We start from the raw sequence: 56,247 nt of genomic DNA on the forward strand, positions 1-56,247 counted from the left end.
GCGCGCCCGCTGCCCGCCGGCATCGACCGGGCCGGCTACCGGATCGTGCAGGAGTCGCTGACCAACGTCTCGCGGCACGCGCCCGGTTCGCGGGTGACCGTACGCGTGGCGTACGCGCCTGAGGAGCTGACCGTGGTGATCGAGGACGACGGCGCGGGAACGGCGCGGGCCGAGGCGGGCCTCGGCAGCGGCAACGGCATCCCCGGCATGCGCGAGCGGGCCTCGGCGCTGGGCGGGTCGCTGGCGGCCGGTCCCCGGCCCGGCGGCGGCTTCCGCGTCGAGGCCCTCCTCCCCCTGCCCTCATCCGCCACCCACAAGGAGCCGAATTGATACGCGTCCTGCTCGCCGACGACCAGGCATTGGTCCGGGCCGGGTTCCGGGCCCTGCTCGACGCGCAGGAGGGCATGACCGTCGTCGGCGAGGCCGGCGACGGCGAGCAGGCCGTCCTGCTCACCCGGGACCTGCGCCCCGACGTGGTGCTGATGGACATCCGCATGCCCGGCACCGACGGCCTGACGGCCACCCGCCGCATCGGCGACGACCCCGCCCTCGCCGACGTGAAGATCGTCATGCTCACCACGTTCGAGCTGGACGAGTACGTCTTCGAGGCCCTGCGCGGCGGCGCGAGCGGCTTCCTGGTCAAGGACACCGAGCCGGCCGAGCTGATCCAGGCCGTCCGGGTGGTGGCCTCCGGCGACGCGCTGCTGTCCCCCGGCGTGACGCGCAGGCTCATCGCGGAGTACGTCGCCCGTGCCAAGGAGCCCGGCATAGTGACCCGCCTCGACCCGCTCACCGAGCGGGAGCGGGAGGTGCTCGCGCTCGTGGGCACCGGCATGACGAACGACGAGATCGCCACCAGGCTCTACATGTCCCCGGCGACGGCCAAGACCCACGTGAGCCGCACGATGAGCAAACTCCACGCCCGTGACCGGGCCCAGCTCGTCGTCATCGCGTACGAGTCGGGCCTGGTCAAACCCGGCTGGCTCTGACACTTCGTACGGCCGCACACGGCGGCACCGTCCCTCAGCCGGCGAGAGGCTCCTGGAGTTCGGTGACCCACCGAGCGGGATCCTCCCCGCCTTCCAGGTAGAGCTCCCTGGCGTACCCGGCGGAGCGGTGGCCGCCGTCGGCGATCCACCGGGCCAGCGTCTGCGCGGCCGGGAGGACGTCGTCCATCGGGCCGCGATGCACGATGGTGGCCGCCTGCTCGATGGCGGGCAGGTCCACGACCGCGAAGTCGTGACCGTCCTCGGGCGCGACCGCGACCGGCATCGCCACGTGCGCGAGGATCCCCTCGCCGCCGGGGGCGTCCTCGTAATAGGCGATCGCCGGCCCCACCGGGGCCACCGCGGCCTCGTCCAGCCTGCGGCACAGCTCCTGGAACAGCGGGCCGACGACCGGGCCGATGTCCTCGGGTTCGTAGCTGCGCGCCACGCCGCTGAGTTCCGCCACCCGGACGGCTGGGATGCGCTTGACCACCACGTCGTCGGTGTTCATGTGTCCCTCACTCTCGATCGTCCGGAGCCTCGCCTCGACCTGGGCCAGCCGGGCCGCCGCGGCGGCCATCGCCGCCTCCAGCTCCGCCTGCCGCAGCCGCAGCATCCCGCGCAGTTCCTCGGCGCTCACCTGCTCGTCCAGGACTTCCCGCACCTGTCTGAGCGTGAAGCCCAGGTCCTTGAGCGCGGTGATCCGGTTGAGGCGGGCAAGCTGGACCGCCTCGTAGAAGCGGTAGCCGTTCGCGGGATCGACGCGGGCCGGGCGGAGCAGCCCGATCGCGTCGTAGTGGCGCAGCATGCGGACCGACACGCGGCCGTGCCTGGCGAAGTCTCCGATGGTGAACATGGTGTGGCCGATTCCAGCGCCTCACACGGTGTCAGGGTCAAGCGCCGCCTCTCAGGCCGGAGGTGGCAGGGGGCGCGCTCCCTCGGATCGCAAGCCGTCGAAGATCAGGTGAAGGTATCGGCGCCAGGCCCCCGTGACGTCCTCGCCCGGCGCGGCGGCCTGACAGGCCGCCGTCAGCATCCGGATCACGTCCTCCCCGGTGATGTCACCGCGGATGACACCCTTCCTTCTGGCTCGGTCGGTGAGCGCCTCCGCGACCCCGGACAGGCGGTCGGCGGCGGCGCGGACCACCGGATCCCTCCGGACGTCCGTGGTCGCCGCCTGGCAGAAGGAACGGTCGCTCACGTGCAGCTCCACCCCCGCCGTCATAAACGCCAGCAGGGCCGCCTCCGGGTCCGCCGCCTCCAGCAGCGTGCGCCCCGTGACCGCGAGCTCGTCGAGCCGGTCGGACACGATCGCGGCCGCCAGCGACTCCTTGGTCGCGAAGTGGCGGAAGACCGTGCCCTTCCCGATGCCCGCGCGCCGCGCGATCTCGGAGATCGACGCCTCCATGCCGTGTTCGGCGAACGCCTCACGCGCGGCGGCGAGCAACGACTGACGGCCGATCGACACGCTCGCCTCCTACGGCGTCGTCCTGACCGGCTTCAGGAGGTGGGCGGAGACGCACCGCTCCAGGCTTCTCGGCCAGGCTGGCGGCTGATCAGGACTTCCAGCGCCTCACCCGGGCGCGACGGCGCTCATGCGGATGCGGCGGGGCGGCGCGACGAGCGGTTCCGGGAGTCGCAGCGGCCCGCGGCCCGGGGTGATGGTGCCGAGCACCCGCGATCCGGCCGCGCCGGTGCAGGCGGGCACCGTGCCGGGCAGGCCGTGCGCGGTCAGCCAGCCGAGGTAGGAGAACGCGACGGCCTCCTTGGCGTCCGACGGCACGCCGAGGTCGTCGCTCGGCAGCAGCCGCACGCCTCGGGCCCGCTCGCGCAGCGCGCTCATCAGGGCCGGGTTGCGCACGCCGCCACCGGAGACGACGACCGTGCCGAGCCCGTGCCGCCGGATCTCCGCCGCCACCGTCTCGGCCGTGAGCGCCGTGAGCGTCGCCACCAGGTCCGGCAGGCCCAGCGCGTACGGCCCGGCGACCCGGTCCAGATAGCCCGCGTGGAACAGTTCCTTGCCCGTCGTCTTGGGCGGCGGCCGGTGATAGTACGGCTCGGTGAGCAACTCGGCCAGCAGGCCCTCGTCGACCTTCCCCGCCGCGGCCAGCCTGCCGTCCTCGTCGTACGGCATGCCGGTGGCGGCGCGTACGGCCGCGTCCGTCAGCGCCGAGGCCGGGCCGGTGTCGTAGGCGAGCGGGGGCTCGCACACGGTGAGGTTGGCGATGCCGCCGAGGTTCAGCGCGCCGGTCCGGCCCGCCGAGTCGGGTAGCCCGGACAGCAACGGCAGGTCGAAGGCGGACACGAGCGGCGCGCCCTGCCCGCCCGCGGCCACGTCGCGCACCCGAAGATCCGACACGACCGGCACGCCGAGCCGTTCGGCGATCCAGGCGGGCTGCCCGACCTGGAGCGTCCCGCGCACGCGCCCGTCCTCCACCCAGTGGTACATCGTCTGCCCGTGCGAGCAGACGAGATCGGCGGCCGGGCAGGTCGCCGCCGCCTCCGCGAACGCCCGGCCCACGAGCGTGTCGAGGCGGCAGACCTCGCCCATGTCCGTACGGTCCGGCGGCAGCGCGGCGACGATCGCGGCCCGCAGGTCAGGCGGGTAGGGCACGGTGCCGGTGTGCTCCACGACACCGGTGAGCAGGTCGCCGTCCCGCGACCAGTGGACGAGCGCGCAGTCGATCCCGTCGTGGGAGGTCCCCGACATCAGCCCGAGTACGCGCACACCTGCCCCGCAAGGACTGTTCAGCCAGCTCTCGGCGGGAGGCCGACGAGCTTGATGAGGAAACGGTCGATCTGCTCCTCCGCCGGCGGCCAGGGCAGGTCGGGCTCGTTGATCCGCTGAGACAGCATGCCGTTCACCGCCGTGCGCAGGTCGATCGCGACCGTCGTCGCGTCGTCGCGCGGGGCGACCCCGGCGTCCATGCAGCGCTGGACCGCCTCCGTGGTCCTGGCGACCAGCACCTCCTTGAACGGCATGCCGAGCCGGCGGTGGACCGCGCTCTCGTGCAGCACCTTGTAAAGGCCCGGATGCTCATGCGCCCAGGCGGCCTGTGCGAGGATGCGCGCCCGCAGCCGCGCCGCAGGGTCCTCCTGCGCCGCGTCCGCCTCGTCACCGGTTCGCACCAGTTCCTCGTGACAGCGCCGCAACACCGCGAGCACGAGCGCGTCACGGTCGGGAAAGTGCAGGTAGACCGAGGTGGCCGCGATCGACACCTCGCGCGCCACGGCCCGCAGCGACAGCGCCTCGTCGTCGGCGAGGTCGTCGAGCATGCGCATGGCGGCCGCGACGATCTCCTCGCGCAGCCGCTCGCCCTGCCCTCGCGCGTTCGGACGGCGGCGGGCGGCGGGAGTCGGGGGCGTGGTGGCTTCCATGTCCGGCCCATTGTACGAGGACGGCAATCGCGCTACAGTCGTAGCGCTACACCCGTTCACCAAAGGAGTGATTCCTGTGACCGTCAACGCTTCGACGGACTTCGACACGATCAACGAGATGGACCCGGTGTTCGCCCAGATGGCGGCCGCCAGCGTCGGACACTGCTGGGCGGTGCCCGAGCTGACCGACCGCGAGAAGGTGTTCCTGGCCCTGGTGGCGGACGTCTGCCAGCCGGCCCTCGGGTTCCCGTTCGAGATGCACGTCCGCGCGGGCCTGCAGCGCGGCGTGTCCACCGCCGACATACGGGCGCTGCTGCGCCTGATCTCCTACGACAGCGGGTATGTCGCGGCGCTGGCCGCGCTGGAGCGGCTCGCCGAGATCGAGGCCGCCGCCGGGCTGCCCCGCCCGGACGCCGAACCGCTGCCCCGGGAACTGCTGGAGACCGGTCCCGGCGCGGCGCCGACCCCGCTGCCCGCGCCGGTGCGGGCCGAGCTGGCCGAGCTCGACGCGTACTTCCTGGAGTACTTCGACCTTCAGTCGCGGATGCGGGGCGTCCAGGGTCCGGGCACGTTGAGCGTCCGGGAGCGGGCGTTCACGACGATGAGCATCGACGTGCACTACCAGACCCTGGACGAGACGTTCCGCATCCACGTGGGCCGCGCCCTCGGGGGCGGCGCGTCGCACGAGGACGTGCGGGCCGTGCTGCGCTTCAACGCGCAGTTCGGGGTGACGCGGGCATGGCAGGCGTGGAAGGCGCTCAACGCCTGCCTCGCCGAGCTCGCCCCCGCCCGCTGACGCCGTACGCCACGGCCCGCACCGCCTGACCGTGCGGACCGGAGCGCAGTGCGCCCTGCTCAGTGCGCCCTGGTCAATGCGCCCTGCGTTCGTGGCTCGGCTCGCTCTGCCGGGACGCCCGGTCGACCGCCGTGACGTGGTAGCGGTGGCCGGGCGCACCGTCCGGGTCGACCCAGCGAACGTGCCTGCCCGCCGGGACGACCGCGACCAGGTGCGCCGCGTCGGCGAAGTCCTCCCGGCGGGCGGGCCGGTCGAACCGGAAGACGGCGAACTGGAACGGGGCGCGCGGTCCCGTGGCCTCGACGTGCAGCTGCACGCCCCCGCTCACGCGGCGGGCCGAGGCGAGCACGGGACGACGCGGCGGCTCGCCGCCTGCGAGCCTGGGCAGCAGCGGCGCGAGCGCCGGACGCGTGTAGTGCCCGCTCACGACCGCGCCGATCGACCCGAGCCGGTCGTCGCGGACGTCGGCCGCGTTGTACCAGATGTCCCCGCCGACCTCCGGATGGTCGCGGTTGAGCGTGAGGTGCCGGGACAGCTCGTCCGGCTGGAACCACTCGGCGGGCTGCCCGGCCGCCCCCGCCTTGTACGCCGCCTGGCCGATCCACAGCTGCACCCCGGTGCCGGCGGCCACGTCGGACCACCAGGGGACGAGCTTGGCGTAGTCGGCGTTCGACTGGCCGATGTACCAGTAGAGCTGGGGCGCGACGTAGTCGAGCCAGCCCTTCTTCACCCAGCCGCGGGTGTCGGCGTGCAGGTTGTCGTACGACTGGCCGCCGCTGGTGTCGGAGCCGAGGGGGTCGGTGGCCCTGTTGCGCCAGATGCCCGACGGGCCGATGCCCCAGATCACCTCGGGCTTGGCCTGCCGCACCCGCTGCTGCATCTCCCGGACCAGCAGGTCGACGTTGTCGCGCCGCCAGGCGGCCAGGTCGGGGAAGCCCGCGCCGTACGCCGCGTAGGCCGCGCTGTCGTCGAACGCCGTCGTGTTGACCGGGTAGAAGTAGTCGTCGAAGTGCACGCCGTCGATGTCGTATCGGGTGACGGCGTCCATCATCGCGTCCTGCACGAACGCCCGGACCTCGGGGATGCCGGGGTTGTAGTAGAGCTTCCCGCCGTACGGGACGATCCACTCGGGATGGCGGCGGCCGGGGTGCTCGGGGTGCAGCTTGGCCGGGTCCGCCTGCATCGACACGCGGTAGGGGTTGAACCAGGCGTGGAACGCCAGGCCCCTCCGGTGGGCCGCCTCGACGGCGAAGCCCAGCGGGTCGTAGCCCGGGTCCTGCCCCTGGACCCCGGTCAGATACTGCGACCACGGCTCGTACGACGACGGCCAGAAGGCGTCGGCGGTCGGCCTGATCTGCACGAACACGGAGTTGAGCCGGCGCGCCACGGCCAGGTCGAGCCAGGCCGTGAACTCGGCCTGCTGCTGCTCGGGCGTCAGTCCGGTCCTGGACGGCCAGTTGATGTTGACGACCGAGGCGATCCACATGCCGCGCATCTGGCGCAGCGGCGGGACGTACCCGGCGGGAGAGGCGGAGAAGGCGGAAGCGGGGGATGCGGCGAGGGCCGGCAGCGGGACGGCCGACGCCGCGGCGGCGAGGGCCAGGCCGCGCAGCACGGCACGCCGGGAGGGGGAGCTCAATCGGACCTCCGAAGGCCGGGGGGATGCGGCGATCACGACACTGGCAGAAACTTACTTTCAGATCAATGCGGATAAAAGAAAGTGTCATCGACGTGTAATCTGCCCCAAGAGGTCCTCATGGGAGACGGCGGCGGGCGTCCAGGTCACGCCGCATATATCTCGACATGTGGACTTCTGGTCCGTTGTCCCGCACCGGCGGGCGCATGGATCTAAGCTGATCGCGCACAGGAGAGGCTGCAGGTGATGAACGAGAACGAGGGCGCCGCACCGGTCAACCCGATCGCGACGGTGCGTGCGGTGCTGCCCTCGCTCACCCCCGCCGCCCAGACCATCGCGCGCCTCATCCTCGACGACCCCGCCATGGTGGCCCGCAGCACCATCACGGAGGTCAGCGCGGTCTCGGGGATCAGCGAGGCGACGATCGTGCGGACCGCACGGGCGCTGGGCTTCGCCGGCTACTCCCAGCTGCGGTTCGCCCTGGCGGCGGCCGTGGCCAGGGACACCCCCGAGCGGCTCGTGCCCGGCGACCTCGCCCCGGACGACCCCCTGACCGACGTGATCGCCAAGGTCACCCGGGCCGAGTCGCAGGCGCTCGCCGACACGGCGGCCCAGCTCAACCCCGACGGGCTCGGCGCGGTGGTGGACGCCGTCGCCGGCGCCCGCCGCGTGGACGTGTACGGCGTGGGCGCCTCCGGCCTCGTCGCGGCCGACATGGCGCAGAAGCTGATGCGGATCGGGCTGCCCGGCCACTACTTCACCGACGCGCACCTCGCGCTCACCAGCGCCGCGCTGCTGCGCGAAGGAGACGTCGCCGTCGGGGTGAGCTGCACCGGCGAGACACCCGACGTGCTCGGCCCGGCGCGGGTCGCCCGCAAGGCCGGCGCGACCGTCGTGGCCATCACGAACAACCCGCGCTCGTCGCTGGCCGGGCTCGCCGACCACGTCCTGATCTCCGCCGGGCGCGAGACGGCGTTCCGGCCGGGCGCGCTGGCCAGCCGGATCAGCCAGCTGCTCATCGTCGACTGCGTCTTCGTCGGCGTCGCGCAGCGCACGTTCGACACCTCCGACGCCGCCTTACGCGCGACCCGCGACGCGCTCGCCGACTACCTCGGCGACGCCCACCGCCGCGCCCGCTCGGCCTGACCCACCCGCGGGAAGCCATCCGCTCCGCCGGTCTCGCGAGGGCGCGGCCGCCTCGAAGCGACCTCTGCCCCGCCCGGCCGCCCCTCCTTACGGGAAGGCCGGGAAGGACCGGCATCCGTCAGGCGGCGCCTCCCGCGTGGCGGGCGGCCTCCAGCCGGTCGCCGTTGGCCTTCAGCAGCGCACGGGCGCCGTCCGGACCGAGGTCGCGCTCGACCATCAGCACGGCCACCTTGACGTTCCAGTCCGCCGCCTCCAGCGCGGCCCGCGCGGCGGCGGAACCGGCGCCGGTGATGTCGCCGACGATCCGTGTCGCCCTGTGCGCGAGCTTCTCGTTCACCGCCGATACCTCGATCATGGCGTTCCCGTACGTCCTGCCGAGCCGGATCATCGCGATCGTGGAGATCATGTTGAGCACGAGCTTCTGGGCGGTCCCCGCCTTGAGCCGGGTCGAGCCGGCCACCACCTCGGGGCCGACGACCACCTCGATCGGATGCTCGGCCCGCTCCGACAGCGGCGATCCCGGGTTGCAGGACAGGCTCACGGTCAGCGCCCCGCGGCGGGCGGCCTCGCCCAGCGCCCCGAGCACGAACGGCGCGCGACCGCTGGCGGAGATCCCCACGAGCGAGTCGAGCGGGCCCAGGCCGCGGCCGGCGACGGCCGCCGCCCCGCCGTCGTGGTCGTCCTCGGCGCCCTCGACCGACCGGGTCAGCGCGGCCTCGCCGCCCGCGATGACGCCCTGTACGAGTTCGGGGTCGGTGCCGAAGGTCGGCGGGCATTCCGAGGCGTCGAGGACGCCCAGCCTGCCGGACGTCCCCGCCCCCACGTAGAACAGGCGTCCGCCCCGTGCCATGCGTGCGGCGATCGCGTCGATGGCGGCCGAGACGGCCGGAATGGCCCTGGCCACCGCGCCGGGCACCGTGGCGTCGGCCGCGTTCATCAGGCGGGCGATCTCCTCGGTCGGCAACCGGTCGATCTCGCGATAACGCGGATCGCTCTGCTCCGTATAGAGCTCGCTCTGCTCGGTGTGGAGCTCGCCGTGCTCTGTGGACAGGCCCGTCAATGGGTCAGTCATCTTGTCCCTGTCGTCGGTTTCCAACTCCGGCCTCCCCCGATCGCCGTACACGTCCGAAACGACTCCTCACCGGCGGCTCACCGGCACGGCGACCACGCTGCGGCGCTCGGGATGGAAGCAGGCGTGCTCCTGCGGCGTGTCGCCGTCGCGGCCGAGCGCGGGCCGCTCGCGTTCGCACCGCTCGGTCCTGAAGGGACAGCGCGGCGCGAACAGGCAGCCGTCCGGGTGCTCCCCCGACGCCTCCACCGGCACGACCCGCTGCTCGCCCGGCGACTCCAGGCCGTGCAGCACCGGGATGGCCGACAGCAGCGCCTGCGTGTAGGGATGCACCGGAGCCGAGATGACGGTCTCGACCGGGCCGCGTTCGACGACCTGACCGCGGTAGATGACGTACAGCTCGCCGTCGGTGCCGATGTAGCGGGCCGTCGCCACGTCGTGCGTGATGAACAGCACGCTCACCCCGAGCCGCTCGCGCAGGTCCTTCAGCAGCGCGAGGATGCCCAGGCGCAGCGACACGTCGATCATGGAGACCGCCTCGTCGGCGACCAGGACCTCGGGATCGACGGTGAGCGCGCGGGCGATCACCACGCGCTGGCGCATGCCGCCGGACAGCTGGTGGGGATAGCGCGGCAGCACGTAGCCCGGGTCGAGCCCGACCAGGCCGAGCAGTTCCCTGGCCCGCTCGTCCGCCCACGAGCGCGGCCGGCCGGTCTGCCTCGCCCGCAGCGCGAGCGGCGCGGCCAGCGCCTGGTGGATCGTGCGCGTCGGGTTCAGCGCGGAGTACGGGTCCTGGTGGATGAGCTGGACCCGGCGGAAGTACGGCTGCCGCCCGCGGTGGCTCAGCGACGACATCGCCACGTCGTCGATGACGATCTCCCCGGAGTCGCAGGTCTCCAGCCCGGCGATGATCCGGCCGAGTGTGGTCTTGCCGCAGCCCGACTCGCCGATGAACGAGACGGCGCCGCCCTTCGGAATGGCGAAGTCCACGCCGCGCAGCGCGGGCACCTCCCGGGCGCCCAGCACGCCGCCGCGCTGCCGGAACGTCTTCGTGATGCCGGTCCCGCCGATCATGCCTGCTCCTCCCCGGTCGCGGCGGCCACGGCCGGTCTGCCCCCGTCGTCGTCCCGTACGGCGTGGCAGGCCGCCGACCGGGAGACTGAGACGACCACCGGCGGCCGGCCGGTCTCGCACACGTCCATGCGCAGCGGGCAGCGCTCGCGGAACACGCACCCGTCGGCCGGGATGTCGGCCAGCGTCGGCGGCCGGCCCGGCAGGGCGTGCGCCTCGCCGATGTCGCCGACGAGGCGCGGGATGGCCCCGAGCAGCCCCCGCGTGTACGGGTGGCGCGGCTCGGCCAGCACCTCGCGGGTGGGACCCTGCTCGGCCACTCGCCCGCCGTACATGACCGCGAGCCGGTCGGCGACCTCGGCGACCACCCCGAGGTCGTGGGTGATGACGAGCGTGGTGAGGCCGCGCTCGGCGTGCACCTCTCGGACGATGCGCAGGATCGTCGCCTGCGTGATCATGTCGAGCGCGGTCGTGGGCTCGTCCAGCACGACGAGGCGGGCGTTCAGCACCAGGGCCAGCATGATGCCGACCCGCTGGCGCATGCCGCCGGACAGTTCGTGCTGGTAGGAGTCGAGCACCCGGGCGCCGTCCAGGCCCATCCGGCCGAGCAGGTCGCGGGCGTCCGCCAGCAGGCCGCGCGGGTTCTCGACGCCGTGGGAGCGGCCCAGGTCGAGCACCTGTTTGCCGACCGTCTTGAGCGGGTTGAGGGAGTTCTGCGCCGCCTGGAAGACGTACCCGACGTGCCGCCCGCGAGCCCGGCGCAGCCCCTCGCCGCCGAGCGCGACGACGTCGCCGAGCCCGTCGATCTCGACGCTGCCCGCCGCGATCCTGCCGGGCGGCTGGACGGCGTTGAGCAGCGACAGCGCGAGCGTGGACTTGCCGGAGCCCGACTCGCCGACGACGCCGGTGATCGTGCCCGGCGCGAGGTCGAGGTCGACGCCGGACACCGCCGGCAGCTCGCCGGCCGGGGTGCGGTAGACCACGGTCAGCCCGCGGATCCGCACGCCGGGAGGACTCTGCTCGGGAGCCATGCTCACTCCTCCCGCAGCCGGGGGTTGAAGATCTCGTCCATGGCGTCCACGACCAGCACGATGCCGAGCGTGAGCAGCAGGATCGCCAGCAGCGGCGCCAGCAGATACGGCAGCGCGGCCGTCGTGGTCAGCGCGCCGCCGCCGAAGACGGCGAGGTTGAGCATGACGCCCCAGTTGTTCGCCTCGAACGGCAGCACACCCAGGAAGAACAGGCCCACCTGCGCGTAGACCGCGCCGGTCACCGCGATGAGCGCGTTCATCGCGATGTACGGAGCCATGCCGGGCAGCAGCTCCCTGCCGACGATGTGCGTCGTGGACAGGCCGAGCCCCCGTGCGGCCTCGATGAAGCCGCGCTCGCGCAGTGAGAGCGTCTGCGACCGCACGGCCCGGGCGACGCCGCCCCAGCCGAGCAGCCCGAGCACCAGGCCCATCTCGACGGCGCCGGTGAACTTCCACACCGTCGACAGCACCAGCAGCAGCGGCAGCCCCGGGATCGTGAGCTTCATGTCGGTGAACCGCATGAGCACGGTGTCCCAGCGCCCCCGCCGGAACCCGGCGAACAACCCGACGCCCGCGCCGACCACGACCGTGATGACGGCCGTCACGACGGCGGTCAGCAGGACGTACCGGGAGCCGGTGACGACGAGGGCGAGCACGTCCGTGCCCTCGAAGTCGGTGCCGAACGGATGCCGCAGGCTCGGCGGGGCGTAGAGCGCGCTCGTGTCGCGGGGCAGGGGGTCGGGGTAGAGCATCGGCCCGAAGATCCCCATGAAGGCGAACACCGCGAGGATGACCGCCCCGGCCATCCGGCTCGGCTTGCGCCGCATGACCCGCCAGACGCCCCGCCAGAAGTTGCGGCGGACCGCCGCGGCGCCCCCCGCCTCCGCCTCCGGCACGATGGTCGCGCTCACGCCGCCTCCCCTCCGCTGCGCACCCGGGGGTCGATGACCGTGTAGAGGAGGTCGGCGGCGATGTTCGCGACGACGACCGCAGTCGTGATGAGCAGGAACGCCCCGCCCATCAGGGAGTAGTCGCGGTTGTTGATGCTGTCGATGAGCATCAGCCCCAGGCCCGGGTAGTTGAAGATGCGCTCGATGAAGATCGCGCCGCCGAAGAGCAGGCCCAGCGAGAGCGCCAGGATCGTGAACAGCGGCAGGATCGCGTTGCGCGCCAGGTAACGGAAGACGATCGACCGCTTCATTCCGCGCAGCTCGGCGGCCAGGATGAAGTCGTCGCCGAGCACGGTGACCACGCTCGACTTCATCGCGAGGATCCACCCGCCGTAGCCGGCCAGCGCGTACGTGACGACAGGCAGGGTGGCGTGCTGGACCAGCGAGCCGATGTAGTCGGCGGTGAAGCCGGGGTCGATCATGATGTCGGCGGTCCCCCCGGCGGGGAGGATCGGGACCAGCGTGGTGAAGATCGCCCCCAGCAGCAGCGCCAGCACGTACTGCGGGACACCGTGCAGCAGCGATCCGGAGATCGCGAGGAGGTCGCCCAGCACGCCGGTCCGTTTGATCGCCGCGTAGACGCCCATGACGACGCCGACGAGGAAGCTCAGCAGCGTCCCGGCGAGCACCGGGATCACGGTCCACTTGGCGGCCGAGAACAGCACGGTGGACACGCCGGCGCCGGGCACGGACAGCGACTGCCCGAGGTCGAGGTGGGCCAGCCCGCCCATGTAATCGAGGTACTGCTCCCAGAGGCCGCCCTTCGGCGTGAAGCCGTACAGCGCCTCGACCGCGCGCTGGGCGGCGTCGGGGGCCATGCCCTGCTCGACGAGCTTCTGGTAGCGGGCCGCGAGCGGGTCGCCGGGCACGCTCCTGATGATCAGGAAGCTGATCGTCGTGACGACCAGGATCATGACGAACCCGCGGGCCACATGACCCGCGAGCCGCCGGAGGAGAACCGCCATGGACTACTGCTTCTTCTTGATCATGCCGAGCTGGATCCAGACGCCGGAGGGCTGGCGCAGCAGGTCGCTCTCGTCTTCGGGGAAGCCGGTGAAGCGGTTGGTGTTGACGAACTGGGTGTTCACGTAGTCCCAGAGCTGGATCACCGGCAGGTCCTGGTTGGCCGCCTTGGCGAGCTTGGCGATCACGGCCTTCTGCTCGTCGCCGCTGACGCTGTTGAGCTGGGCGGTCAGCTCGCCGGGGTTGACCGCGCCGACGCCCTCGACGTCGATCGTCTCGGGGCCGCCCATCCAGTTGCCGTCCTTGCCGGCAGCCGAGTGCTTGACCTTGCCGCCGAGGATGTTCCAGCCGTTGGAGGTGCCGTACAGGCGCTGGAAGATGTTGTACGGCGCGGGGCCGAGCGCGATGAGCCAGAAGCCGAGGTCGTACTTGCCCTCGGCGAGCTCCGACAGATAGAGCGGGTAGTCGGCGGTGGTGACCACCTCGGCGTCCACGCCGGCCGTGGTGAGCTGGCTGGTGATGGCCTTGGCCGCGGAGACCCAGTCGGAGAACGGCGCCGGGATGTGGATGGTCACCTTCCACGGCTTGCCGTCGGCCAGCGTCCACTTGCCGTCCTTCTTCTGGAGACCGGCCTCCGCGAACTCCTTGTCCGCCGTGGTCGGGTCCAGCTTGTACGGCTCCAGCGCGTCGAGTTCGGCGCCGAGCCATTCCCTGGCGGCCTTCTGGTGGATGCCCGAGGTGGTCACGGCCGCCGTGCCGCCCTCCGGAGAGGCGATCTGCGTGACCTCCTCACGGTTGATCAGGTAGGCCAGCCCGCGCCGCACGTGCACGTTGTCGTACGGCTTCTTCGCCTGGTTGAACGCCAGCGAGACGGCCACCGGGGAGTAGCCCTTGATGACCTGGTTGCCGGGCGTCGCCTTGATGCGCGTCATCACGTCGGCGGGCACCGCGGTGAACGGGGCGTTGTCGAGCTTGCCGGAGGTCAGGTAGTTCCAGATCTGCTCGTTCCCGGTGGTGTTGAGCAGCTTGAGCTGGTCGGGCGCGACGTTGGCGGCGTTGTAGAAGTTCTTGTTCTTCACCAGCAGCGCCTCGCCGGGGTTCATCCGCTTGAGGACGAACGGCCCGGCCGACACGTCCTGGGCCGGGGCGAACGCGAGCACCTTCTCCGACAGCGCCTTGATCTGCCCGCGCGCCGCCTCCGCCTCCGGGCCGTCGCCGCGGGCGGCCTTGAGCGTGTCCCAGAAGTCGGCGGGGACGACGCTCTGCCACACGTGCTGGGGCACCACGAAGGCGTCCATGACCCCGCGTACGAACGTGACGCTGGGGTTCTTCATGTCCTGGGTGATTTTGATGGTCTTGTCGTCGACGACTTCGACGTCCGAGGCGGCGCCGGCCGCGCCGGGGTCGACCGCGAAGGCGGTGCTGCCCTGGGTGTAGGCCAGCGCGACGGAGAACTTCACGTCCTCGGCGGTGACGGGCTTCCCGTCGGACCACTTGTTGCCCGGCTGCAGGTGGAGGGTGATGGAGGAGTTGTCCGGCGCGATGTCCCAGCTCGCCGCGATGCCCGGATAGAACTGGTTCGGGTCGGTGAGGGTGTTCTTCGCCCAGGCGATCCTCATCGCGTTGTAGCCCCAGAACGCGTTGCCCTTGGGGTTCCACGGGTTGATCGGCGCGTTGACGTCGAGCGACGGTTTGTTGATGTCGACCGTGGTGTAGACGCCGCCACCGCCGCCTGTGGAGTTCCCGTTCGTGCCGCCGCCGCTGCATGCCGCGACGGCCGCGAGGCTGAGCAACGCCGCGACCGCTGTCAGACGTTTCATTGACCGCTCCGGGGGGTTGTTCTGATGCGGATCTTGTCCGGACCTTATGCGGCGGCCCAAGCGTAGGTCAATAATCTGCAAAACTCGTGAGGGTTCTGCAACTTTCCTTCATTCGGATCACGGCGAAACCGAGCGCCGTGATCGCCCATCGGGAGTGGCGGTCTTCTCTCCGGCCGGTCAGCGAACTGTTACTGGTCGCCTCCATGCGATCACATTACGTTGCGAGCAAAAGGCCCCGCCGTACGAGGAGGACTGGCGTGAAGTCCATCGCCCGATTCTGTGGCAACTGCAGCTGCGGCTGCCCCGAGCTGTTCGTGGACGCCTCCGCCCCGGCAGAGCGTCAGGTCGTCATCACCGACGACTTCGGCCAGAAGGTGGAGATGAGCCTCGACCAGCTCGGCTCGCTCGTGGAGGCGGCGAAGACCGGCGCGCTGGACGACCTCGCGCTCACCGGCTGACCGTGAACCCGGCCGCCCTGTTCGCCGGGGGCCTCGCCGCCGGCCTGGCCGCGGGCACAGCGTCGTGCGCCGCGGTCCAGGGCGGTCTCCTCATCGGCCTCGTCTCCCCCTCCGGCGACCGGCACGGCCCCTCGCGCGGCCTTCCGCCGGTGGTCGCGTTCCTGACCGGCAGGCTCGCCGCCCACACCGCCCTCGGGGCGCTGCTCGGGCTGGCGGGCGCGGTCGTCCAGGTCGGCCCCCGCACCCGCGCCGCGCTGCTCGTCGCCGCCGGAACCGCGGTGGTCGTCCTCGCCGTACGGATGCTCCGCCGGCGCCGCGAGACGGGCTGCACGCCGGCGAGGAAGGGGCCCGCCTCGGCAGGCGGCGACCCGAGCGGATGCTCGTGCCCGGACGGCGGGCACGGGCAGGATGACGTGCCACCGGATGGCGCGGCCCGCGGGACCGGCGCCCGCTCCCCGACTCTCGTACGGGCGGCGGCACTGGGCATGGCCACGATCTTCGTACCCTGTGGCGTCACGATCGGCATGGAGGTCGTGGCCGTCTCCGCGGGGTCGGCGCTCGGGGGCGCGGCCGCGCTCGCGGGGCTCGCCCTCGGCACGGCGCCCGCCTTCGCCGCCCTGGGACTGCTGCTGCGCACGCTCGCCGCGACCAGGCTGGCCGCCCTGGCGGGGATCGCGGCCCTGGCCGCCGGGCTCTTCACCGTCGGCTCCGGTCTGCGGCTCGGCGGCTGGCTGCCGGACTTCTCGCTGCCACAGTTGGGCTCTCCCGCCGCCGCCGCGGCGGGACGCGCCCTCACCGGAGCGGACGGCGTCCAGCGGCTCACCATCTGGGCGACCCCGGAGGGTTTCCGGCCCGGCATCGCCGTCGCCGCCGCCGGCCGGCCCGTCGAAATCGCCTTCAGGACCGACGACAACCGGGGCTGCACGCGCACGCTCGCCATCGACGACCGCGACGTCGTGCTCCCCGTGACGGGCGAGCGCGTGGTGCGGCTCGCCGCCCATCCGGAGGGACGGCTGCGCTACGCCTGCGGGATGGGAATGTACGTGGGCTTCGTCAGGTTCGAGCGCGTCCCTTGACGCCAAGGTCTTACCAATAACCCTCCGTGACGACTCGGTTACGTGTCACCCTGTCTCCCATGACACTAGTGGGAGCGACGGAGGCGACCGCGTGGCCCGGGATACCGGTCCCGCGTACCCCTGAACCCCTGGACCCGGCCGAGGCGAACCTGGTCGATAGGGCCCGCGACGGCGACCGCGACGCGGCGCACCGGCTGGGCCGGCTGTGCGCGGAGCGCGACGACCGACTGGGCGCCCGGCACTGGTGGGAGCGGGCGGCGCGGGCGGGCAACGTCGACAGCGCCTACAACCTGGGGCTGTGGCACCGCACGCACGGAACGACCGAGGAGGCCATCGGCTGGTTCGAGCTGGCGGCGGCCACCGGCGACACCGACGCGGCGACGAATCTGGCCTCGCTGCTGCTGGAGCGGCGCGGCGACACCGACGGAGCGCGCACGTGGTTCGAGCGGGCGGCCGAGGACGGCTCCCGCCACGCGGCCCGGCGGCTGGCCCTGCTGTGCGAGGACCAGGGCGACGGCATGGGCGCCCGGCGCTGGCACTTCAGGGCGGCCGTGGACGGCGACCTGCGCTCGGCCCACGACCTGGGCTTTCTCGGCTACGCCGCGGGCGACGAGGCCGAGGCGCTGCACTGGTGGGAGTACGCGGCGCGCGGCGGCCACGCGGAGGCCGCCTATCACATGGCCCTGCTCCTGCACGCGGCCCGCGACGAGAAGGGCGCCGAAGCCTTCTACCGGCTCGCCGCCCGCGCCGACCACCCCGGCGCGGCCTTCCGGCTCGGCGACATGGCGCTGTGCCGGGGCGACCTGCCCACGGCGCGTGCCTGCTTCGAACGCGCGGCGAAGACCGGACGGCCGGACGCGCGGCGGATGGCCGGCCTCGTCTGCGCCCGGATGGACGACAAGGCGGCGACCGCCCACTGGTACGGACGGGCCGCGGCCGACGACCCCGAGGCCGCCTTCCGGTTCGGGCTGCTGCTCATCGCGGAGCACAACGACCTGAAGGGCGGGCGCCACTGGTTCAGGCGGGCGGCCGAACGCGGGCACCACGGCGCCATGGTCGAGCTGCGGACGCTGCTGCCCCTGCTGGGCGCGTCACCCGAGGCCGAGGAATGCCTGCTCGACCCGGCCGCGCCGTACTGGAGCCGGCCCGCGGAACCCGAGCAGGCCGCGCGCGCGGAACTCGCCGTGGCGGCGGCGCGCAGGCGCGGCGACCCGGCGGCGGAGCCCGCGGACCTGGTCGAGATCCTCGGCACGTGGGATCTGGTCACAGGGGGCGTGGTCACAGGAGATCTGGTGACAGGGAATCCGGTCACCGGGGATCTCGTCGCCGGAGGCCTGTCGAGCGCCGACGTCCCCAGCGGCGCGTTACCCGCCGGGAACGAGGTGGGCCCGGCGGACACCGTGGGGTGGCTCGCCAGGGCGAGCGGGCTGCACCGGGCCGCGATCGAGCACCTCGGCCTGGTGCGCGCGACCCTGCTGCGGCCGGGCACGGCCCCGTGGCCCACCCCGGCCGAGGTCGAGCACGTGCTCGGCACCGCGAGGGATCTGCGCAGACGCCTCGGACTGCGCTGATCCCCCACGTCTGCGGTCAGGCGGCGAGGATCTCCGCGACCGGCGTGTACCGCAGGTCGTGCGCCGCCGCGACCGGCTCGTTGGTGAGCACGCCGGCGTGGGTGTTGAGGCCCAGGCCGAGCGCCTCGTCGCCGCGCAGCGCGTCCTTCCAGCCCTTGTCGGCGAGCTTGACGGCGTAGGGCAGGGTCGCGTTGGTCAGGGCGTAGGTGGAGGTGTTGGCCACCGAGCCCGGCATGTTCGCCACGCAGTAGAACACCGACTCGTGCACGCGGAACGTCGGCTCGTCGTGCGTGGTCGGGCGGGAGTCCTCGAAGCAGCCGCCCTGGTCGATCGCGATGTCGACGAGCACGGAGCCCGGCTTCATGCGGGAGACCAGCTCGTTGGACACGAGCGTCGGGGCCTTGGCGCCCGGGATGAGCACGGCGCCGATGACCAGGTCGGCCTCGATCACCGCCCGCTCGATCGCGTACGTCGTGGAGACCAGCGTCTTCAGCCGGCCCTGGTAGATCGCGTCGATGAAGCGCAGCCGGTCGATGTTGACGTCGAGGATCGTCACGTCGGCGCCCATGCCGACGGCGATCTGCGCCGCGTTCAGGCCGGAGACGCCGCCGCCGATCACGACGACCTTGGCGGGGGCCACGCCGGGCACCCCGCCGGGGAGCACGCCGCGGCCGCCGTTGAAGCGCATCAGGTTGTACGCGCCGACCTGGGGCGCCAGCCGCCCGGCGACCTCCGACATCGGGGCCAGCAGCGGCAGGCCGTTGCCGACCTGGACGGTCTCGTACGCGATGGCGGTGGTGCCTGCCGCGAGCAGCGCGTCGGTGCAGGGCCGGGAGGCGGCCAGGTGCAGGTAGGTGAACAGGATCTGGTCCGCGCGGAGCCGGTGGTACTCCTCCGCGATCGGCTCCTTGACCTTGAGGATCATCTCGGACTCGGCCCACACCTCGTCGGCGCCCTCGACCAGCTTGGCGCCGGCCGCGAGGTACTCCTCGTCGGTGATGTGGGAGCCGAGCCCGGCGCCGCGCTGGACGCTGACCTCGTGGCCGTGACGGACGAGCTCGTGGACGCCGGCCGGAGTGGCGGCGACGCGGTATTCGTGGTTCTTGACCTCGGCGGGCACGCCGATCTTCATGAGTTGTGTCCTTTCAAGCGGTCACTCGTCACGGTCGCCCCCTACCCGGCCGCACGAGCTCCATGGTCTACAGGCGGGCCCACGCCTCGGTGAGCACCGAACGGAGGATCGACTCGATCTCGTCGAACTCCTTGGGGCCGCAGATCAGCGGCGGGGCGAGCTGCACGACCGGGTCCCCGCGGTCGTCCGCCCGGCAGTACAGGCCGGCGTCGAACAGCGCCTTCGAGAGGAAGCCGCGCAGCAGGCGCTCCGACTCCTCCTCGTTGAACGTCTGCTTGGTGGACTTGTCCTTGACCAGCTCGATTCCGTAGAAGTAGCCCGAGCCGCGGACGTCGCCGACGATCGGCAGGTCCAGCAGCCGGTCGAGGGTCGCCTTGAACACCGGCTCGTTGGCCGTGACGTGCTCGAGCAGACCCTCACTCTCGAAGATGTCGAGGTTGGCCAGGGCGACGGCGGCCGACACCGGGTGGCCGCCGAAGGTGTAGCCGTGCGCGAAGGTCTCGTTGCCGTGCTTGAACGGCTCGAACAGCCGCTCCGAGGCGATCATGGCGCCGATGGGCGAGTAACCGCTCGTCAGGCCCTTCGCACAGGTGATGATGTCCGGCACGTAGTCGAACTTCTGGCCGCCGAACATCGTGCCCAGCCGGCCGAAGGCGCAGATGACCTCGTCCGACACGAGCAGCACGTCGTGGGCGTCGCAGATCTCGCGCAGGCGCTGGAAGTATCCGGGGGGCGGCGGGAAGCAGCCGCCGGCGTTCTGCACCGGCTCGACGAAGACGGCGGCCACGGTGTCCGGGCCTTCCATCTCGATGGCCTTGCCGATCTGGTCGGCGGCCCAGCGGCCGAACGCCTCGGGGTCCTTCTCCAGGCCGGGGAAGCCGGAGATCTCGTCGGCGCGGTAGAGGTTCGTGTTGGGGGCCTTGATCGCGCCGGGCACCAGCGGCTCGAAGACCTGCTTGAGCGCCGGGATGCCGGTGATCGACAGCGCGCCCTGCGGGGTGCCGTGGTAGGCGATGGACCGGCTGACGACCTTGGTCTTCAGCGGCTTGCCCTTGAGCTTGTAGTACTGCTTGGCCAGCTTCCAGGCCGACTCGACGGCCTCGCCGCCGCCCGTGGTGAAGAAGACGCGGTTGAGGTCGCCGGGGGTGAGCTCCGCGAGTCGCGCGGCGAGCTCGGCGGCCTTCGGGTGCGCGTACGACCACAGGGGGAAGAACGCGAGCTCCTGGGCCTGCTTGGCGGCGGCCTCGGCCAGTTCGGCGCGGCCGTGGCCGACCTGGACCACGAACAGTCCGGCCAGGCCGTCGAGGTACCGCTTGCCGTGGATGTCGTAGATGTAGGCGCCCTCACCGCGCACGATCATGGGCACCTCCCCTCCCTCATAGGAGGAGTGGCGCGTGAAGTGCATCCAGAGATTGTCGTGTGCGGCCTTGAGAACGTCGGGGCGCGTCATCGCAACCTTCCCTCAGGTGATCCGTCGCTGTTGGACAGTGTGCATGCCACTTCGGCGTTTTGCCAAGTGATTACGTGGCGTCACTGTGAAAGAAGTTCGGATTCCGTGACATCGACATGTAACGGCAACGAAATCCGTCACGGTAGATTGAGGCCGTCCAGACCTGGGAGATGGGTCCGCCGGACCTGTGGTCAAATGGGGTCCACCAGCCGGGAAGATCCGCGTACATCCGGGAGAACGCCGTGACACCAGAGGAGATCGAGCGCGCCGTCGAGGAGGGCATGCCGCAGACGGTCGAGGACCTCAGGCGCCTGGTCGCCATCCCGTCCGTCGCGTTCCCCGGCCACTCCGAGGCCCCGGTCCTGGAGGCCGCGGCGCTCGTGGAGCGGCTGCTGCGCGCCGCCGGCCTCCCGCACGTCCGGCAGATCCCCATCGAGGGCAGCTTCCCCGCCGTGTTCGCCGAGGCGCCCGCCCCCGACGGGGCCCCGACCGTGCTGCTCTACGCGCACTACGACGTGCAGCCCTCCGGCGACCTCGCCCTCTGGCGCACTCCGCCGTTCGAGCCCACGGTCGCCGACGGCATCATGTACGGCCGGGGTGCGGCCGACGACAAGAGCGGCGTCATCACCCACGTGGCCGCGCTGCGCGCCTTCAACGGCCGGTTCCCGGTCGGTGTGAAGGTCATCATCGAGGGCCAGGAGGAGTACGCGGGCGAGCGCCTGGAGGCGTTCGTCGAGGCCAACCCCGACCTGCTGCGCGCCGACGCCATGGTCATCGCCGACGTGGGCAACCCCGAGGTGGGCGACCCCGCGATCACGACGTCGCTGCGCGGCATGGCCGCGTTCACCGTGGAGGTCCGCACGCTGGCCGAGGCCGTGCACAGCGGCGCGTTCGGCGGCGCCGCGCCCGACGCGCTGGCCGCGCTCATGCGCATGCTGACCGCCCTGCACGACGACCAGGGGAACGTACGGGTGCCCGGGCTCGAACCGGGGACCTTCCCCGGCGCGGCGCTCGGCGATGAGGAGTTCCGCGCGCTCGCCGGGGTGCTCGACGGCGTGTCGCTGGTCGGCGACGGTTCGCTCGCCGACCGGCTCTGGGCGTCGTACGCGATCACGGTGACCGGGCTGGACGTGCCGACGGTGACCGGCGCGATCAACGCGGTGCAGGCGGTGGCCCGGGCTCGCGTCACGATCCGCATCCCCGCGAGCGGGGACGCCAGGCAGGCGCTGAACGACGTGACGGCCTTCCTGGAGAAGGTCGCGCCGTGGGGGGTCAAGGTCTCCTTCGGCGACTTCGTCAGCGGCTCGGGCTTCCAGATCGAGCCGGGCGGCCCGGCCATGAACGCCGCGGAGCGGGCGCTGGAGCGCGCCTTCGGCCGGGCGCCGCGCCAGGTCGGCCAGGGCGGCTCGATTCCGCTGGTGGCGGCCCTCGCCCGGCAGTTCCCCAAGGCCGAGATCCTGCTTTACGGCGCCGAGGACGACGGCGCCTCGATCCACGCCCCCAACGAGCGGGTGGTGCTGGAGGAGCTGCGCCGCACCATCACGACCGAGGCCCTGTTCCTCGCCGACTACGGCGGCTGGCACGGCGCCGCCTGACGCCGATCGTTGATGCGGGAAGGCCCGGTGGCTGGGGGGACCACCGGGCCTTCCGTCTTTCTCGCACCGCCGTCACACGTGGCCCCGGGGATCTCGGGACCGGCCGGCGCGCTTACTGGTAGTGGATGTCGGAGGAGCTGTAGATGCAGTTCGTCCCGTCGGCGCCGCTACCGATCTCGGTCGGCTCGCTGCCCTTCGGCACGCCCTTGTACTTCAGGCACACGATCATCTTGTGGTTGGGGTCGTTCTTGATCGTGATGTTCGAGAAGCGCGCGGTGTCGCCCCAGTTGGTGTTGATGCCCGCGAGCACCTTGCCGGGGTAGGTCGCCACGATGTTCGACATCTGGACGTGCCGCTGGTAGGAGTTCGTGCAGTTGCCGCAGGCACGGTAGAGCTTCCCGAAGTTGTCCACCTGGAAGTTCTTGATGACCATGGTGCCGGGGCCGTTGTGCTGGAACACCTTGTCGGACGCGCTCTTGGCGCCGCCGCCGTCGATGGTCATGACCTGCGACGACGAGCTGCCCAGCAGGGTCGCGGCGTCCTCGCCGACGTCCTCCCACCAGACGTTCTGCAGGGTGCAGCTACCCAGGCAGTGGATGCCGTCGGCGCCGGGCGAACCGATGACGACGTTCTTGAGCGTCGCGCCGTTGGCCAGCTCGAAGATCGGGTCCTGGCTCTCGCTCTGCCCGCCGTCGCCCATGTCGCCGCTTGCGTAGTAGCGCTTCAGGCCGCCGTCCATGGTGCCGGAGACGCTGATCGTGCTGGTGACCGCCTGCGAGCCGTTCGGGCTGGGCCAGCCCGACGGCGGCGTCGGGTTGGTGGTCGGGCTCTTCGTCGGCGTGACTGTGGGGGTGGACGACGGCTGGGAACCGGCCGGCTGGAGGGTCCACTGCTTGGTGGAGACCGAGTCGCAGGAGTTCTGCTGCACCAGGGCGCCCGAGGAGGTGGAGTTGTCCTTGGTGTTGAGGCACTTGTCGCTGTTGGCGTTGACGACGCGGTAGTTCGACCCCGAGGCGGTGAGTTCCCAGGTCTGCGACGAGGCGCCGGTGCACGACTCCTGCTGGACGGCCTTGCCCGCGGAGGTGGAGGCCCCGGCGACGCCGGCGCACTTGCCGCTGTTGCCCGCGGTCAGGCGGAAGCCGCTGCCCTGGGCCGACAGGTTCCAGGTCTGGTTGCTCGCGCCGTTGCAGGCGGCGACCGTGAGCTGGACGCCGTCCGAGCCGCTGCTGCCCGGAACGGTGAGGCACAGGCCGCTGGCGCCGTTCACGATCCGGTAGGCGCCCGCGCTCGGCGCCGCGTTGGAGACGCCGGCGAAGACGCCGCCGACCAGGGCGGCGACCCCGACGACGGTGCCGATCACCCCGACTCCGGTTCTGGTACTCCTTCTCAAAGCCGAGCTCCTCGCAGGTCGTGCAGGACCCCTGACCGAGGCGGTGGCCGGCGCCACTTCTGGTCCCGCTGGGGGAAATTCATAGATGTGAACAACATCCATGAACCGGAACACGGCCAAAATTACGGACCTCGGGAACCCGTGGTCAATGGTCTGTGTCGGCCAGTTGACGACCGGTCCGGGCACCCACCGATTCGGGCAGGTGAGAGCCGATGCACCCGGCGTCCGCCGGTGAAATTTTCATGAAACACGGACATGCCGGGGAAGCGCTCACTCGTGCGCGCGGCGGTGCCCGGATGACCGCCAGGCTCCCCCTGCGCGGCGGTCACCAGCTCTGACGAGCCGCTATTGGGTCTACTGCAAAGTTTCTTTACTTATTACGCTCGCGGCGTGGAGCTAGAAGTGCGTCATCTGCGCGCGGTCTGCGCCATCGCGGACCGCGGGAGCATCTCCAAGGTCGCCGCCGCACTGAAGACCTCCCAGCCATCCCCGACCCGCCGACCGGGCTCCTCCTCATGTCGGTGAAATCACACCATGACGGGCATGGGGCGAGGAGCTCTCGGCGCTACACTTTTGTACCGACTGGTCAGTGCAAAAGAATGGAGCACAGACGTGGATGCCGGGCGGACCGCCGGGGACGTCACCCCCTCAGCCGGAACTCCCGCCGGGCCGTCCGGCCCCATGGTCGAGGGGCTGATCGGCGGCGTGTTCGGCGGCGTCGAGGTGGAGGCGCGGGAACTGGGCCTGCGGGGTGGTCACGGCTGGGTCTACCGGCACGTCTCACTGCACGCGGCCCCCGGGACGCTCACCGTTGTCACGGGCCAGGCGGGCAGCGGGCGTACGAGCCTGCTGCTCACACTCGCGGGACGGATGAAGCCCACCGAGGGGACGCTCACCGTCGGCGGCCTGGCGACGCCCCACAGGATCAGGCAGATCGCCGCCCTCGGGCTCTTCACCGAGGTGAACCCGTTCGACGACGCCCTGACCGTACGGGAGCACCTGCAGGAGCGGCTGCGCCCGCACGGGTTCCTGTGGCGCAGGCGGCACCCGGACGCCGGGCGGTCGGCGCTCGCCCACGCCGGCCTCGCCCCTGACGAACTGCCGCACGGCGACCGGACCCCGACCAGGGAGCTCACCCGGGACCAGGCGGTGCGGCTGGGCGTCACGCTCGCCCTGCTCGACCAGCCGGGCCTGCTCCTCGTGGACGACGCCGACACCGGCATCCCCGCGGGCAGGCGGCGCGAGCTGTGGGACATCCTGCGCCGCCTCGCCGACCAGGGGCTCACCGTCGTCGCGGCGTGCACCGACGCCGAGGAGGCGACCGGCGCGGCCACCACGCTGCTGCCGCTGCCCGTCCCCGCTCCCCCGCCGCCTCCCTCACCGCCCGTCGCCGCGGACGACACCGGCGTGGCGCGCGGCGATGAGGCGGAGGAAGGAGAACGCCGATGAGGGTCCCCATCCCCGGCCGGCTCGAACTGCGCAGGTTCATGCGCTCGCGGCTCACCAGAGCCGCGCTGGTCGCCGTGATCATGCTGCCCTTGCTGTACGCCGGGCTCTACCTGTGGTCGTTCTGGGATCCCCAGGCGAACCTGAACCGCGTACCGGTGGCCCTCGTCGTGGAGGACCGTCCCGCCACCGCCGCCGGCGCCGCGGGAGGCCCGCCGAGCACGGTGGACGCCGGCCGCGAACTCGCCGCAGAGCTGGAGCAGCGCAAGGTCTTCGCCTGGCACCGGGTCGGCGCGGCCGAGGCCGACAGGGGTGTCCGCGATGGCCGCTACTACCTGTCGCTCACGATCCCGGCCGACTTCAGCGCCGACCTCGCCTCCCCCTCCGGTGACGGCACGACGCGCCCGGCCCAGCTCGGCGTACGGGTGGACACCGGGCGCAGCTACATCATGCGGACGATCTCGGACGCCGTGTTCCGCGAGGTCAAGGAGGCGGCCGGGCGGAGCGCGGTCAGGGACTACCTGGACCAGATCTTCCTGTCCTTCGGCGAACTGCACGACAAGACCTCCCAGGCGGCCGACGGCGCCGACCGGTTGCACGACGGAGCCGCCGCCGCGAGCGACGGCGCCGCCTCGCTGGCCAAGGGGCTCGGGTCCGCGCAGGACGCGACCGGCAAGCTGTCGTCCGGAGCGGACGCCCTGTACGGCGGATCGAAGCAGCTGACGAGCGGGCTGCACCAGGCCAGGACCGGCTCGGCCTCCCTGTCCGCCGGCCTGTCGAAGGCGGCCACGGGCGCGGCCGACCTCCGCAAGGGCCTGTCCGCGCTCGACAAGGGGGCGGCCAAACTGGCCGAGGGCAACCGCGAGGTCTACCGCCAGGTCCACACCCTGTCTCCCACCGTCAACCGAGCGGCCGACAAGTACGTCCCCGTGCTGGAGAAGAACGGCGACCGCATCCGGCAGGCCGCGCTCACCCTCGCGGAGGGTGCCGACGGCTTCGCCGACGCGCTCGACGGCCTGCCCCGGGAGGTGCAGGGCTCGGCCGGCACGGCCAGGCAGGACCTGCGCGCGGTCCAGCGCTGGCTGAGCGCCCATCCGGGCGCCGACCCCGAGCTGCGCGCGCTCGTCGAGCGGGCCGCCGGGTCGGCAGGCGACCTCGCGTCGGCCGCCGGACGGCTGCAGAACCGCCTCGACGGCCAGGCAGGCAGGCTCGACGGCCTCGCCGGCACGGCACGGGCGGTGGCGGACGACGCCCGCGAACTGGCCGCCGCCGCGCCCGGTGTCGGCAGCGCGCTGGACGACGCCCGCGACAAGTTCAACCAGCTCGACAAGGGGCTCAGGCAACTGGCCGACGGAGCGTCCGGCCTCCGCGACGGCGCGGGCAAGGCGTTGTACGGAGCCTCCTCACTGTCGCGCGGCCTCGGCACCCTGGACAACGGCGCGCGGAGCCTGTCCACGGGCCTGGCCAGGCTCGACAACGGAGCGACCAGTCTCAACAGTGGGCTCGCCTCGCTCGCCTCCGGTGCGGGCAAGCTCGACAACGGCATCGGCAAGCTGCAGCGGGGGGCGGGCAAGCTCGACTCCGGGCTGGTCAAGCTGACCGACGGCTCGGGCGAGCTGGCCGGCAAGCTCGGCGACGGGGCCGCCCGGATCCCCGACTACGGCACGCAGGAGCGCGACAGCCGTACGGACATGATGAGCGACCCCGTCCGGCTCGCCACCGAGGTGGACAACGAGGTGCCCAACTACGGGACCGGGTTCGCGCCGTTCTTCGTGCCGCTCGCGTTGTGGGTCGGCGCGATGGTGACGTACATGCTGCTGCGGCCGCTCAACCCGCGCCTGCTCGCCGGGTCGGCGCCGGCGTGGCGCACGGCCCTCGCGGGCTGGCTGCCCGGTCTCGCGATGGGGACGCTCCAGGTGGCGGTGCTGCTCGCCGTGCTGCGCTTCGGCCTCGGGCTGCAGGCGGCGAACTGGCCGGGCGTGGTGGCCTTCCTCGTGCTGGTCACGGCGGCGTTCCTCGCCGTCGTGCAGGCGGTCAACGCGCTGCTCGGGCCACCCGGACGAGTGGCGGTGCTGGCACTGCTCATGCTGCAGCTCACCTCGTCGGCGGGCACCTATCCGATCGAGACCTCTCCCGGGTTCTTCCAGGCCATCTCGCCGTGGCTGCCGATGAGCTGGGTGGTGTCGGCGATGCGCCGCCTCATCAGCGGTGGCGACGCCGCCGTGGTGTGGCAGGCTTGCGGCGTGCTGTCCGCGTTCGTCGCCCTCGGTCTCGCCCTCACCGTGCTCGCCGTCCACCGCGGCCGTACATGGTCGATGCGCCGCCTCAAGCCGGAGCTCTCCCTGTGAGCCGCCCCGTGGACGGTCCGGCGAAGGAGCAGGGCGGCAGGCGGGCCGAGACGCGGCAGCGGCTCTACCGGGCCGCGGCCGACCTCATCGCCGAGCAGGGCTTCGCCGCCACGACCGTCGACGCGATCGCCGAACGCGCGGGGGTGGCCAAGGGCACCGTCTTCTACAACTTCGGCAGTAAGGAGGCGCTGTTCGCCGGCCTGCTCGACCACGGGATCGAGCGGCTCGCCGACGCCCTCGCCGAGGCCGCGCGCGGCCCCGCCGCCTCGCCGGTCGCCGTGCTCGACGCGCTCATGCTCGCCCAGCTCCGCTTCTTCGACGAGTACGGGCCGTTCGCCCGGGTGCTGCTTGCCGAGATGTGGCGGGCGGCCTGGCAGGACGCCGTCCTGCGGCTGCGTACGAGCGTGCTCGCGGTGTACGAGCGGGTTCTCGCGGACGCCGTGGAGGCAGGCGAGCTGCGCCCCGGCCTCGACACTGGCACCGCCGCCACGGCCGTCTTCGGCATGGTGCTCACCGTCGCCATCGAGCGTCGCGCGCTGCGCCCCGACCAGCCGGTCGAGGACGTGCACGCGACCCTGGCCGAGCTCGTCCACCGCCGCATCTCGCCCTGACCGCCCCTCGATGACCGGCCTTCCCGGCGACGACTCCCGCTCGAGCCAAGACTCGTCGCCGGCATCGCCGGGAAGTGCGCGGCCTCAGACGAAGAGTTCGTCCACCGACGTCACCGTCACCGCCCGGCGAATCCACTTCTCCAGTAGATGCAGGTCGGAGCATCGGCTGATCCGCTCACGTGCTTCGGCGGGAATGTCCAGCCCACGGGCGTCGAGCACGGTGAGGATCGCCTCGATCTCGCCCTCCGCGCGGCCCTGTTCCCGGCCCTGTTCCCGGCCCTGTTGCAGACCCTGTTCCAGGCCCTTGTTCACCCACTCGGAGAAGTAGCGGGCGCCGATCACCTTCTCGTAGTCGGCTGACGCTGTCATTAGAAGCTCCCTCAGGCGCTCGCCCACTACTGTGGGTACCAGACCGAACACGTAACTCAAATATAGCTGGGCGCCCTTCCGGTCCAGCTCGTTCAGGCCCTCCAGCATGACCTCCATCGCCTTGTCGATGTCGGGGTGGTCGCCGTTCATGGCCACCGACAACACGGCCAGCTCGGGGTGCCTGCGCGCCTCGCCCGGGTCGGTGATCAGAGGCAGGCGGTCCGAATGAATCGCCACCGGGGTGACGGTCCCGCTCGGCCCCATGGAGATGGGCTGCTCGCACCAGCGGCCCACCGCCCGGTTCATGCAGATCACCAGCAGGGCGGTGTCACACTGCAGCCGGGCCCGCAGCGCGGCGGCGTACACAGGCCAGCTGAAGCGCTTCTTCGCGTCACGACGCAACTGCACCTCGACGATCACCGCCAGGCGGGCCGTTCCCGAGCCGTCTCGGAGCACCACGACCGCGTCCGCGCGGTACTCCACGGAGGTCAGTTGTGTGGCGTCCACCGCCTCTGCCGTGGCTCTGGCGAACCGGGGCAGCTCGATGCCGCCGACCTCACGTAACAGCGCCACGGCGGCGATGGGCTGGTTGTGGAAGAAGTCGACGGTCTGCTGATGGATGAACTTCGGCACGCGGGAGACATTACTCAATGTGTTCGAGTCATTACCGAGAATTACCAAACTCTGTGGATGGGCGCGGGAACGGGGCTGGGGCGTTAGCAGGACGAGATGATCGGCAACTAACGTGATCCGCCGTTCGTCGGGATAAATGCAGGTATCCCGTGACAATGGAGGAGACCGTGTACCCCCCACCGCAGCAGAAGCGCCGCCGCAGCGTGGCTCCGTTCGTCATCGCGGTCATCTTCGCGGGAGCGCTCATCGTCGGGCTGAAGTTGCTGTTCGGCGGGGCCTCGGGCGGCGGCGGGAACGCCGGTGACGACGAGGGCGGGAACGCGAGCAGACGCGCCTGCGGCGACGACGGGATCACGCTGACCATCGCCGCCTCGAGCGAGAAGGCCGAACTGCTGCGCACGATGGCCAACGACTACAACGGCCACAAGGTGGACGGGCAGTGCGTGGACGTGGTAGTGAACTCCAAGGCGTCCGGTGGGGCGATGCAGGCCCTGGCGCGCGGCTGGGACGAGCGGCAGGACGGCCCGAAGCCGGACGTCTGGACGCCGGCGAGCACCGGCTGGGTCACTCTCCTGCGGCAGCGCGTCGAGGGCGGCGACCAGGCGTCGCCGGTGGCCGCGGACAACCCGACGATCGCCACGTCTCCGCTGGTCATCGCGATGCCCAAGCCGATGGCCCAGGCGCTCGGCTGGCCGTCCAAGAAGATCGGCTGGTCGGAGATCCTGGACCTCGCCAACGACCCCAAGGGCTGGGCGAAGTACGACCACCCCGAGTGGGGCAAGTTCCGCCTCGGCAAGACGAACCCGAACTTCTCCACCTCCGGTCTCAACGCGACCGTCGGAGCGTACTTCGCGGCCACCGGGCTGTCGGGCGACCTGACGGAACGGGACGTCGCCGCGGCGAAGACACGTGACTTCGTGAAGGGGGTCGAGCGGTCCATCGTCCACTACGGCGACACGACTCTGACCTTCCTGTCCAACCTCCAGCACGCCGACGACTCGGGTACGGCCATGTCGTACATCTCCGCCGTGACGGTGGAGGAGAAGTCGGTGTGGGACTACAACCAGGGCAACCCGACGGGCGATCCCAAGACATTCGGCGACCACGCCAAGCCGAAGGTGCCGCTGGTGGCGATCTACCCCAAGGAGGGCACGCTCTTCTCCGACCACCCGTACGCCGTGCTGTCCTGGGCGGACGCCGCGAAGAAGGCCGCGGCGGCGGACTTCCTGAAGTACCTGCGGGAGCCCGATCGGCAGCGGGAGTTCGAGAAGTACGCCTTCCGGTCGTTCGACAGCAAGCCGGGCGACCTCATCACGACCGCCAACGGCCTCGACCCCAAACAACCGGCGACCACGCTCAGCACCCCGACTCCGCAGGTGCTGGACCGGATCCTGAAGAGCTGGGCCGAGCTGCGCAAGCCCGCCAACGTGCTGATGGTGATGGACGTCTCCGGCTCGATGGGCGCCGACGTCGCCGGCACCGGCAAGACCAAGCTCGACCTCGCCAAGCAGGCCGCTATCAACGCGCTGCCGCAGTTCGGACCCAACGACCGGGTCGGCCTGTGGTTGTTCAGCCTCAAGCAGGACGGCGACAAGGACTACCGCGAGCTCGTCCCCCTGGGCAGGGGCAACCAGTCGCGGCTCAAGAGCCGCATCAGCGGCCTGATCCCCAACGGCGGCACGGGGTTGTACGACACGGCGCTCGCGTCGTACCAGTACGTGATGCGGCACCAGAACGGCGACGCGATCAACGCGGTCGTGTTCCTGACGGACGGCAAGAACGAGGACAACCACTCCATCTCGCTCGAGAACCTGCTGCCCGACCTGCGCAAGGAGGCCGGGCAGGAGACCGTGCGGATGTTCACCATCGCCTACGGCGGCGACGCCGACCTCGACGTCCTGCGGCGCATCTCGCAGACCACGGACGCGGCGGCCTACGATTCGCGCAAGCCGGGAAGCATCGACGAGGTGTTCACCGCCGTCATCTCCAACTTCTGATCGACCCCCACCGTCCAACCTGGGAGCCCCCGTGTCCCGCTTCACCGAGGAACTCCGCGACCCCTGGGCGCTGCTCCTGGGCGCCACCGCCGCGGGCGCGGCCTGGGCGGTCGGCGTCCCTGTCGTGGGGGTGCCCGTCGCCGGGGTCGCGGTCTGGCTCATCAAGGCGTTCGCCTCCGCGTGGCAGTCCACCGGAGGCGAGAGCCGTACGGAACCGCAGGCACCGCCGGTCGCGAAAGGGAGCGCCGAGGAGGCGTGGCTGCGGCGGGCGGAGCGGGCCGCCGCGTCGTTCGCCGACCTGACCGCCTCGATGCGCGGGCAGCTCCTGCTCGACCGGATCGCGGCGATGCGCCCGCAGGTGGACGACACCGTCGGCACGCTGCGCCGGCTGGCCGGGCACGCCTCCGTCACCGGCTCGGCGCTGGCTCGCTTCGACCCCCGGTTCCTGGAGCAGGAGCGCGTACGGCTCACGCAGGCGCGGCGAACGGCCCGGCAGGAGGTCGCGGCGGGCGAGCTCGAACGGTCGATCGCCGCCCTGGACGCGCAGCGCGAGGTGTACGACAGGTTGTCGGGCGCGCGGGAGCGGGTGCTGGCCCGGCTGCAGTCGGGCGCCATCAGCCTGGAGGGCCTGGTCGCGCGGGCCGTCGAGATCTCCGCCATGACGGCGGCCTCCGACGGCGTGGGCGGCGGCGCCCAGGCACTCGACGAGCTGACCTCGGAGCTCGAACTGACCCGGCAGAGCCTGCACGAGGTCGAGGAGTCCGCCCGGCACGACATCGGCCCCTGAGCCCCTGTTTCCTCGCTCAGCCCGAGGAGGCGGCCAGCGCGTGCCACAGGGCCGCCCTGTCCACTGCGCCGACCTGCCAGGTGCGGGAACGCAGCGTGCCCCGATGCCGGTACTCGCGCATGATCTCGGCATGCGCGCGCAACCGCACGAACTCCCGCAGATCGCTCTCACTGCGCCACACCGACAGCGAACCGACCCGGCGGCCGGGGATGTCCGCCCACAACCACATGCCGACCGCGCCGGGCAGCGACGGCCACAGGCGGCTCAGCGACAGGCCGCGCCGCGCGATGCCGGGCAGGTCGAGCATCCGGTCCGTCCGGAAGTCCGTCAGCGCGGCCACCAGCGGTCCCGGCCGCTCCGCCGCGGGCCCGGCGATCCAGCGCGACCTCAGCACGGCGCCGCCTCCGGCAGCACCGCGAGCGCCGTGCGCAGCAGAGGCGCGGCGGCCTCGCGGATCTCGTCGCTGAACGGCGTCGGCCGGAAGGTGGCCGGATCCAGGTTGACCATGACGCGGTAGCCCTCGGCGTGCACTATGGCTTGGTCCGGGGCGCGGTCCGCGGACAGCACGCGAAAGCCGTACACCCCGCTGGTGCGTCCCATCCGCTCCAGCCAGAAGTGCACCAGCTGCTCGCCCGGCTCCGCGATGGGCGCGTGGTAGGTCACCTTGAATTCGCGTACGGCCATCAGCACGTCCTTGAAGGCCGACCGGCCGGGATCGGCCGCCCAGCCGAGCCGGTGCCAGTAGGCGCCGATCGCCCGCTCGACCAGCACGGCGTAGCGCGAGTTGTGCAGCAGTCCCATCGCGTCGAGGTCGTCGAAATGCACCTGGACGGTCTCGTGGACGCCATCTGCGGTCATGTCAGTCCTCCGGGAGAAGTGCGGGGTCGGGGCAGAGCGCACGCAGGCGCTGCAGCACGCCGCGGCGGGCATGGACGAGGGCCTGCGCGCCGTCGTGCAACCGGGAATGGATGATCACCATCTCGCCGAGCGCGTCGATCTCGTAGGCCAGCTGGGCCGGATCGGCGCCGCCGGTCAGTTCGCCCAGCGTCACGGCCTCCGCGACCAGCCGGCGGATGAGCCCCTGCCATTCGCGCATGGCGCGCGAGAGCCGGTCGCGGACGGCTCCGGGACGGTCGTCGAACTCGGCCTGCACGGCGAAGAAGAAACACCCGCCGGGCAGCACACCTTCGCCGTAGAAGGCCAGCCGCGCCTCGTGCAGCGCGAACAGGCGCCGTATGCCCGCGGGGGCGCGCAGAGCGGGCCCCACCACCTGTTCGGTCCACTGCCGGACGGCCCACTCCACGGCGTCGAGCTGCAGTTGCTCCTTGTCACGCCAGTGCGCGAAGAGCCCGGACTTGCTGACGCCGGTCGCCGTCGCCAACCGCCCCAGGGAGAGCCCGTCGAGCCCTTCGACGGAGGACAGCTCCACCGCCTGCCGGAGGATCGTCTCGCGGCTGCGCAATCCGCGCAGCCGCCGGCCGTCTTGTGTCACCCGGGCAAACTATACGAACGACCGGTCGGTCGTCTACTCGGCGGAGGCCAGGAGACGGGCGAGCTCTGCCGGGCCGGCGTTGCCGCCCGTGCACACCACGGCGACCTTGCGCCCGGCGAACTCCTCGCGCCGGGCCAGGAGTCCGGCGAGCGCGGCGGCCCCCGCCCCCTCGGCCAGGGTGTGGGCCTCGGTGAGCAGCAGCCGCTGGGCCCGCAGGATGTCGTCGTCGTCCACGAGCACGAAGTCGGCCAGACCGTCCCGCATCACGGCCTGCGGGAGCGCGAACGCGGACCCGGTGGCGAGCCCCTCCACGACGGTCTTTATGGGCCTGGTCACCGGCTCCCGCAACCGCCAGGAGTCGTGCGCGGCCGGAGCCTGGGCCGACTGGACGGCGATCACCCGGCAGCCCGGCGCGAGCGCGGCGGCGGCGAGGCACGCCGCAGCGGCCCCGCTGCCGCTGCCCACCGGCACGAACACCGCTTCCAGGTCCGGCCGGGCGGTGAACATCTCGACGTAGAGCGTGCCCACCCCGGCCAGGATGTCCGGCTCGTCGGCCGGGCTGATCAGCCTGCGTCCCGCGCGTTCGGCGAGGTCGCGCGCGTGCTCGGCGGTCTCCACCATCGTCGCGCCCCGGACCTCGACGGTCGCCCCGAGCGCCTCGACCGCGGCGACCTTGGCGGGGTTCGGGTTCTCCGGCATCAGGACGGCACACGGCACGCCGTACAGGCGGGAGGCGTACGCGACGGACTGGGCGTGGTTGCCGGTCGAGTACGTGACGACCCCGCGACGGCGATCGGCCATGCGGGCCAGCAGCGTGATGCCGCCGCGCACCTTGAAGGCCCCCGTGGGCTGGACGTTCTCGTGCTTCACGTGGACCTCGGCGCCGACCGCCGCGTCGAGCACGGGATAGGACCACATGGGGGTCTCGGGCAGGTGCGGGGCGATGAGCCGCCGGGCGTCCAGGATGTCGCGGATGTCGGTCATGGCTCCCAGCCTGGCCGCCGGCGGGACAATAGGTCCAACTGAAGTTTTGAGGCGAAACCATAGACGGGATCGATGAATGCCGCTCGACGTCGTACGACTGCGGGTGCTCGTGGCCGTGGCCAGGACCGGCACGGTGACCGCCGCGGCGCGGGAGCTGCACTACTCGCAGCCCTCGGTGAGCCACCACCTCGCCCGGCTGGAGGCGGAGACCGGCGCGAAGCTGGTGCGGCGCGTGGGGCGCGGCATCCGCCTCACCGAGGCGGGCCGCCTGCTCGCCGAACGGGGCGCGGAGATCCTCGGCCGCCTCGACGCGGCGTCCGCGGAGCTCGCCGCGCACGTCGGGCTGCGGGCCGGACGCGTACGGCTGGCCGCGTTCCCCTCGGCCCTCGGCACGTTCGTCCCGGCCGCCGCCGCGCGGCTCGCGCAGGACCATCCGGGGCTGGACCTGCGGCTGATGGAGGCCGAGCCGCCCGAGGCGCTGCGCCTGCTGCGGGCCGGCCGGGTGGACGTCGCCGTGGTCTTCCGCTACGGCGAGACCGCTCCCGAGGACGACGGCGTCCGCCTCGTCCACCTGCTCGACGACCCGAGCCTCCTCGTCACCCCCCCGGCGTACGGCGGGGCGGGGGATCTGACGGCGTGCGCGGACGGGCCGTGGATCGCGGGGTGTGAGCGGTGCCGCGCGCACCTGCTCGCGCTGTGCGCCGAGGCGGGCTTCGAGCCGCGCGTCTCGTTCACCACGGACGACTACGTGGCGGTGCAGGCCATGGTCGCGGCCGGGCTGGGCGTGGCGCTCCTCCCCCGGCTGGCGCTGTCGGCTCACCGCCACCCCGACGTGCGGGTGTCCGAGCTGCCGGGGTCAGACCGCCGGGTCTACGCCGCGACGTACGGCGAGCCGCCCGACCCGCCCGCCGTCGCCGCCCTGGTCGCGGCCCTCCTCCCCCAAACAGATGCGTGATATGTCTGCGGCGGCGGCATTGATCCACTAGAAATTGGACATGCAGAAAACGTCGCTGTTCGCGTCCACATCTGAGGATCAGGGAGGTCTGAGCAGGAGGAACTTCCTCCAGATGGGCGCCATCGCGGTGCCCGCCCTCGCGTTCGGTTCGAGGATGCTCCCCGCGCCCGTCGTGGAGGCCACGGGTGTGGCGCCGGCCTCGCTCGCCGGGTTCGACACGCTGATGAAGACCTACATCAAGGAGCGAGGGATCACCTGCGGCCAGCTCGCCGTCTCCAAGGGCGGCAGGCTGGTGCTCGCCAGGGGCTACCGATACTCCGACGGCAGCCATGCCGTTCCCGCCGTGTCGCCCACGTCGCTGTTCCGCATCGCGAGCCTGAGCAAGCACATCACCGCCATCGCGATCATGCGGCTCGCGCAGGAGGGCAAGCTCAGCCTGACCGCCTCGGCCGCGAAGCTCCTCGGCCTGTCCACTTCGGCCGACTCCCGGCTGGCGAACGTGACGGTGTGGCGGCTGTTGCAGCACACCGGGGGCTGGGACCGGGACGTCTCCGGCGACTACCTGCACATGGACCTCACCATCGCCAAGGCGCTCGGCGTGCCGCTGCCGATCACCCAGGACCACATCGTCACGTACGCGAGCGCCCGGCCGCTCGACTTCGCCCCCGGCACGAAGTTCGCCTACAGCAACTACGGCTATCTGCTGCTGGGCCGGATCATCGAGAAGGTCTCCGGGATGGGCTACGAGGCCTACGTCAGGCAGAAGGTCCTGGCGCCTCTCGGCATCACGCGTCCGCGGCTGGGCCGTACGCTCCGGACGCAGGCCGCCTCCGGTGAGGTGATCTACGAGTCGCGCTACACGGGCCAGACCATCCTGGACCAGTCCGGCCAGGTCCTGCCCGCGCCGTACGGCGGCGGGTTCAGCATGGCCTGCCAGGGCCCCAACGGCGGCTGGATCGCCTCCGCGGCCGACCTGGTGCGCCTGGCGAAGGTGCTCGACGCGCCGAACACGGTGCTCAACTCGACCTCCATCGCCAGGATGCTCGCCAAGCCCGAGATCGGTGTGAACCAGTACGGCTCCTGGTATGGCGCCGGCCTGTGGGTGCGCCAGGTGACGGGGCACGTCAACACCTGGCACGACGGCTCACAGCCCGGCACCTACACCTACATCGCTCGCCTGCAGAACGGCGTCACCTACGCCGCCCTGTTCAACCGGCGGGAGGAGAGCGGCTCGCCCGACTTCGACGTGCTCGCCGACCTGTTCAACACCCAGATCGGGAAGGTGCGCAGCTGGCCCGCCGGCGACCTCAGCTCGCGCTACTTCTGACGGGTTCAACTGGGACTCGGCGTGGGGACGTCGTTGTCCAGTTCCCTGGCGGTCCACTCGGCGACACCGCTGCCTGGCAGCTGACTGATCCGGGACTCGAACGTGGCGGTGCCGTCCGTCGCATCGTCGTCCTCCTCGGCGAAGACGAGGAGGGACTGCCACTCGCTGTACCGGTCCGCGGGGAAGAGCAGCCGGGGGCCGATCAGCAGGTCCGAGTCGCCGGACAGCCGCTGGCTGTCGACGGTCACCCAGCCGTACGACGGCCTCTGGCTGAGCCGTACGTAGATGAGCGCCGAGCCTCCTTCGGGCACGACCACCTGGGCGGGCGTGACGATGACGCTCGGCGTGGCGCTCACACTCGGCGTGGGAGTGGGAACCGGGCTCGGCAGCAGGCGGACCTCGCCGGCCGATCCGCGCGGCGCGGCGTCGGCCGTGCCCGGGACGAGCCCGGTCACCGCGGACGCGGTGGCCACGACGGCCGCGAGGACGGCCGAGCGACGTAACCGGCCGTGGGGGAATCGCATCGGCACCTCCATGGTGAGCTGACCAACCGCCTCGGGCCGGCTGCCACCACTCGCCGGCGATGCTCCCAGCGTCCGGTCTGCCTCGCGGCCTGTACAGGAATCGCCCCTGCGGCGGCGGCCCGAGACCGGGGGCGCGCGACCGGCCGCCCGCCGTCTACCTGAGGGAAACGCCGCCGGACACGGGCCGCCCAGCCGGCGACGACCGGTGAAAGATTCAGTGGCCTTCGGCCGGCCGGACTCGCGGTCGTCGACGACGGTGCCGCATGAGGCGGCGGACCGGCTCCTTCCGAGCGCGGCCGCGGGATCACCGCGGGAGGTCGAGACCCATCTCGGCGACGGCCGTCTCGACGAACTCGGCGGGGTCGTCGAGCATGCCGATCCGGCGGAGCGCGGCGACGCCGACGTAGACGCCGTATCCCGCGAGGACGCGCCGCCGGGCGAGGTCAGGGGGCTGGCCCAGCTCCTCGAGCGTCTGCCTCATGACGTCCAGGCGGCGCGCGGTGACGCGGCGCGCGACCTCGGCGACAGCGGGGTCGTCGGCCGCGCCGATCAGGCGGAAGGCGATCGCGGCGTCACGTGTGTCACCGAAGGCGGCCCCGAGGAGGGTTCGCATCCGCCGGGCCGGGTCGGTGATCTCCCGCAGGTTCGCGATGATCTGCTCGGAGTCCGCCTCCCAGAGCGCGAGCGCGGCCTCGATGAGTTTCCGGCGATTGGCGAAGTGCCAGTAGAAGCTGCCCTTGGTCACCCCGAGCCGGGCCGCCACGGGCTCCACGGCCACCGCGGCGAAGCCGTCTTCGGCGAGGGTGTCGAGCGCCGCCCTCGCCCAGTCCTGCGCGCTCACCCTCCCCATCCCGCCAGTCTTCCATACGCCGGCGTATAGTCGGACCATACGCAACCGTATGGAGGTCAGCGATGGTGCACAACGTGCACGAACGAGTCGTCTCCGCAACTCCGGACCAGGTATGGAGCGTGCTCGGCACACTCGGATCCGAGCGCGACCGCCTCTGGCCGCTCCCCGGCACGTTCGCACTGCCGGAGGGCCTCGCCGAGGGCGCACCCGTACGGCACGGCCCGATGAGATACCGGGTCGGGGCTGTCGAGCCCGGCAGCCGGCTCTGGTTCGACACCCCGGACGCCTTCAGCGGGGGCCACGGCTTCACCCTCGCTCCGGCCGAGGGCGGCACGCTGGTCCGGCACGAGATCGCAGGACGCACGCTGGGGGCGATGCGCCTGTTGTGGCCGCTCGTCATCCGGCGCAAGCACAACGCGGTGGTGGAGGCCCTGCTCGACAACCTGGACCGGGAGGTCTCGGGGACACCGCCGATCCTGCCCGATCCCGAGTTCGCCGAACGGCACGCCGTCGCCATCGAGGCGAGCGCCGACCGCGTGTGGGCCGCGCTGGCGTCGCTGCGGTTCACCCGCGGCTTCGTCCCCCTGCGGGAGAGGCCAGGACACGAGGTCACCGTCGGCCTGGCCGGCCGGTGGTGGCGACCACCCGCCAGGGTGAACGAGCCCCGGCTCGCCGGGCCGGCCGACTTCGCGGCCTTCGCGAGACCGGGCTACGCGAAGGGCACGTTCTCCTTCACCCTGCACACCCTGGGCGGCGGGCGAACGCTGCTGGTGACCGAGACGAGGGTGGTCACGACGAGCCCGGCCGCGCACCGGGCCATGCGCCGATACTGGCGAGTGATCCGGCCGGGCAGCGGCCTGATCAGGAGGCTCATGCTCGTCGCGGTACGGCGCCGCGCGCTCGGCAAGGGCCTGGCACCCGGCCTGCCGTAGGGGCCGCGCCGTACAACCCTTGCCCGGCGACGCCGGCGAGCGTCAGCCCGCTTGGCGGAACTCGGCGGCCCGTCCTTGGGTGAACTGGCCTTCGGCGCAGGCTGCGGCCAGCTCGTCCAACGACAGGCCCAGCGCGGCGGCGAGCGCGGCGACGGTGAAGAAGGCCGGGGTCGGCGCGCGGCCGGTCTCGATCTTGCGCAGCGTCTCGGCCGACAGCCCGGCCGCCGCGGCGACCTCGACCATGCTGCGCTCGCCGCGCGCCTGCCGGAGCAGGACGCCGAACCGCTCCCCCCGCTGCCGCTCCTCGGGGGTCAGGGGCACTCTCACCATGACCGTGATACTAATACCGGTATAGTTATTGGTGCCACCCCGGGAGGGCATGTCATGGTGGAAATCAAGACCGACGCCGCGCTGGACGCGATGCGCGAGGCGGGACGCGTCGTGGCCCGCGCGCTCGACGCCGTACAGCGGGCCGCGGCCGTGGGGGTGCGGCTCACCGACCTGGACGAGGCGGCGCGGGCGGTGCTGCGCGAGGCCCGGGCGAGCTCGCCGTTCCTCGGCTACCGGCCGCACTTCGCGCCGACCCCGTTCCCCGCCGTGATCTGCGTGTCCGTCAACGACGCCATCGTGCACGGCATCCCGACCGATTACCGGTTGCGGGACGGGGACGTCGTCGGCGTCGACTGCGGCGCCGAACTGGACGGCTGGGCGGCCGACGCCGCCGTCACCTTCATCGTGGGCACGCCTCGGCCCGGCGACGTGGAGCTCGTCGACACCACGCGCCGGGCGTTGGAGGCTGGGATCGCCGCCGCGACCGTGGGCAACCGCATCGGGGACATCTCGGCGGCGATCGGCGCGGTCGCCCAGAAGGCCGGGTACGGCATGCCCAGGGACTTCGGCGGCCACGGCATCGGCCGCCGCATGCACGAGGACCCGTCGGTGCCGAACCACGGCCGGCCCGGCCGGGGCTATCCCCTGCGGCACGGCCTCGCGCTGGCCATCGAGCCGATGTTCATCGCCGGAGGCCGGGACGGTTACCACACGGCGGCCGACGGCTGGACGCTGCACAGCGTGGACGGCAGCCGGGCCGCCCACATGGAGCACACCATCGCGATCACCGAGGACGGCCCCCGCGTGCTGACCCTGCTCTAGGGCGTGAAAATCCACGTGCCGTAACGGACGCGGTGTCCGTACCATCCGAGCCATGCCGACTCTGCCCACACTCGCCCTGTTCGCGACCGCCACGCTGGCGCTGCTCCTGGTTCCGGGACCCGCCGTGCTCTACATCGTCACTCGCAGCGTGGCCCAGGGGCGTGCGGCGGGGCTGGTGTCCGTTCTCGGCGTCCACACCGGTTCTCTCGTCCACATCGCCGCCGCGGCGTTCGGGATCACCGCGCTGCTCGCCGCCTCGGCCACGGCGTTCGCCGTCGTGAAGTACCTGGGCGCGGCCTACCTCCTCTACCTGGGCGTCCGCAAGCTCGTGCGGCGGACGGAGGCGGAGGAGGCCGAGGTCAAGGTGGCCTCGCCCCGGCGGCTGTTCGGCGAGGGGTTCGTGGTCAACGTGCTGAACCCGAAGACGGCCATGTTCTACCTCGCGTTCCTGCCGCAGTTCGTCGACCCGGCGCGCGGTCCCGTGGCGCCGCAGGTGCTCGTGCTCGGGGCCGTGTGGGTCGCGCTCGGCATGGCCAGCGACGGCACGTACGCCCTGCTGGCCTCGGTTCTGGCCGGGCGGCTGCGCTCCTCGGCGCGCGCCCGGCGGCGGCTCGACAAGGGCAGCGGCGTCGTCTACCTCGGTCTCGGCGCCGTGGCCGCGCTCGCGACCGAGGGCGCCAAGAGGCTCTGACGGCTACCCGGGACATTTGTACTGCCGCAATCGGGATCGCTGAATCTGCCCGGCTCCTCCGGTTTTCGAGACGCTTGACGCACACGGAGACGCCCTGGAGGAGCCGATGACCGAGACCCTGACCGCCCCGGTGAGAGCCGCGCAGCCCCGGCGGGGCACCCTCCGCACCTTGCTGATGCCGCTGGCGGTCGACGTCGCCGCGCCGATGGCGTGCTACTACCTCCTGCACGGCGCGTTGGGCACGAGCGAGGTCACCGCGCTGGCCGTGAGCGGCGTGATCCCGGCCGTCCGGGTGATCGCCGGGATCGTCAGGGACCGCACGCTGAACGGGCTGGCCGGGCTGACGCTGGCGGTCAACGTGGCGGGGATCGCGCTGAGCTTCGTCACCGGCGACGCCCGCATGATGATCGCCAAGGATTCGGCCCTCAGCGGCGTGATCAGCCTGTTCATGATGCTCTCGGCGTTCACCGCGCGCCCGGTGATGACCCCGGGCATGCGCGCGTTCATCACCCGGGGGAACGCGGTGCGGGAGGCCGCCTGGGAACGGCTCGCGAGCTCCACCCGGTTCCGCCGCGCCGAGCGCCGCTTCACCGGCATCTGGGGCGCGGCGATGCTCGCCGACTGCGTGGCCCGGCTGATCGGCGCGTTCACGCTGCCGGTGTCCACCATGGTCTGGCTGTCCAACGTGCTGCTGATCGCCGCACTCGCGGTGGGGCTTGTGGTCGCGGGCGCGTTCGGCTCCGGGCCGATCATGTGGATGATCAACAACGAGACGAGGGACGCGCGATGAGGGGCAGGGGCATCAACTACGACACCGGTTTCCTCCCGGGCGGGCACATCAGCAGGGAGACGTTCGACCCGGAGACGGTCCGCGCGGAGATGCGGGTCATCGCCGATGAGCTGCACTGCACCGCGGTCCGCATCACCGGCGGGCATCCCGAACGGCTCAGCGTCGCCGCGCGGCACGCCGCCGAGGCGGGGCTGGAGGTGTGGTTCGCGCCCTTTCCCTGCGAGATGACGACGCGGGAGCTCGCGCCGTACTTCCTGGAATGCGCCGAGCGGGCCGAGGAGGTGCGGCGCGACGGCGCGGAGGTGGTGCTCGTGACCGGGTGCGAGCTGAGCTTCTTCTGCGCCGGTTTCCTGCCCGGGGAGACCTTCTTCCACCGCATGGCCGCGCTCGGCACGGGGGATTCCGAGCTGTACGCCCGGTTCGCCGAGATCCCCGCGCGGCTGAACCCCTTCCTGGCGGAGACCGCCGAGGCCGTCCGCGAGCTCTTCGGCGGACGGGTGACGTACGCCTCGGGCGACTGGGAGGACGTCGACTGGAGCCCGTTCGACATCGTCGCGGTGGACGCCTACCGCGACGAGCGCAACGCCGCGACCTACCGCGAGGAGCTGCGCTCCCGCTTCCGGTTCGGCAAGCCGGTGGCGGTCACCGAGTTCGGCACGTGCGCCTACACAGGGGCAGGCGCACGCGGCGGCATGGCGTGGGCCATCGTGGACTACACCGTGAATCCGCCCCGGCTGGACGGCGACTACCGCCGCGACGAGGGCGAGCAGGTCCGCTACCTGCGCGAACTGCTCACCGTGTTCGAGGAGGAGGGCGTGGACAGCGCCTTCTGGTTCACCTTCGCCGGCTACAACACGACGTACGACCCGGACCCGCGCAGCGACCTCGACATGTCCTCCTACGGGGTGGTCCGGCTGCTAAAGGACGGCGGCAGGGAGCCGAAGGCGGGCGGCAGGGAGCCGAAGGCGGGCGGCAGGGAGCCGAAGGAGGTCTTCCACGCCCTCGCCGCCGCCTACTCCGGCTGACCCGCGGCCGGCTGAGATGCGACGGCGGCCACCTGGCCGGCCCACCGGTAGTCGGCCTTGCCCGCCGGGGAGCGGAGGATCTCCTCCACGAACGCGTAGGTCCGCGGCACCTTGTAGCCCGACAGCCGGGTGCGGCAGTGGGCGTCGAGCTGCTGCGCCGTCGGCGAGGTCCCGTCGTACGGCTGGACGACGGCCGCGACCCGCGAGCCCCAGCGTTCGTCGGGGATGCCGGTGACCACGGCGTCGAACACGGCGGGATGCCCCTTGAGCACCGCCTCGACCTCCTCGGGGAAGACCTTCTCCCCTCCGGTGTTGATGCACTGGGATCCGCGGCCGAGGATGCGGATCGTGCCGTCCTCCTCGACCGTGGCGAGGTCGCCGGTGAGCAGCCACCGGACGCCGTGGGCGTCGGTCACGAAGGTGCGGGCGGTCTTGTCCGGGTCGTTGTGGTAGCCGGACGCGATCCGGCCGGTCCTGGCCACGGTGCCGATCCGCCCCGAGCCCGGCTCGACCGGGGTCAGCGTCTCGTCCAGCACGGCGAGGGAGGCGCTGGCGTTGGGCCGGTAGCGCAGGCCCGACTCCGGCGACGATCCGTCGACGGCGGACGCCGTGTATCCGGACTCGGTCGAGCCGAAGTTGTCGAGGATCATCCGGCCCGGCAGGAGCTCCTCCAGCCGGGCGCGTACGGCCCCACTGAGGATCGCCCCGGTCGAGCTGAGCGCGAACAGCGACGACAGGTCGTAGGAGCCCGCAGCGATCTCAACGGCGAGCGGGCGGGCCATCGCGTCGCCGGTGATGTTCAGGCTGACGACCTTCTCCCGCTCGATCGCGCGCAGCACGGCGGCGGCGTCGAACCTGCGGACGTACACCATCGTGCCGCCCATCCACCAGGCGATGAAGGTGCCCACCTGCGCGGCGCCGTGCATCAGCGGCGCAGCCGTCATCATGACGATCGGCGACGCCGCGCCGTGCGCCTGCTCGATCACCGCCTCGGGCGTCTTCAGCGGCTCGCCGTACGGGTTGCCGCCGCCGAAGGCGTAGAACAGGTCCTCCGACCGCCACATCACGCCCTTGGGCATGCCGGTCGTGCCGCCGGTGTAGATGACATACACGTCGTCGCCGGACCGGGGCGGGAATCCCCTGCCCTCGGGCTGCCCCGCCACCGCCTCCTCGTACGGCACCGCCTCCGGCACGGCCGTGGGACCGCCGACGGCGACGAGGTGGCGCAGCCCGGGGACCTCGGGTGCGGTGGCCGCGACGCGGTCGTCGAACTCCACGTCGAACAGCAGGGCCTCGACGCCGGAGTCCCGGTAGAGGTAGAGCAGCTCCGACTCGACGTACCGGTAGTTGACGTTGACCGGCACGGCCCGCAGCTTCAGCGTCGCCAGCAGGCCCGCAACGTACTCCACCCCGTTGTAGAGCTGCATGCCGACGTGGGTGCCGTGGCCGACGCCGTGCGCGGCCAGGTGGTGGGCGAGCCGGTTGGCGCGGGCGTCGAGCTCGGCGTAGGTCAGGCGGTCGTCGCCGCAGACCACCGCCACGCGGTCCCCGATGGCGTCGGCGAGCCCCTCGAAAAGATCGGCGTGGTTGAACTCCATCCGGCGGACCTCCCGCGCTCAGGGTTTACTGCTGCCGACGATCCACATCGCGAAGAACTGGGCGCCTCCGCCGTACGCGTGGCCGAGCGCGAGGCGCGCCCCCTCCACCTGGTGCTCCCCCGCCATGCCCCGCACCTGGAGCGCCGCCTCGGCGAAGCGGATGAGGCCGGAGGCGCCGATCGGGTTGGACGACAGCACGCCGCCGGAGGCATTCCACGGGGTGTCGCCGTCGAGGGCCGTGCACCCGGCCTCGGTGAGCTTCCAGCCCTCGCCCTCGGCGGCGAAGCCGAGGTTCTCCAGCCACATCGGCTCATACCAGGAGAACGGAACGTACACCTCTGCGACGTCGATCTCCCGGCGCGGATCGGTGACCCCGGCCTGGCGGTAGACGTCGGCGGCGCAGTCGCGGCCCGCCCGCGGGCTGACGACGTCGCGGCCCGCCACCGTGATGGGCTCCGAGCGCATCGCCGTGCCGTGGATCCAGGCGGGCGTGCCGGTCACCTTGTCCTCGGCCGCGAGCACCATCGCGCAGGCGCCGTCGGACGACGGGCAGGTCTCCAGGTAGCGGATCGGCTCCCACAGCATCGGGGTCGACTCGACCATCTCCCGGTTGATCCCGGGGATGCGCAGGTGGGCGTACGGGTTCTTCAGCGCGTTCAGCCGGTCCTTGACCGCGACCAGCGTGCCGACGTGGTCCGGCGCGCCCGACCTGCGCATGTACTCCCTGATGTGCGGCGCGAAGTAGCCGCCCGCGCCCACCACCAGGGAGGCGTTGAAGGGCAGGTGCGTGGTCAGGGCCCAGGTGGCGTTCGACTCCGACTGCTTCTCGAAGGCGACCACCAGCACCCGCCCGTGCACCCCGGCCTGGACGAGCGACGCGCCGACCAGCGCGGTCGAGCCGCCGACCGAGCCCGCCGTGTGCACGCGCATCACCGGCTTGCCGGCCGCGCCGAGCGCGTCGGCGAGGTACGCCTCCGGCATCATCACGCCCTCGAACAGGTCGGGGGCCTTGCCGATGACGACCGCGTCGATGTCGGCGAACGTCAGGCCGGCGTCCTCGAGCGCCCGCAGGGCGGCCTCGCGGACCAGCCCGGCCAGCGACACGTCCCGCCGTCTGGTCTGGTAGCGGGTCTGGCCCACGCCGATGACGGCACAGCGGTTTCCCACGGCGACTCCCTACGCGGACGTTTCGAGCACGGCGACGAGGTTCTGCTGCAGGCACGGTCCTGAGGTGGCGTGCGCCACCGCGCGGCCGGCCGAGCCGTCGAGGATCCGCCGGGCCGCCTCACCCACGCGGATCAGGCCGGCGGCCATGACCGGGTTGGCCGCGAGCGGCCCGCCCGACGGGTTGACCGTCACGTCGGCGGACAGGCCGAGCGCCTCGCGCAGGATCGGCTCCTCGTGGCTGAACTGGGTGTGGAGCTCCGCCACGTCGACCGGGCCCTTGCCCACCCCGGCCGCCCGGCCCGCGTCGGCGGTGGACACCGACCGGGAGAGGTCGCGCATGCCCAGGTAGTGGGGCTCGGCGCGGTGCGCGATGCCGGTGATCCAGGCGGGTCGCCCGGCGAGCTCACGGGCGCGGTCCCCTGCGGCCAGCACCACGGCCGCCGCCCCGTCCGTGACCGGCGCGACGTCGTACGGCCGCAGCGGCTCGACCTCGAACTCCTCGCCTGAAGGATCCGGCAGGTCGAGGGCGTACGGATTGGCCCGGCCGTCCGCGCGGCTGCGCCGTACGATCTCGTCGAGCACGGCCCGCTCGGCGCCCGCGGCGGCGGCCTGCAGCGCGGCGTACGACACCTGGTCGAGCCCGAGCGGCGCCAGATAGTACGGGTCGAGCTGAAGCGTCATGATCTCCCGGATGTCCGACATCGACGACTTGCCGAAGCCGTAGACCAGCGCGGTGTCGATGTCGCCGTGCTGGAGCCGCACCCACGCCTCGTACAGCGCGAAGGCGCCGTCCATCTCGACGTGGCTCTCGCTGATGGGCGGCCAGGCGCCGACCGCGTCGAGGGCCGAGACGAACGAGAACGGCGCCCCGGCCAGGTAGTCGCACGAGCCGGAACACGTGAAGCCGAACCTCTTCAGCCCGGTCGCCCGCTTGACCTCGTCGATCACCGGCAGCAGCAGCTCCGGCTCGGCCAGCCCGGTGTCGTGGCCGGTGTGGACGGTCTGGGCGAAGGCGACGACGGCCACCTCGCGCACGAGCCCACTCATCGGGCACCTCCGGTGGAGTCGTCGAGGTCGGCGTCCGGCTCCCCGGTCGGCTCGAACCACTTCACGTTGGTCATCGACAGCGTCCGCTCCTCGGGCGGCACCCACACGGCGTGCACCCGCATGCCCTGCCGCACCTCGTGCGCCGGCACCCCGCCGATCAGCGTGATCATCGGCGTGTCCGCGCCGTCCAGCAGCACGTACGCGGAGACGAACGGCACCTCGGGAGCCCGGGGATCGGGCAGGTTGTTGATCGCGAAGGTGGTGACCGTGCCGGTGTCGGCGACCTCCACCTCCTCCTCGACGACCGAGCCGCACGCGGGGCACGACTCGCGGTAGGGCACGTAGACGGCGGCGCACCCGGCGCACCTGCCGCCGACGAACCTTCCGTCGCGCACGCCCTCCAGGAACCGGGTGAGCGCCCGGCCCGGCGTGACGCGATACTCGGCCCGCACGGGCGCGACGAGCGAGGCGACCTCGGGCAGGAAGCACTCGATGTCCGTGATGTGCCCGGTGGTGGCGGCCCGCCAGCGCGGGCGCACCCGCATGCCCGGCCGCAGCGCCTTCGGGCTCCCCGCGTCCACCGCGTGGACGAGGGCCGTGTCGGCACCGTCGAGACTGATCAACGCCCAGGCGAACGGCCGGTCGAGCGGGTGCCCGGGGCGCGGGGAGCCCACCCAGGCCCACGCCTGGACGGTCCCGGCCGGCCCGACCTCCACGTACTCCTCGGTGACCGGCTCGCCCGTGTCCGGGTCGTACTCCAGCGGCGGCACCAGCACCCGCCCCCCGGCCGTACGGACCCCGACGAGCCGCCGGTCGCGCAGTTCGGTGAGGAACCGCCCGATGACCGGCCCGGTCGTCCGGGTGTAACCGCCGGGGAACTCCAGGACGTGCGTCGCGACCAGGTCCTCGGACATGTCAGATGGCACGGTCCCTGCCTTCCCAGTAGGGGGCGCGGAGCTTGCGTTTGAGCAGCTTGCCGTTGGGCTCGCGGGGCATCTCGTCGATGAAGTCGATCACGCTCGGCCACTTCATGCGGGCCAGGCGGCCCTCCAGCGAAAGAACGATCTCCGCGGCCAGTTCCTGCCCGGGGACGGCGCCGGGCGCGGGCTCGACGACGGCCATGATGCGCTCGCCCCACTCGTCGTCCGGGATGCCGAAGACGGCCACGTCGGCCACCTTCGGGTGGACCATGAGCTCCTTCTCGATCTCGGCCGGATAGATGTTGGCCCCGCCCGAGATGATCATGTCGGCCTTGCGGTCGCAGAGGAACAGGAAGCCGTCCTCGTCCAGGTAGCCGATGTCCCCGACGGTGAAGTAATCGCGCAGCCGGTTGGCCGCGGTCTTCTCCGGGTCGCCCTTGTACTCGAAGGAGATGCCCATCTTCATGTAGACGGTGCCGGGCGTACCCGCGGGCACCGGCGCGAGCTCGTCGTCCACGATCAGCAGCTCGCTGCCCGGCCAGGCCTTCCCGACCGTGCCCGGCCGCTTCTTCCAGTCCTCGGGGGTGGCGATCGTGCCGCCGCCCTCGGTGGCGGCGTAGTACTCGTAGATCACGTCGCCCCACCACTCCAGCATCTGCCACTTGACCGGCACCGGGCAGGGCGCGGCGGCGTGGATCATCCAGCGCAGCGACGACAGGTCGTAGGAGCGCCGCGTCTCCTCGGGCAGCGACAGCAGCCGTTTGAAGTGCGTCGGCACCATGTGGGAGTTCGTCACGCGGTGGCGTTCGCACAGGCGCAGGGTCTCCTCCGCGTCCCACTTGTCCATGAAGACAAGCGTGTGTCCCATGTGCAGCGCCGTACCGGCGAACTGGGTGACCGCCGTGTGATAGCTCGGCGACGTGACCAGGTGGGCGTTCGGCCGGCCCGGCGTCACGCCGAACAGCCGCAGCAGCCCCGTCATCAACTCGGCGGAGTCGTCGGGGTCGAGGCCGGTGAGCGCGCGCCGCACACCCTTCGGCCTGCCGGTGGTGCCCGAGGTGTAGTGCATGGTGGCCCCGGCCGTACGGTCGGGGGGCGTGCCGTCCGGCCTGCCGTCGGTCAGCTCGGCCACGGGCCGGAAGCCCTCGACCTCGCCGTAGGAGAAGCACCGGTCGGCGGCGATCCCGGCTTCCTGGGCGCCCCTGACGGCGTCCGCGGCGTACCGCTCGTGGGCGAAGAACGCGGCGGCCTCGCTGTCGGCGACGATGTAGCCGATCTCGGGCCCGGTGAGGTGCCAGTTGACCGGCGTGTAGTACCACCCCGCCTGCAGGGCGGCGAGGTAGAGCACGAGGCCGTCCGCGCCGTTGGGCAGCAGGCCGCAGATGCCGTCCCCGGGGCGCAGGCCCAGCTCGCGCAGGCCGTGGACCACGCGGTTGGCCTTGGCGAGCAGCTCGCCCGCGGGATGTTCCGTTCCGTCGGGATCGACCGCGGCGATCCACGCCGGGTCTGCCTGCGCCAGCCTCCAGAAACCGAGTGAGCCCATATGCCAGCTCCCTTTGTGGCCGCACTGCCGGGGCGTCCGCGGCGCGAGCGGCCCCGAAGTGAAGCACGCCGGCACGACGCTGACAAGACCTGGCAATGCGGAGCGACTCAGATGAGAATCGGTTCTAGTTCTTGCGGGCAGACTAACCCCGCGCGCCATGTCTAACAAGCGCTTGATCGAATCGGTGACGCCGCCCAGCTGGAGGACACCTGTGGAGCTCCTGCCCATCAGCACCCCGCACTGCCGGATCGAGCGCGACGGTCACGTGGTGATCGTCACGATGGACCGGCCCGAGGCCAGGAACGCGCTCTCACAGGACATGCTGGTGGGGCTCGCAGAGGCATGGCAGTACATCTCTGACGAGCCGGAGGTGCGGGTCGGCATCCTCACCGGCGCGGAAGGAACGTTCTGCGCCGGGGCCGACCTCAAGGCCATGGGCACGCCGTCCGAGGACGAGCGGGTGCGCCACCGTGCCGCCGAGATCCCCGACTACCACTGGAAGGGCCTGCTGCGCGATCCCGAGGCGCTGCCCGCCAAGCCCATCGTCTGCGCGGTCGAGGGGTACGCCGTCGCGGGCGGCACCGAACTGCTCGTCGGCACCGACCTGCGCGTCGCCGGCGAGAGCGCCACGCTCGGGCTGTTCGAGGCGCGGCGGGCGCTGTTCCCGATGGGCGGCAGCGCCGTACGGCTGCCGCGCCAGATCCCGTACGCGTTCGCCATGGACGTGCTGCTCACCGGCAGGGCGATCACGGCGGCCGAGGCGCTCGCGATGGGCATGGTCAACCGGGTCGTGCCGGACGGCCAGGCGCTCGCGGCGGCCCGCGAGCTCGCCGGCCAGGTGGCCGCCTGCGGACCGCTGGCCGTCCAGGCGATCCTACGCGCCTACCGCGAGACGCTGGGCATGCCGGAGGCCGAGGCCTTCAAGGTCTCCGACGCGATCGGCTGGCCGGTCATCGGCTCCGAGGACGCCAAGGAGGGCTCCCGCGCCTTCCGCGACAAGCGCCCGCCGGTCTACCGGGGGCGTTGACGCCCTCCCTGCGGGCGCCCACGCCGCCTCTTGACCTTGCCCCAGGGTCAAGGTTCGACGATGCTCCGCATGAACGACAACGCACTGCGCACCGTCGCAGCCCGGATCCGCGAGCTGGCCGCCGACTACTGCGAGTCCGGGAACATCCCCGGGTTCGTCGCCGGCGTCCACCACGCCGGCGAGCAGGTCGTCGTCGCCCACGGCACCGCGAACACCGCCACAGGCGCCCCGATGCTCGAGGACACCGGATTCCTCTTCGGCTCCGTCACCAAGGTCCTGACCACCACGCTGGTCCTGCAGCAGGTCGACCGGGGACTGCTCGACCTCGACACGCCGGTGGTGAAGCACCTCCCCGGCTTCGCCCTGACCACACCGGGCGCGGCGGACAAGATCCTGGTCCGGCACCTCATCTCGCATACCAACGGCATCGACGCGGACCTGTTCTTCCCCGACGCCAAGGGCCGCGACGCTCTGAAGAGCTACGTCCACGGCCTGGCGAGCGGCTGCGGCACGCTGTTCGAACCCGGCGAGCGGCTCAGCTACAGCAACGGCGGCATGATCGTGGCGGGCCGCCTGCTGGAAGTGGTGACCGGCACGCCCTTCCCCGAGCTGCTCGAGCGCGACGTCTACGCACGCGTCGGCATGAAGAACTCCAGCACCTCGGCCGAGCAGGCCATCCTGCGCAGCACGGCCATCGGTCACTTTCCCGATCCCGAGACGATGGCGGCACGGCCCACGGGCATGTTCATGCTGCCCGACACCTGGGGGCCGGCCGGCGGCACACCGATCGGCACCATCGCCGATCTGCTCGCCTTCGGATGCACCCACCTCGCGGGCGGCCTGTCCCCATCGGGCGCACGTGTTCTGTCGGCCGAGTCGACCGCGCTGATGCAGCAGGTCGCGTACGACATGGCGACCCCGAACGTCCCGCCGATGGGCCTGGGCTGGGTGCGGTACCCGTTCGGCGACACGACCGTGCTCGCCATGTCGGGCGCGTCGCCCGGCGGTGTGTCCATCCTGTGCGTCGTCCCCGAACACGACCTGGTCTTCGCCGCCTTCGGCAACACTCCGGGGGCGATCGTCCTGCACGACCGGATCCTGCAGTGGCTCCTGAGCGAGCGTCTCGGCGTCCGGATCCCCACTCTGATCAACGAATCGGTAGACGACGTCGACCTCAGCCCCTATGTGGGCACCTACCGCTCCAATCAGCTCCGCATCGACGTCCGCGTGGTGGACGGCCAGCTCGAGGAGCGGACGACGTACGAACCGGCGGACGAGTCACAGAAGCGGATCTTCACCGAGTTCGCCGGCGGCATGACCTCCGCCCCGCCGCAGCGCTACGTGCCGATCCGGCCCGGCCTCTTCGCACCCGCCGGATATCCACTGGAGACGTTCGACGGATACCTGCGACTGCTGCTCGTCTCCTATCACGACGTCCGCGACGGCCGAGCGCGTTTCCGCAACGGCGGCGGCCGCCTGACCCGACGGGCGTGACAGACCGGTGGAAGGATGTCCAGCATGATCCCGATTGGCCGCCTCGCGGACTACGCCGGAGTGACCATCAAAGCCGTCCGCCACTATCACGAGCGCGGTCTGCTCCCCGAGCCCGGCCGCGACTCGTCCGGCTACCGGCGCTACATCGCCGAGGACGCCGTCACCCTCGTCAAGATCAGGACTCTGGCTCAGGCGGGCGTGCCGCTGGCCCACGTCAAGGACCTCCTCGACGCCGACCCCGACGCGCTCACGGCGGCCATCGCCGAGATCGACCGCGACCTCCGAGACCGCATCGCGCAGCTGCAGCACGTCCGCGACCAGCTCGTGCAGCTGCGCGGCGGCGACGGGCTCTTCGTCTCCCCCGAAGTCGCCGGCTATCTCGACGACCTGCGCAGGCTCGGCGTCAGCGAGCGCCAGATCCACCTGGAACGCGACGGCTGGATCCTCATGCAGACGGCCTCACCCGAGGACGCCGCCCTGTGGATCGCCGAGAAGCGCGAGCTCATGACCGACCCGGACTTCCGTGCGCTCTACCTCGAACACGACGCCGCCTACGACTGGCCGCCGAGCGATCCCCGCCTCCCCGCCCTCGCGGACCGTACGCGGGACTGGTTCGCCAGGCATCGGAGCCGATCCGAGGCCCGCCCCGTCCGCAACCCGGATATCGCCCGGCTGGCCGTGCAGACCCAGCCCGGAGCCTCGTCCCCGGCCTGGGACCGGCTGACCCGGCTCATGGAAGGCTAGGCGCGGGTCCTGAGCCGGCGCCGGCGGACGAGAAGGCCGGACCACGCGGACGGATCCGGCAGCCGGTCAGCTGCGGGCCTGGACCATGGCGTGGGTGCCGGTCGTACGCCACGGGCGGCCGGCCGCGTCGAGCTCCGCCAGCGTGCGCTCCGGCACGCCGACGAGCGCGTCCGACTTCAGCGTGCGCAGCGCGACGACCGGCCCGGGGAAGTAGGCGGTGACCGCGGCGAACGGCGTGCTCGCCGGCCACATCCGGTCGCCGACGAGCCGCCGGTAGTTCAGGTCGCCCTTCATGACGGTCAGCGAGGCCGACGCGAACTCCTCCCGCAGGTCGTCCGGCATCTCCGCGTAGGGCAGCGGCGCGCAGGCGAAGGGATGCGCCCGCAGCGTGAGGCGTCCCTCCTCCATCGCGCCCCACAGGCGGGCGCCCGCCTCCCCGGCCCTGCCGGGCGCCGCGGCGAGCCGCCGCAGGCACGCGAGCACGTCGGCCGGGGTGGCGTCGGACACGAAGTACGGGAAGGGCTTGACGTGGAGGACGACCTCGCCCGCGAGCCCGCCGGCGAGGAGGTGGTCGGCCAGCACGAGGTCGGGCAGCAGTTCGCGCCCCGCGTTGTCGGCGACCAGGCAGATCCTCCCGGGTGCGGCGGCCTCGATGAGCGACCACAGCAACGGGCGGTCGTCCACCACCAGGTCCGCCGCCCTCTCCCGGTCGCCCTTGAGAGTGACACCGAAGGACAGGTCGGCGCGGTTGCCCCAGAGCGAACCGAGCAGCAGCGCATCGGCCCGCTCGGCCGGGGAGAGCGTCGCCGTTCCGTCGAGCGCCGCCAGCTCCCCGTCCACGACCGGGCCGTCGAGTTCGGCCCGTTTCATGGGGCCGAACGGATCGATCCCGCGCCACGGACCGTCGCCGAAGTATCCGGTGGCCTCAAGCAGCTTCCGGTAGAAGTAGCTCTCCCCCCACAGGAACGGCACGTCGACGTAGCGGCGGCCGATCTTGCCGCGTCCCCACTCGGCCCAGGCGGCGCCGTCGTGCGCCGACGGCTCCAGTGGCTCCATGACGTCGCGTACGACCTCGTCGAGCAGCCGGTCGAGCGCGCGCCGCCGGTCAGGCGGGTACGGCAGCGCCCCCGCGACCTGGCGGACGAGGACCGGATGCCGCTCCCTGAAGACGCTCAGAGCATAGGAGCCGGGGACGTTCCCCCTGATCGGCGGCGGGCTGGGCGGGGCCTCCGCCACGGTCTCGTCGCGGGCACCACTCATCCCCCGCACCCTCCCTCGGCTCGCGGAACTGCACCGCCAGTAGAGTCCCTGTCTCCGAAGAGTTCGCTGAATACGATTGACGGGATCTCGTCCGATCATATGGTGGCGATCAAAGGTCCACCGCTGACGCGGTCTCCTTCAGCTCCTGTGCGGTCATGTCGGTGACGCGGCTGCTGAAGAACCAGGAGTGGCCGAACGGGTCCTCCAGCTCGACCTGCAGATCGCCGTGGAACTGCATCTCCAGCGGCCGGATGACGCGCGCTCCTGCGGCTATGGCCCGCTCGGCGAACGTCTCGACGTCCGGTACGAAGACCAGCAGGTTGACCGGTGTGCCGCCGATCGTCTTCGGGCTGCGGAAGCGGTATTCGGGGTATTCGTCGCGCAGCATGAAGACCGCCTCACCGATCCGGAATTCGGCGTGTGCGATCTTGTCGCCCTGCCGTGGGATCTCGATGCTCACCTCCGCGCCGAAAGCCCTTCTGTAGAAGTCGATGGCCGCCTTGGCGTCGTGCACGTTGAGGTAGGGGACGCCGCCCTTGTACTCCTGGGGGATGGGGTCGGTCACGATGTGCTCCTCTCGTCGTTGGCGTCTCCATCCTCGACACCCCGTCCACCTGCAACAACGACGCGATCCGCAACGATCGTTAACCTCCGGGTTAGCGATCGAGCTGCGTGCGGAGGAGCGTGACGAACGCACGCACCCTGCTGGTCTGAGCGCCGACCGGCCAAACCGGCCCGTACTCGATGGGTGGCAGGTCGGCGATGGGCACGTAGACGATGTCGGGCCGGGCGTGGTAGCGAGTGGCCTGGGTGCCCACCACGGCCATCCCGGCGCCGCCACTGACCAGCGTCAGCGACTCCTGCCGCGAGGTCGTCGCCTGCGTCCGCTGGATGGGACGCCCGCTGGGCGCCTGCGCCGGGATCAGCGCGTCGAGCAGATACTCGGGCGCGTCGGTGGGCACGAGAACGGTGTCCCTGGTGAGGTCCTCCACTGTGACGCTGTCCCGCCGGGCGAAGGGATGCCGGGAGGACACAGCCAGCATGGGCTCGTCGCGCAGCAGTACCGGCCCGCTCGACAGATCGGCCTCGCGCACGGGCAGTTCGGTGATCTGCACGTCGAGTTCGCCGGCTCGCAACGCGCCGAACGCATCCGACAGGTGCACCTCGCGGATGCGCACCTCGCATTCCGGATGACGGGTGCGGAACACCTCGGCGGCGGCCATGATGGCCTCCCCCACCAGCGGGCTGGAAAAGCCCACCCGCAAGATCCCGGAGAAGCCGCGCCCGGCGGCGACGGCCTTGGCGATGCCCTCTTGTATGCGTTGATAGCCGGCCTGCACATCCTCGCGCAGCGCGCTGCCGACCGGGGTCAGCGCCACCTGGCGGCTGGTGCGCTGGAACAGCGCCACACCGAACCGGCGCTCCAACTGCTTGATCGTCTGACTGACACGGGCGCCACTGACGCCCAGCCGCTCGGCCGTGCGGGCGAAGTGCAGTTCCTCGGCCAGGGTCAGAAAGATCTCTATGTCACGCCGTTCCATAATCCGCAGGTTAGCGATCGTTGCGAATTTCACTGTTGCCGCAGGTCACCGCCGCCCACTTCCAGGAGGAGGGCGGGCAGGGCGCGCCGACGATCCGTTCCCGGCAGGTGGAGCCCGGTGCGGTGGGCGGCAGGGGCGAGCGACCGGGTGCGCGAGGGCCCCCGCCGCTCGCGGCGTCACCCGTCGCCGGTGATGCGGCCGAGGCGCTCCATGGCCTCGATGTACTCCTCCACCATCTCGAAGACGACCTGTCTGGCCGGCTTGACCTGGTTCATCGCGCCGATGATCTGACCGGCCGGGAACGTCGCCAGCTCGGTCGCGTCCGATCTGCCGATCCGCCGCAGCGCGTCGGAGATCAGCATGAACTGCAGCGGCATCGGCAGCGTGCCGGGCGACTCGGCCGACTCCCACGCGTCGGTCCACTCGTTCTTCAGCAGGCGGGCGGGCTTGCCGGTCCAGCTCCGCGACCTGACCGTGTCGCGGGAGGTGGCCGCGATGATGCGCTGCCGCACGGTCTCGGAGGTGTCGGCCTCCTCCACGGCCAGCCAGATCGAGCCGGTCCACACGCCTTCGGCGCCGAGCGCCATGCCCGCGGCCATCTGGCGGCCGGAGCCGATGCCGCCCGCGGCCAGGACCGGCACGTCCACCGCGTCCACCACCTGCGGGATCAGCACCATCGTGGAGATCTCTCCGGTGTGGCCGCCCGCCTCGGTGCCCTGCGCCACGACGACGTCCACGCCGACCTCGACCTGTTTGATCGCGTGGCGGGGTGTGGAGGCGAGCGCGGCCACCTTCACGCCCTTCGCGTGCGCCTGCTCCACGACGTCGGCGGGCGGCGGGCCGAGGGCGTTGGCGAGCAGCGCGATGGGATGCCGGAGCGCGACCTCGACCTGCGGCCGGGCGGTCGCGTCGGTCCAGCCGAGCAGCACCTTGCCGGAGTCGGAGCCGTCCAGCGGCGGGACGCCGTGCCGGGCCAGCAGGTCCTCCACGAAGGCCCGGTGCCCCTGGGGGATCATCCCCTGCAGCCGCGCCACGAGTTCGGCCGGGGAGTCCACGTCGAGGTCCGCGCCCTCGTAGGAGGCGGGCATCACCACGTCGACGCCGTACGGACGGCCGTCCACGTGGTCGTCGATCCACTTCAGCTCGATCTCGAGCTCTTCGGGGGTGAAGTACAGGGCGCCGAGCACCCCCATGCCGCCGGCACGGCTGACCGCGGCGACGACGTCCCGGCAGTGGCTGAACGCGAAGACAGGGAACTCGATACCGAACATGTCGGTGACACGTGTCCGCATGCCTCGAACCTACGACGGCTCTCAGCGAACTGCAACGCGTTCTAGTAAGCCGCACCGGACGGGTTCCTACCAACCGGTAACCAGGCGCCGAGAGGCGGCCGAAGGCCATGCGAGAACACGTTCCACGCGGCCGCCGCCTTCCTGCAAGCGACTCATGGGCACCAGACGTCACAGGGGTGACGA

At 71.8% G+C, this 56,247-nt stretch carries 54 protein-coding genes (1 of these 54 running past the window's edge); 23 read left to right on the forward strand and 31 right to left on the reverse strand.

All coding sequences use genetic code 11. The features are described from left to right. Together FH610_RS30600 and FH610_RS30605 are read left to right on the forward strand one after the other, a co-directional pair. Positions 1–330 carry the end of a sensor histidine kinase gene (locus FH610_RS30600; RefSeq protein WP_240809293.1) on the forward strand. It extends 828 nt beyond the left edge of the window, so only the last 330 of its 1,158 coding nucleotides appear in the window; its start codon lies off the left edge, out of view; its stop codon occupies positions 328–330. After that, entirely contained in the window at positions 327–989 is a 663-nt protein-coding gene (locus FH610_RS30605; RefSeq protein WP_139578549.1) for a response regulator transcription factor, read from the forward strand. The genes FH610_RS30600 and FH610_RS30605 overlap by 4 nt, the downstream gene beginning before the upstream one ends. Positions 990–1,023: 34 nt before the next feature. Here FH610_RS30605 and FH610_RS30610 read toward each other — a convergent pair whose 3' ends face one another. From FH610_RS30610 to FH610_RS30625, 4 genes are all read right to left on the reverse strand, one after another. Continuing rightward, a complete protein-coding gene (locus tag FH610_RS30610) occupies positions 1,024–1,842 on the reverse strand; it encodes a MerR family transcriptional regulator (RefSeq protein ID WP_139578550.1) in 819 nt (272 codons plus the stop codon). 51 nt (positions 1,843–1,893) lie between these two features. Further along, positions 1,894–2,454 (reverse strand): TetR/AcrR family transcriptional regulator, encoded by a 561-nt coding sequence (locus FH610_RS30615; RefSeq protein WP_240809294.1) that lies wholly within the window; start codon positions 2,452–2,454, stop codon positions 1,894–1,896. A 105-nt stretch (positions 2,455–2,559) separates the two neighbouring features. Next, the gene (locus FH610_RS30620; RefSeq protein WP_139578552.1) at positions 2,560–3,714 is read right to left on the reverse strand and encodes an anhydro-N-acetylmuramic acid kinase; all 1,155 of its coding nucleotides are present in this window, start codon (positions 3,712–3,714) and stop codon (positions 2,560–2,562) included. Positions 3,715–3,734: 20 nt separating this feature from the next. Beyond that, positions 3,735–4,364 carry a TetR/AcrR family transcriptional regulator gene (locus FH610_RS30625; protein ID WP_139578554.1) on the reverse strand — a complete coding sequence of 210 codons (630 nt, stop codon included), beginning with the start codon at positions 4,362–4,364 and terminating at the stop codon, positions 3,735–3,737. A gap of 76 nt (positions 4,365–4,440) precedes the next feature. On the opposite strand from FH610_RS30625, the gene FH610_RS30630 reads away from it, so the two are divergent. Further along, positions 4,441–5,160: a carboxymuconolactone decarboxylase family protein gene (locus tag FH610_RS30630; RefSeq protein ID WP_240809296.1), complete on the forward strand. Its 720-nt coding sequence runs from the start codon at positions 4,441–4,443 to the stop codon at positions 5,158–5,160. A 73-nt stretch (positions 5,161–5,233) separates the two neighbouring features. Here the strand turns inward: FH610_RS30630 and FH610_RS30635 are convergent, their stop codons facing one another. Continuing rightward, positions 5,234–6,799, reverse strand: a complete 1,566-nt coding sequence (locus FH610_RS30635) for a glycoside hydrolase family 10-like protein (RefSeq protein ID WP_139578556.1) — start codon at positions 6,797–6,799, stop codon at positions 5,234–5,236. Positions 6,800–7,042: 243 nt separating this feature from the next. On the opposite strand from FH610_RS30635, the gene FH610_RS30640 reads away from it, so the two are divergent. Beyond that, a complete protein-coding gene (locus FH610_RS30640) occupies positions 7,043–7,942 on the forward strand; it encodes a MurR/RpiR family transcriptional regulator (protein ID WP_139578558.1) in 900 nt (299 codons plus the stop codon). Between the two features lie 118 nt (positions 7,943–8,060). On the opposite strand, the gene murQ is transcribed toward FH610_RS30640, so the two are convergent. The 6 genes from murQ to FH610_RS30670 form a co-directional block, all read right to left on the reverse strand. After that, positions 8,061–9,014, reverse strand: coding sequence for an N-acetylmuramic acid 6-phosphate etherase (gene murQ / locus FH610_RS30645; RefSeq protein ID WP_139578561.1), 954 nt, complete (start codon positions 9,012–9,014; stop codon positions 8,061–8,063). A gap of 66 nt (positions 9,015–9,080) precedes the next feature. Next, entirely contained in the window at positions 9,081–10,085 is a 1,005-nt protein-coding gene (locus FH610_RS30650; RefSeq protein ID WP_139578563.1) for an ABC transporter ATP-binding protein, read from the reverse strand. Continuing rightward, the gene (locus FH610_RS30655) at positions 10,082–11,113 is read right to left on the reverse strand and encodes an ABC transporter ATP-binding protein (protein WP_139578568.1); all 1,032 of its coding nucleotides are present in this window, start codon (positions 11,111–11,113) and stop codon (positions 10,082–10,084) included. The genes FH610_RS30650 and FH610_RS30655 overlap by 4 nt, the downstream gene beginning before the upstream one ends. Before the next feature lie 2 nt (positions 11,114–11,115). After that, on the reverse strand, positions 11,116–12,024 hold the full coding sequence (locus FH610_RS30660; protein WP_139578572.1) for an ABC transporter permease: 909 nt from the start codon (positions 12,022–12,024) through the stop codon (positions 11,116–11,118). Continuing rightward, positions 12,021–13,028, reverse strand: a complete 1,008-nt coding sequence (locus FH610_RS30665; RefSeq protein ID WP_139578575.1) for an ABC transporter permease — start codon at positions 13,026–13,028, stop codon at positions 12,021–12,023. The genes FH610_RS30660 and FH610_RS30665 overlap by 4 nt, the downstream gene beginning before the upstream one ends. Positions 13,029–13,031: 3 nt before the next feature. Continuing rightward, the gene (locus tag FH610_RS30670; RefSeq protein WP_139578579.1) at positions 13,032–14,846 is read right to left on the reverse strand and encodes an ABC transporter substrate-binding protein; all 1,815 of its coding nucleotides are present in this window, start codon (positions 14,844–14,846) and stop codon (positions 13,032–13,034) included. A 257-nt stretch (positions 14,847–15,103) separates the two neighbouring features. Between FH610_RS30670 and FH610_RS30675 the strand changes: the two genes are divergently transcribed. From FH610_RS30675 to FH610_RS30685, 3 genes are read left to right on the forward strand one after another with little or no spacing between them, the layout of a single operon-like run. Continuing rightward, entirely contained in the window at positions 15,104–15,304 is a 201-nt protein-coding gene (locus tag FH610_RS30675; RefSeq protein ID WP_143737724.1) for a hypothetical protein, read from the forward strand. A 2-nt stretch (positions 15,305–15,306) separates the two neighbouring features. Continuing rightward, a complete protein-coding gene (locus FH610_RS30680; protein ID WP_139578588.1) occupies positions 15,307–16,380 on the forward strand; it encodes an urease accessory protein UreH domain-containing protein in 1,074 nt (357 codons plus the stop codon). Positions 16,381–16,439: 59 nt separating this feature from the next. After that, complete coding sequence (locus FH610_RS30685; RefSeq protein WP_139578593.1) at positions 16,440–17,951, forward strand: tetratricopeptide repeat protein; 1,512 nt, start codon at positions 16,440–16,442, stop codon at positions 17,949–17,951. Between the two features lie 16 nt (positions 17,952–17,967). On the opposite strand, the gene ald is transcribed toward FH610_RS30685, so the two are convergent. Next, positions 17,968–19,083 carry an alanine dehydrogenase gene (ald, locus tag FH610_RS30690; protein ID WP_139578597.1) on the reverse strand — a complete coding sequence of 372 codons (1,116 nt, stop codon included), beginning with the start codon at positions 19,081–19,083 and terminating at the stop codon, positions 17,968–17,970. 67 nt (positions 19,084–19,150) lie between these two features. Then, positions 19,151–20,533, reverse strand: a complete 1,383-nt coding sequence (locus tag FH610_RS30695) for an aspartate aminotransferase family protein (RefSeq protein WP_139578602.1) — start codon at positions 20,531–20,533, stop codon at positions 19,151–19,153. 242 nt (positions 20,534–20,775) lie between these two features. Between FH610_RS30695 and FH610_RS30700 the strand changes: the two genes are divergently transcribed. Then, positions 20,776–22,128 carry a M20/M25/M40 family metallo-hydrolase gene (locus FH610_RS30700; RefSeq protein WP_139578607.1) on the forward strand — a complete coding sequence of 451 codons (1,353 nt, stop codon included), beginning with the start codon at positions 20,776–20,778 and terminating at the stop codon, positions 22,126–22,128. 112 nt (positions 22,129–22,240) lie between these two features. Here the strand turns inward: FH610_RS30700 and FH610_RS30705 are convergent, their stop codons facing one another. After that, positions 22,241–23,518 carry a pectate lyase gene (locus FH610_RS30705; RefSeq protein ID WP_240809297.1) on the reverse strand — a complete coding sequence of 426 codons (1,278 nt, stop codon included), beginning with the start codon at positions 23,516–23,518 and terminating at the stop codon, positions 22,241–22,243. A gap of 612 nt (positions 23,519–24,130) precedes the next feature. Here FH610_RS30705 and FH610_RS30715 point away from each other — a divergent pair. The 3 genes from FH610_RS30715 to FH610_RS30725 are packed head-to-tail and all read left to right on the forward strand — an operon-like array spanning position 24,131 to position 27,923. Next, on the forward strand, positions 24,131–24,967 hold the full coding sequence (locus FH610_RS30715; RefSeq protein WP_161628114.1) for an ABC transporter ATP-binding protein: 837 nt from the start codon (positions 24,131–24,133) through the stop codon (positions 24,965–24,967). After that, positions 24,964–27,312 (forward strand): YhgE/Pip domain-containing protein, encoded by a 2,349-nt coding sequence (locus FH610_RS30720; RefSeq protein WP_139578610.1) that lies wholly within the window; start codon positions 24,964–24,966, stop codon positions 27,310–27,312. The genes FH610_RS30715 and FH610_RS30720 overlap by 4 nt, the downstream gene beginning before the upstream one ends. Before the next feature lie 8 nt (positions 27,313–27,320). Beyond that, positions 27,321–27,923: a TetR/AcrR family transcriptional regulator gene (locus tag FH610_RS30725; RefSeq protein WP_240809298.1), complete on the forward strand. Its 603-nt coding sequence runs from the start codon at positions 27,321–27,323 to the stop codon at positions 27,921–27,923. A gap of 84 nt (positions 27,924–28,007) precedes the next feature. Here FH610_RS30725 and FH610_RS30730 read toward each other — a convergent pair whose 3' ends face one another. After that, positions 28,008–28,925: an RpnC/YadD family protein gene (locus FH610_RS30730; protein ID WP_139578612.1), complete on the reverse strand. Its 918-nt coding sequence runs from the start codon at positions 28,923–28,925 to the stop codon at positions 28,008–28,010. 167 nt (positions 28,926–29,092) lie between these two features. Here FH610_RS30730 and FH610_RS30735 point away from each other — a divergent pair, with 167 nt between their 5' ends. Next, the gene (locus FH610_RS30735) at positions 29,093–30,922 is read left to right on the forward strand and encodes a substrate-binding and VWA domain-containing protein (protein WP_139578613.1); all 1,830 of its coding nucleotides are present in this window, start codon (positions 29,093–29,095) and stop codon (positions 30,920–30,922) included. 31 nt (positions 30,923–30,953) lie between these two features. Next, positions 30,954–31,709, forward strand: coding sequence for a hypothetical protein (locus tag FH610_RS30740; protein WP_139578614.1), 756 nt, complete (start codon positions 30,954–30,956; stop codon positions 31,707–31,709). A 16-nt stretch (positions 31,710–31,725) separates the two neighbouring features. Here the strand turns inward: FH610_RS30740 and FH610_RS30745 are convergent, their stop codons facing one another. The 4 genes from FH610_RS30745 to FH610_RS30760 are packed head-to-tail and all read right to left on the reverse strand — an operon-like array spanning position 31,726 to position 34,185. Beyond that, positions 31,726–32,103: a hypothetical protein gene (locus FH610_RS30745; protein ID WP_139578615.1), complete on the reverse strand. Its 378-nt coding sequence runs from the start codon at positions 32,101–32,103 to the stop codon at positions 31,726–31,728. Then, the gene (locus FH610_RS30750) at positions 32,097–32,567 is read right to left on the reverse strand and encodes an acyl-CoA thioesterase (RefSeq protein WP_139578616.1); all 471 of its coding nucleotides are present in this window, start codon (positions 32,565–32,567) and stop codon (positions 32,097–32,099) included. The genes FH610_RS30745 and FH610_RS30750 overlap by 7 nt, the downstream gene beginning before the upstream one ends. Before the next feature lies 1 nt (position 32,568). Further along, positions 32,569–33,201 (reverse strand): TetR/AcrR family transcriptional regulator, encoded by a 633-nt coding sequence (locus tag FH610_RS30755; protein WP_139578617.1) that lies wholly within the window; start codon positions 33,199–33,201, stop codon positions 32,569–32,571. Between the two features lie 33 nt (positions 33,202–33,234). Beyond that, a complete protein-coding gene (locus FH610_RS30760; RefSeq protein ID WP_139578618.1) occupies positions 33,235–34,185 on the reverse strand; it encodes a threonine ammonia-lyase in 951 nt (316 codons plus the stop codon). Between the two features lie 76 nt (positions 34,186–34,261). Here FH610_RS30760 and FH610_RS30765 point away from each other — a divergent pair, with 76 nt between their 5' ends. Next, the gene (locus FH610_RS30765) at positions 34,262–35,140 is read left to right on the forward strand and encodes a LysR family transcriptional regulator (RefSeq protein WP_139578619.1); all 879 of its coding nucleotides are present in this window, start codon (positions 34,262–34,264) and stop codon (positions 35,138–35,140) included. Positions 35,141–35,180: 40 nt separating this feature from the next. Then, entirely contained in the window at positions 35,181–36,467 is a 1,287-nt protein-coding gene (locus tag FH610_RS30770; RefSeq protein WP_139578620.1) for a serine hydrolase domain-containing protein, read from the forward strand. Between the two features lie 5 nt (positions 36,468–36,472). On the opposite strand, the gene FH610_RS30775 is transcribed toward FH610_RS30770, so the two are convergent. Both FH610_RS30775 and FH610_RS30780 read right to left on the reverse strand, forming a co-directional pair. Then, complete coding sequence (locus FH610_RS30775) at positions 36,473–36,991, reverse strand: hypothetical protein (protein ID WP_139578621.1); 519 nt, start codon at positions 36,989–36,991, stop codon at positions 36,473–36,475. Positions 36,992–37,295: 304 nt separating this feature from the next. Then, on the reverse strand, positions 37,296–37,841 hold the full coding sequence (locus FH610_RS30780; RefSeq protein WP_161628115.1) for a TetR/AcrR family transcriptional regulator: 546 nt from the start codon (positions 37,839–37,841) through the stop codon (positions 37,296–37,298). Positions 37,842–37,903: 62 nt separating this feature from the next. On the opposite strand from FH610_RS30780, the gene FH610_RS30785 reads away from it, so the two are divergent. Further along, positions 37,904–38,773, forward strand: coding sequence for an SRPBCC family protein (locus FH610_RS30785; protein WP_139578623.1), 870 nt, complete (start codon positions 37,904–37,906; stop codon positions 38,771–38,773). Positions 38,774–38,815: 42 nt separating this feature from the next. On the opposite strand, the gene FH610_RS30790 is transcribed toward FH610_RS30785, so the two are convergent. After that, entirely contained in the window at positions 38,816–39,103 is a 288-nt protein-coding gene (locus FH610_RS30790; protein ID WP_139578624.1) for a helix-turn-helix domain-containing protein, read from the reverse strand. A gap of 54 nt (positions 39,104–39,157) precedes the next feature. Between FH610_RS30790 and map the strand changes: the two genes are divergently transcribed. The 4 genes from map to FH610_RS30810 all read left to right on the forward strand — a co-directional run bounded on the left by map (position 39,158) and on the right by FH610_RS30810 (position 42,431). After that, positions 39,158–39,925 (forward strand): type I methionyl aminopeptidase, encoded by a 768-nt coding sequence (gene map, locus FH610_RS30795; RefSeq protein ID WP_139578625.1) that lies wholly within the window; start codon positions 39,158–39,160, stop codon positions 39,923–39,925. 52 nt (positions 39,926–39,977) lie between these two features. Next, positions 39,978–40,616: a LysE family translocator gene (locus FH610_RS30800; RefSeq protein WP_139578626.1), complete on the forward strand. Its 639-nt coding sequence runs from the start codon at positions 39,978–39,980 to the stop codon at positions 40,614–40,616. A gap of 106 nt (positions 40,617–40,722) precedes the next feature. After that, positions 40,723–41,406: a VC0807 family protein gene (locus FH610_RS30805; protein ID WP_205826190.1), complete on the forward strand. Its 684-nt coding sequence runs from the start codon at positions 40,723–40,725 to the stop codon at positions 41,404–41,406. Next, positions 41,403–42,431, forward strand: coding sequence for a hypothetical protein (locus tag FH610_RS30810; protein ID WP_139578627.1), 1,029 nt, complete (start codon positions 41,403–41,405; stop codon positions 42,429–42,431). Before FH610_RS30805 ends, FH610_RS30810 begins: the two co-directional genes overlap by 4 nt. On the opposite strand, the gene FH610_RS30815 is transcribed toward FH610_RS30810, so the two are convergent. From FH610_RS30815 to FH610_RS30835, 5 genes are read right to left on the reverse strand one after another with little or no spacing between them, the layout of a single operon-like run. Continuing rightward, positions 42,419–44,029 (reverse strand): acyl-CoA synthetase, encoded by a 1,611-nt coding sequence (locus FH610_RS30815; RefSeq protein ID WP_139578628.1) that lies wholly within the window; start codon positions 44,027–44,029, stop codon positions 42,419–42,421. The two genes, FH610_RS30810 and FH610_RS30815, sit on opposite strands and share 13 nt — an antisense overlap. A gap of 18 nt (positions 44,030–44,047) precedes the next feature. Beyond that, positions 44,048–45,196 (reverse strand): thiolase domain-containing protein, encoded by a 1,149-nt coding sequence (locus FH610_RS30820; RefSeq protein ID WP_139578629.1) that lies wholly within the window; start codon positions 45,194–45,196, stop codon positions 44,048–44,050. A gap of 9 nt (positions 45,197–45,205) precedes the next feature. After that, on the reverse strand, positions 45,206–46,243 hold the full coding sequence (locus tag FH610_RS30825) for a thiolase domain-containing protein (RefSeq protein ID WP_139578630.1): 1,038 nt from the start codon (positions 46,241–46,243) through the stop codon (positions 45,206–45,208). Next, the gene (locus FH610_RS30830; protein WP_139578670.1) at positions 46,240–47,157 is read right to left on the reverse strand and encodes a Zn-ribbon domain-containing OB-fold protein; all 918 of its coding nucleotides are present in this window, start codon (positions 47,155–47,157) and stop codon (positions 46,240–46,242) included. The genes FH610_RS30825 and FH610_RS30830 overlap by 4 nt, the downstream gene beginning before the upstream one ends. Position 47,158: 1 nt before the next feature. Next, entirely contained in the window at positions 47,159–48,706 is a 1,548-nt protein-coding gene (locus FH610_RS30835) for an acyl-CoA synthetase (RefSeq protein WP_139578631.1), read from the reverse strand. A gap of 211 nt (positions 48,707–48,917) precedes the next feature. Between FH610_RS30835 and FH610_RS30840 the strand changes: the two genes are divergently transcribed. The 3 genes from FH610_RS30840 (at position 48,918) to FH610_RS30850 (ending at position 51,971) form a co-directional block, all read left to right on the forward strand. Further along, the gene (locus FH610_RS30840) at positions 48,918–49,733 is read left to right on the forward strand and encodes a crotonase/enoyl-CoA hydratase family protein (protein WP_240809300.1); all 816 of its coding nucleotides are present in this window, start codon (positions 48,918–48,920) and stop codon (positions 49,731–49,733) included. Between the two features lie 69 nt (positions 49,734–49,802). After that, the gene (locus FH610_RS30845; RefSeq protein WP_205826191.1) at positions 49,803–51,227 is read left to right on the forward strand and encodes a serine hydrolase domain-containing protein; all 1,425 of its coding nucleotides are present in this window, start codon (positions 49,803–49,805) and stop codon (positions 51,225–51,227) included. 24 nt (positions 51,228–51,251) lie between these two features. After that, entirely contained in the window at positions 51,252–51,971 is a 720-nt protein-coding gene (locus tag FH610_RS30850; RefSeq protein WP_167538799.1) for a MerR family transcriptional regulator, read from the forward strand. Positions 51,972–52,037: 66 nt separating this feature from the next. On the opposite strand, the gene FH610_RS30855 is transcribed toward FH610_RS30850, so the two are convergent. From FH610_RS30855 to FH610_RS30870, 4 genes are all read right to left on the reverse strand, one after another. Continuing rightward, complete coding sequence (locus tag FH610_RS30855; RefSeq protein WP_139578635.1) at positions 52,038–53,231, reverse strand: damage-control phosphatase ARMT1 family protein; 1,194 nt, start codon at positions 53,229–53,231, stop codon at positions 52,038–52,040. A gap of 109 nt (positions 53,232–53,340) precedes the next feature. Continuing rightward, positions 53,341–53,796 carry a VOC family protein gene (locus tag FH610_RS30860; protein WP_139578636.1) on the reverse strand — a complete coding sequence of 152 codons (456 nt, stop codon included), beginning with the start codon at positions 53,794–53,796 and terminating at the stop codon, positions 53,341–53,343. A gap of 91 nt (positions 53,797–53,887) precedes the next feature. Then, positions 53,888–54,772, reverse strand: a complete 885-nt coding sequence (locus FH610_RS30865) for a LysR family transcriptional regulator (protein ID WP_205826192.1) — start codon at positions 54,770–54,772, stop codon at positions 53,888–53,890. Between the two features lie 176 nt (positions 54,773–54,948). Further along, positions 54,949–56,064: an NAD(P)H-dependent flavin oxidoreductase gene (locus FH610_RS30870; protein ID WP_139578637.1), complete on the reverse strand. Its 1,116-nt coding sequence runs from the start codon at positions 56,062–56,064 to the stop codon at positions 54,949–54,951. Between the last annotated feature and the right edge of the window lie 183 nt (positions 56,065–56,247).

Origin of the sequence: Microbispora catharanthi (genome assembly GCF_006334915.2) — a bacterium.
Taxonomy (GTDB): Bacteria; Actinomycetota; Actinomycetes; order Streptosporangiales; family Streptosporangiaceae; genus Microbispora; species Microbispora catharanthi.

Bases quoted from the DNA above. Each gene is read 5' to 3' on its own strand.
- FH610_RS30850 (WP_167538799.1), top strand. From the start codon at position 51,252: ATGATCCCGATTGGCCGCCTCGCGGACTACGCCGGAGTGACCATCAAA.
- FH610_RS30800 (WP_139578626.1), top strand. From the start codon at position 39,978: ATGCCGACTCTGCCCACACTCGCCCTGTTCGCGACCGCCACGCTGGCG.
- FH610_RS30785 (WP_139578623.1), top strand. From the start codon at position 37,904: ATGGTGCACAACGTGCACGAACGAGTCGTCTCCGCAACTCCGGACCAG.
- FH610_RS30865 (WP_205826192.1), bottom strand. From the start codon at position 54,772: ATGGAACGGCGTGACATAGAGATCTTTCTGACCCTGGCCGAGGAACTG.
- FH610_RS30780 (WP_161628115.1), bottom strand. From the start codon at position 37,841: ATGGGGAGGGTGAGCGCGCAGGACTGGGCGAGGGCGGCGCTCGACACC.
- murQ (WP_139578561.1), bottom strand. From the start codon at position 9,014: ATGACTGACCCATTGACGGGCCTGTCCACAGAGCACGGCGAGCTCCAC.
- FH610_RS30685 (WP_139578593.1), top strand. From the start codon at position 16,440: ATGACACTAGTGGGAGCGACGGAGGCGACCGCGTGGCCCGGGATACCG.
- FH610_RS30870 (WP_139578637.1), bottom strand. From the start codon at position 56,064: ATGCGGACACGTGTCACCGACATGTTCGGTATCGAGTTCCCTGTCTTC.
- FH610_RS30825 (WP_139578630.1), bottom strand. From the start codon at position 46,243: ATGAGTGGGCTCGTGCGCGAGGTGGCCGTCGTCGCCTTCGCCCAGACC.
- ald (WP_139578597.1), bottom strand. From the start codon at position 19,083: ATGAAGATCGGCGTGCCCGCCGAGGTCAAGAACCACGAATACCGCGTC.
- FH610_RS30765 (WP_139578619.1), top strand. From the start codon at position 34,262: ATGCCGCTCGACGTCGTACGACTGCGGGTGCTCGTGGCCGTGGCCAGG.
- FH610_RS30775 (WP_139578621.1), bottom strand. From the start codon at position 36,991: ATGCGATTCCCCCACGGCCGGTTACGTCGCTCGGCCGTCCTCGCGGCC.
- FH610_RS30805 (WP_205826190.1), top strand. From the start codon at position 40,723: ATGACCGAGACCCTGACCGCCCCGGTGAGAGCCGCGCAGCCCCGGCGG.
- FH610_RS30670 (WP_139578579.1), bottom strand. From the start codon at position 14,846: ATGAAACGTCTGACAGCGGTCGCGGCGTTGCTCAGCCTCGCGGCCGTC.
- FH610_RS30750 (WP_139578616.1), bottom strand. From the start codon at position 32,567: ATGACCGCAGATGGCGTCCACGAGACCGTCCAGGTGCATTTCGACGAC.
- FH610_RS30790 (WP_139578624.1), bottom strand. From the start codon at position 39,103: ATGGTGAGAGTGCCCCTGACCCCCGAGGAGCGGCAGCGGGGGGAGCGG.
- FH610_RS30640 (WP_139578558.1), top strand. From the start codon at position 7,043: ATGAACGAGAACGAGGGCGCCGCACCGGTCAACCCGATCGCGACGGTG.
- FH610_RS30830 (WP_139578670.1), bottom strand. From the start codon at position 47,157: ATGTCCGAGGACCTGGTCGCGACGCACGTCCTGGAGTTCCCCGGCGGT.
- FH610_RS30665 (WP_139578575.1), bottom strand. From the start codon at position 13,028: ATGGCGGTTCTCCTCCGGCGGCTCGCGGGTCATGTGGCCCGCGGGTTC.
- FH610_RS30625 (WP_139578554.1), bottom strand. From the start codon at position 4,364: ATGGAAGCCACCACGCCCCCGACTCCCGCCGCCCGCCGCCGTCCGAAC.
- FH610_RS30815 (WP_139578628.1), bottom strand. From the start codon at position 44,029: ATGGAGTTCAACCACGCCGATCTTTTCGAGGGGCTCGCCGACGCCATC.
- FH610_RS30655 (WP_139578568.1), bottom strand. From the start codon at position 11,113: ATGGCTCCCGAGCAGAGTCCTCCCGGCGTGCGGATCCGCGGGCTGACC.
- map (WP_139578625.1), top strand. From the start codon at position 39,158: ATGGTGGAAATCAAGACCGACGCCGCGCTGGACGCGATGCGCGAGGCG.
- FH610_RS30650 (WP_139578563.1), bottom strand. From the start codon at position 10,085: ATGATCGGCGGGACCGGCATCACGAAGACGTTCCGGCAGCGCGGCGGC.
- FH610_RS30720 (WP_139578610.1), top strand. From the start codon at position 24,964: ATGAGGGTCCCCATCCCCGGCCGGCTCGAACTGCGCAGGTTCATGCGC.
- FH610_RS30855 (WP_139578635.1), bottom strand. From the start codon at position 53,231: ATGAGTGGTGCCCGCGACGAGACCGTGGCGGAGGCCCCGCCCAGCCCG.
- FH610_RS30835 (WP_139578631.1), bottom strand. From the start codon at position 48,706: ATGGGCTCACTCGGTTTCTGGAGGCTGGCGCAGGCAGACCCGGCGTGG.
- FH610_RS30695 (WP_139578602.1), bottom strand. From the start codon at position 20,533: ATGACGCGCCCCGACGTTCTCAAGGCCGCACACGACAATCTCTGGATG.
- FH610_RS30770 (WP_139578620.1), top strand. From the start codon at position 35,181: ATGCAGAAAACGTCGCTGTTCGCGTCCACATCTGAGGATCAGGGAGGT.
- FH610_RS30610 (WP_139578550.1), bottom strand. From the start codon at position 1,842: ATGTTCACCATCGGAGACTTCGCCAGGCACGGCCGCGTGTCGGTCCGC.
- FH610_RS30845 (WP_205826191.1), top strand. From the start codon at position 49,803: ATGAACGACAACGCACTGCGCACCGTCGCAGCCCGGATCCGCGAGCTG.
- FH610_RS30810 (WP_139578627.1), top strand. From the start codon at position 41,403: ATGAGGGGCAGGGGCATCAACTACGACACCGGTTTCCTCCCGGGCGGG.
- FH610_RS30760 (WP_139578618.1), bottom strand. From the start codon at position 34,185: ATGACCGACATCCGCGACATCCTGGACGCCCGGCGGCTCATCGCCCCG.